This window comes from Lentzea albidocapillata subsp. violacea (assembly GCF_900100275.1).
In the GTDB taxonomy this organism is placed as follows: domain Bacteria; phylum Actinomycetota; class Actinomycetes; order Mycobacteriales; family Pseudonocardiaceae; genus Lentzea; species Lentzea violacea.
In genome coordinates this window covers 1-57,671 of the sequence record NZ_FNET01000003.1, presented here as the reverse complement: position 1 = coordinate 57,671, position 57,671 = coordinate 1, and the positions used below count along the sequence as shown (strand labels likewise).

Sequence of the window (57,671 nt, the reverse complement as noted above, 5' to 3'; positions counted from 1 at the left end):
GTCCACTGCGGACGGATACCCGCGATCTCGTGCAGGAACCGGCGCAGCACCTCCTGGCCGTGCGGCGAGTGGTGCACCTCGGGGTGGTACTGCACACCGGCGAAGCGGCGCTCGGTGTCCTCGAACGCGGCGACCGGCGCGCCCTCGCTGGTCGCGGTGACGGTGAAGCCCTCGGGCGCCTTGGTGACGGCGTCGCCGTGGCTCATCCACACCGGGTGGCTCGCGGGGAGTTCCTGGTGCAGCGCGCCGCCCTCGGTCGGCACGCTCAGGTCCGTGCGGCCGTACTCGCGGGTGCCGGTCTGTTCGACCGCGCCGCCAAGTGCGCGCGCCATCGCCTGGAAGCCGTAGCAGATGCCGAAGACCGGGACTCCGGTCTCGAACAGCTTCGGGTCGACCTGCGGCGCGTTCTCCGCGTACACGCTCGACGGGCCACCGGACAACACGATGGCCAGCGGGTTCTTGTCGAGGATCTCGCTGACGGTCGCGGTGTGCGGAACGACCTCGGAGTAGACCTGGGCCTCGCGGACGCGGCGGGCGATCAGCTGCGCGTACTGGGCGCCGAAGTCGACGACGAGAACAGGGCGGTTGCTGGTGTCGGACACGCCGTCAAGGATCTCATGCGTGGACGGTGAACTGCTGACCGGTGGCGGGCTGAACCAGGTGTTCAGGGTGGGTGACGCGGTGCGGCGACCGGCCGGGCCGTGGGCGCCGCGGGTGCACGAACTGCTGCGACGCTTGGCGCCTCTGGGGATCGCGCCGGTTCCGCTAGGGCTCGACGCGGACCACGAGCTGCTCAGTTACCTGCCCGGTGACGTTGGCCACGTGCCCCCTTCGAGCGACGCGACGTTGATCGAGTCGGCCCGGTTGCTGAGGCGGCTGCACGACGAGACGTCTCGTCTCGGGACTCGTCCGTCTTCTAGGAGTGTGTCAGCACGTGCAGGCCAATAGGGCTTAACGTTTCCCCATGGACGCGTTCACACCGCAACCCAGGCCGTGCTGGGTCGCCGGCCGCCCCGAGCAGGGCGAGCAGGCGCTGGAGGTCTTCCACCCGTTCGACGGCACCGCGGTCGCCTCGGTGGCCGTGCCGGGCAGAGATCAGGTGGAACGCGCGATCGCGGCGGCGGCGTCCGTCGCGAAGGAGTTCCGGCGAACGCCCGCGCACGTGCGGGCCGAGGCGCTGCTGCGGGTGTCACGGGCACTGGCCGAACGCGCTGAGGAGATCGCCGAGACGATCACCGCCGAGAACGGCAAACCGCTGAAGTGGGCCGAGATCGAGGTGCAGCGCGCGGTCAACACGTTCCGTTTCGCCGCGGAGGAGGCGCGCCGGTTCACCGGTGGGTTGCAGCGGCTCGACACCGACGCCGGTGGCGTGGGGCGGATGGCGATCGTCCGGCACGTGCCGCGCGGGCCGGTGCTGGCCGTGGCGCCGTTCAACTTCCCGCTGAACCTGGTGGCGCACAAGGTCGCCCCGGCGCTCGCGGTGGGTGCGCCGGTGATCGTGAAGCCCGCTTCGTCGACGCCGCTGAGCTCGTTGCTGCTGGGTGAGATCCTGGCCGAGACCGGTCTGCCCGAGGGCGCGTTCTCGATCCTTCCCGTGCGCGGCAAGGACATGGACGCTCTGGTGAAGGACGAGCGGCTGCCGGTCATCTCGTTCACGGGATCCACGAAGGTCGGCTGGTCGTTGATGGAAGCCGCGCCGCGCAAGCACGTCGTGATGGAGCTGGGTTCCAACGCGGCCGCCATCATCTGTCCTGATTGGACGGACCTGGACCACGCGGCGCAGCGCATCGCGACGTTCGGCAACTACCAGGCCGGGCAGTCGTGCATCGCCGTGCAGCGGGTGATCGTGGACCGGTCGAAGGCCGGCGAGTTCGTGCCGAAGCTCGTGGCAGCCGTTGCCGCGCTGAAGACCGGCGACCCGCACGACCCCGAGGTCGAGGTCGGGCCGTTGGTCGACGAGGACAACGCCCGGCGCGTCGAGGAGTGGGTCAACATGGCCACCGACGTCGGCGCGAAGGTGCTACTGGGCGGCAAGCGGACCGGGGCGACGGTCGAGCCGACCGTGCTCACGGACGTGCCGAGGACCGCCAAGGTGTGGACCGAGGAGATCTTCGGGCCGGTGCTCGTGGTGTCGGTCGCGGACGGCGTGGAGGACGCGTTCGCACAGGCCAACAACAGCAAATACGGGCTGCAGGCCGGGGTGTTCACCCGTGACGTGCAGGTGGCGTTCGAGGCCGCGGCCGAGCTCGAGGTCGGTGGCGTGATCATCGGTGACGTGCCGTCCTACCGCGCCGACCAGATGCCGTACGGCGGCGTGAAGGGGTCGGGCACCGGACGCGAGGGCGTCCGGTCGGCGATGGAGGACTTCACCGAGGAACGAGTGACCGTGCTGACGGGAATCCAGATCTAGGCGCGGAATCCAGCTACAGCGAGTCGTGGGTCGCCTACCAACCGAGCGCGCGCCGCTTCACCTGTTCGTCGCAACGGTGTGCGGCGACGTGCCCGTCCGGCCTGATCAGCCACCCGTCGTCAGTGGTGAAGCCCGGCCCCGCGGTGCGGGAGCCCGGAACCAGCTCGCCGCCGTCCGTCGTCAGCGGGGAGTTCTCGTAGGAGAACGGGGTGAAGAGCCTGCCCGAGTCGATGCCCTCGCCGGACTCGAGCGCCTGCTGCCGGTGCGCCCGTTCCTCGGGAGTGCCCGGCACGAGGAACCGCATGGTGTCGCCGGTGATGCGGAGGTTCTCGTCGGCGGCGGCACCGCGTTCGGCGTCGTAGGAGTCGAGCAGGTGCGGGCCCGCCTCGCCGGCGCGGTCGGCCGCGATCTTCCAGGCCGCGTTGTCGGCGTCGCAGATGCCGGAGTTCAGGCCTCGTGCGCCGAACGGGCTCATGACGTGCGCCGCGTCGCCGGCCAGCAGAACCCTGTGGTCGCGGAGTTTCGCGGCTCGGCGCTGGTGGAAGCGGTAGGTGGACTGCCAGACGATCTCGTACGGCTTGTCACCCACGATCGCGCGGACGTGGGCGTCGGTGAGCTGAACGTCCTCGGCGACCTGCCAGTCGATCCGCCAGACGCCGTCCGGTTGCGGGTGCAGGAGGACCTGACGGCCCGGATTCCAGGGCGGGTCGAAGTAGAAGCGGCGTTCGGGCGTCTCGAAGTCCAGGTCGACACGGACGTCGGCGATGATGAACCTGTCGGCGAACGAGAAGCCCTCGAACGGGATGTCCAGGAGCTGTCGCACCGTCGAGTGCACGCCGTCCGCCGCGATGCAGTGGGTGGCCCTGATTCCGTCCTGTGTGGACACTCCGTCGTCGTCCTGGGTGAGACCGGTCAGGGAGTGTCCGTAGCGGAGTTCGATCAGCGGTTCGGCGCGGACCCGTTCCTCCAGCAGCTGTTCGACGACCGTCTGCGGGGTGTTCACGAACGGCGGGAAACCCTTGGCCTCCGGGAAGGTCAGGGTGAGCACCTCGCGGTCGCGGTGGTAGGTGCGGCCGGTGTACCAGGTGACGCCCGCGTCCGCGACGGCCTGGCCGACGCCGATCCGTTCGAGGATCTCCAGCACGTCGCGCTGGACGCAGATCGAGCGGCTGCCCGTCTGCGCACGTCTGGGTTCCTTCTCCAGGACGATGCTCGGCACGCCGGCTCTCGCGAGGAACAGCGCCGACGCCAGCCCCACCGGCCCGGCACCGACCACCAGGACCGTCATTGCAGGGCGTCCCAGACGGCGCGGTCGCGTTCTGCGGTCCAGATCTCGGGCCAGTCCTTGCCGTCGCACTCGTCCCAGTAGCGCTTCACGTCGAACGGCAGGCAGTGCTCGAAGATCGGCCAGCGGCCGTAGCGGGCTTCGAGCGTCCGGTGCGCCAGTTCGAAGGCCTGCTTGAGCGTGCCGCCCTCGGCGTGGACCCCGCCGACCGTGCGGCGCAGTTCGTTGAGGAAGTGCCTGCTCTGGTTGATCGCGGCCTCGACCTCGATGCGGTCGCGCGCGACCTTGCCGCGCCCGCCGACGAGGACCTCGGCCCCCAGGTCCTCGATCTCGTCCAAAGTGGACGTCGCCCACTCGTCGTGGAAGGCGTCACCGGTGTAGAGCGCGGCCTGCGACTCGACCAGGTCACCCGCGAACAGGATGCGTTGCTGCGGCAGCCAGGCCACGATGTCGCCTGCCGTGTGCCCGCGTCCGAGGAACTGCAGCACCAGGTCGCCGCGCTCGTCGCCGAGCGGGATCGTCATGCGGTCGGAGAACGTCAGCGTCGGCCACGTCAGGCCGGGGATCTCCTCCGGCTGCTCGAAGAGCCGCGGCATGCGGCCGAACTCGCTCTCCCAGTCCTGCTGCCCGCGTTCGGCGATCAGCACGCGCGTCATCTCGTGGGCGACGATCTCCTGGGCCTCGAACGCGCTGGCCCCGAGCGTGCGCACGGCGTGGTAGTGGCTGAGGACGAGGTACCGGACCGGCTTCTTGGTGTGTTTGCGCAGCTGCCCGAGCCACCTTCTGGCAGCCGCCGGGGTGGCGCGGGCCTCGAAGCAGATCAGGAAGTCCTCGGCCTCGATGGCCGCGACGTTGGGGTCGCCTTCGGCGGTCAGGGTGTAGACGCCCTCGGCGAGTTCGACGAAGACCTCGTCCTTGGGGGCGAGATCGGCGCTGGACGCGAACGGCTTGTTGGCCATGCCTCCACCGTAGCCAAATGAAACCAGCTCAGGACGCCTTCACGATCGGCAACCGCAAAGCGGCTGGAGCTTGATCGGGAACCGCCGGGTTCTTCGGCTTCGTCGGGTTGATCCTGCGGTACGGCTGGTCCTGCGCGGGCCGCTGGTCCTGCTCACCCTTGTTCGGCCACAGCGAGAACGCCCGCTCGGCCTGCGCGGTGATGGTGAGGCTCGGGTTCACGCCGAGGTTCGCACTGATCGCCGAACCGTCCACAACGGACAGTCCGGGGTAGTTGAAGACGCGGTGGTACGGGTCGATCACGCCCTGTTCCTCGCCGCTCGCGATCGCGCAGCCGCCGATGAAGTGCGCGGTCAGCGGGATGTTGAACAGCTCGCCCCACGTGCCGCCGGCCATGCCGTCGATGTGCTTGGCGGCCAGCAGGTTCGCCTCATGACCGGCGGGGATGAACGCCGGGTTCGGCTCACCGTGGCCCTGCTTGCTGGTGAGCTTACCGCGCTTGAGGAACGTGGTGATGGAGTTGTCGAGGCTCTGCATGACCAGCAGGATCACGGTCCGCTCGCTCCACCGGTGCACGCTCAGCAGCCGGAGCAGCCGCAGCGGGTGCCGGACCGCCTGCTTGATGAACTGCAGCCACCGCGGCGTGCTCAGCGCGCCGTCCGTGGCGAGGGTCTGCAGCATGCCCATCGCGTTGCTGCCCTTGCCGTACCGGACGGGCTCGATGTGCGTGATCTCGTCGGGGTGGATGGAGCTCGTGATCGCGACGCCCTGCGTGTAGTCGGTGTCCGGATCGACCGTGTAGCGGGCGGCGCCGATGATCGACTCGGAGTTGGTGCGGGTGAGCTCGCCGAGCCTGCCCGAGATCTTCGGCAGGGTGCTCGCCTTCGCCTGGTGCAGGAGCTGCTGGGTGCCCCACGTGCCGGCGGCGATCACGACCTGGTCCGCCGTGAACGTCCGGGTCGCCTTCCCGCCGGTCATCCTGGTGTTGATGGTCCAGGTCCCGTTGTCCTCGTTGAGCCGCGTGACCGTGGTCAGCGGGAAGACCTGGGCGCCGAGCTTCTCCGCGAGGTAGAGGTAGTTCTTGACCAGCGTGTTCTTGGCGCCGACACGGCAGCCCGACATGCAGCTGCCGCACTCGGTGCAGCCGGTGCGTTCCGGTCCGGCGCCACCGAAGTAGGGATCCGCGGCCTTCTTGCCCGGCTCGCCGAAGAACACGCCGACGGGCGTCGCGTGGTAGCTGTCCTCGACGCCCATGTCCTTCGCGACCTTCTGCATGACGACGTCGCTCGGGGTCGTCGTGGGGTTCGTGACGACACCCAGCATCCGGCTCGCCTGGTCGTAGAACGGCTCCAGCTCGTCCTGCCAGTCGGTGATGTGCGCCCACTGCCGGTCCTCGTAGAACGGCTTGAGCGGCCGGTAGAGCGTGTTCGCGTAGACGAGGCTGCCACCGCCGACACCGGCCCCGGCGAGCACCATGACGTTGCGCAGCAGGTGGATGCGCTGGATGCCGAAACACTTCAGCTGCGGCGCCCACAGGTACTTGCGGAGGTTCCAGCTGGTCTTGGCGAACTCGTCGTCGGCGAACCGCCGCCCCGCCTCCAGGACGGCGACGCGGTAGCCCTTCTCGGTCAGGCGGAGCGCGGCCACGCTGCCACCGAACCCGGAGCCGACGATGACGACATCGAAGTTACCGGCGAGTTCACCCATGGATCGGAGAGTAGGCGTTACTTCCGGTAACGCCTAGTCCCCTATCGGTTCAGACGGGCGGGGTGCGCTCCTGAAATCGGTCCAGAGATCGACTGCCTGCTCCAGGCTCAACGCCGCGACCTGCTGCGGGGGGATCCCTGCGGTGTGCACGAGACGCTCCGCCAGCCAGTCTGGGACCGGCTCTCGCGGCGGGGCCTCTTCCACGACCACGTCGCCGGCGAGGCGACCAAGCCTTTCGATGCTTCGGCCGCCGAGCACCTCGTCAAGGAAGGTGCGCCGACCGGAGTCCGTTGCCGACCTCGCCAGTACGAGCGCCAGATCTCTCAGGTCTGCCGCCGCCTCATCGAGTGCGTCCATGCCCAGAAATCTAGACAGAAAGTCTAGGGTGCGCGGGCAGGCGCACCCGCCGACTCAGAACACCAGGCCCTCGATCACCCAGACCATGAACGCCACGGCCAGCGCGGTGATCACCAGCCCACCGCAGACGAACAGGGTCAGCATCTGCCAGCCGATGCCTCCGACGCCCTCATCCTCCTCGGGCACTTCCTCGATCTCGAACTCTTGGACCTCGGCGTCCGGGTCGATCGTGTCCACATCACTGTTCTTGCCGTCGCCGAACAAGGCATCCAGTTCCACGCTCAAGAGGACGCGCGGGGTAGCCGTCTGGTTGCAAGATCAGTTTGGGCCCATGCGGCGATCGACGCGCAGAGGGGCACGTCCCGGCAGGAACGTGCCCCTCGACGTCGATCGGGGTCAGCCGCGGATCGTCAGGCCGACCTTCTGGAACTCCTTGAGGTCGGAGTAGCCGGTCTTGGCCATCGCCCTCTTCAGTGCGCCGAACAGGTTCGTCACGCCGCGCGGGTCGGCGGACGGGCCGAACAGCAGCTTGCGCAGGTCGAGCTCCTGGTCCACCGCCTCGGCGACGAGGCTGCGCGGCACGGACGGGTGCGCGGACGCCGCCGTCCAGTACAGGCCCTGGCCCGGTGCCTCGGTCGCGGCGGCCAGTGGCTCGCCGAGCATCACGGCGTCGGCACCGCAGGCGATGGACTTCGCCACGTCGCCCGAGGTCGTGACGCCGCCGTCGGCGATGACGTGCACGTAGCGGCCGCCGGTCTCGTCGAGGTAGTCGCGGCGCGCGGCCGCGGCGTCGGCGATCGCGGTGGCCATCGGCACGCCGATGCCCAGCACCGAGTCGGTGGTCGTGACGCCGGGGGCGTAGCCGTAGCCGACGATCACGCCCGCCGCGCCGGTGCGCATGAGGTGCATGGCGGTGCGGTAGTCGCCGACACCGCCGGCGATCACCGGGATGTCGAGGTCCGCGATGAACGACTTCAGGTTCAGCGGCTCACCACCGCGGCTCACGTGCTCGGCCGAGATGATCGTGCCCTGCACGACCAGGATCTCGACGCCCGCTGCCAGCAGGTCCGGCGTGAGCTCCGCGGCGCGCTGCGGGCTGACGCGGACCGCGACGGTGACGCCCGACTCGCGGACCTGCTTGACCGCCTCGGCGATCAGGTCCATCCGCAGCGGGGCGGCGTGCAGCTCCTGCAGCACCTTCACCGCGGCCGCCGGGTCCTCGCTGTCCTCGGTCGCCTGGACCAGGCGGAACAGCGCCTCGTCCACGTCGCCGTGCCGGGCCCAGAGGCCCTCGGCGTTGAGTACACCGAGGCCACCGAGCTCGCCGACCGCGACCGCCGTGCCCGGCGACACGATGGCGTCGGTCGGGTGGGTGATCAGCGGGATGTCGAAGCGGTAGGCATCGATCTGCCACGTCGTGGAGACGTCCTTCGACGACCTCGTCCGACGCGACGGGATGATCTCGATGTCGTCCAGCTCGTAGGCCCGCCTCGCGGTCCGGCCCATGCCGATCTCGACCAGATCGCGCACCTGTGGTTCCTCTCCAAGCTGTTGAGCAAGCGTTCTAGCAGCCGAGACACCCTAACGGGTGGTGTAGTTCGGGGCTTCGACGGTCATCGTGATGTCGTGCGGGTGGCTTTCCTTCAGGCCCGCCGCGGTGATGCGCACGAGCTGCTGCTGCTGCAGCTCGGCGATCGTGTGCGAACCCGTGTAGCCCATGGCCGCGCGCAGACCGCCGTTGAGCTGGTGCACGACCTGCGACAGCGGGCCGCGGAACGGCGTGCGGCCCTCGATGCCCTCGGGGACGAGCTTGTCCTCGTTGAGCACGTCGTCCTGGAAGTAGCGGTCCTTGGAGAACGACTTGTTCTCGCCACGGGACTGCATGGCGGCGAGCGAACCCATGCCCCGGTAGGTCTTGAACTGCTTGCCGTTGACCAGGATCAGGTCGCCGGGCGCCTCCTGGGTGCCCGCGAGCAGCGAGCCGAGCATCACGGCGGACGCGCCGGCCGCGATGGCCTTGGCGATGTCGCCGGAGTACTGGATGCCGCCGTCACCGATCACCGGCACGCCGGCCGGGCTGCAGGCCAGCGAGGCCTCGTAGATCGCGGAGATCTGCGGCACACCGACACCGGCGACGACGCGCGTGGTGCAGATCGAGCCGGGACCGACACCGACCTTCACGCCGTCCGCACCCGCGTCGACCAGTGCCTGGGCACCGGCGCGCGTCGCGACGTTGCCGCCGACGACGTCCGCCGAGTCGCCGAGCTCCTTCTTGATGCGGGCGACCATCTCCAGCACGCCGCGCGAGTGCCCGTGCGCCGTGTCGACCATCAGCACGTCGACGCCGGCCTCGGCGAGCGTCATCGCGCGGATGAACGAGTCCTCGCCCACACCCACGGCGGCGGCGCACAGCAGGCGGCCGTCCGGGTCCTTGGTGGCCATCGGGTACTGCTCGGTCTTGACGAAGTCCTTGACCGTGATCAGGCCCTTGAGCTTGCCGTCACCGTCGACGATCGGCAGCTTCTCGACCTTGTGGCGGCGCAGCAGGCCGAGCGCGGCCTCCGCGGACACGCCGACCTGGGCCGTGACCAGCGGGCCCTTGGTCATGACCTCGATCACCCGCTTGGAGTGGTCGAGCTCGAAGCGCATGTCGCGGTTCGTGATGATGCCGACGAGCTTGTTGTTCTCGTCGGTCACCGGCACGCCGGAGATGCGGTAGCGGGCGCACAGCGCGTCCACCTCGGCCAGCGTGGCCTCGGGCGAGCACGTGACCGGGTCGGTGACCATGCCGGCCTCGGACCGCTTGACGGTCTCGGCCTGCCGGGCCTGGTCCTCGATGCTCAGGTTGCGGTGCAGCACACCGATGCCGCCCTGACGGGCCATCGAGATCGCCATCCGGGCCTCGGTGACCGTGTCCATCGCGGCGCTGGCCAGCGGAATCTTCAGGGTGATGTTGCGCGAGATCCTGGTGCTCGTGTCGACGCCACTCGGGACGACGTCGGACTCGGCAGGCAGCAGGAGCACGTCGTCGAAGGTCAGCCCCAGCATGGCGAACTTGCCCGGGACTCCATCAGCGTTGAGCTCGCTGGTCATAGCGGGTGACATGCCTTCCGTCGTGCGGTCTGCGCTCTGCCTGCCCTTTTGGGGTCCTGCGTGTCCAGTTTCCGCAGGCGGAGGCGGTGCGACCCATGGTATCTGGACGACCGTGGGGGTACGGCGGGTACCGTGCGGGGTCGTGCCGCACGACGCGTTGCCACCAGACCCCTTCGAAGGCGACCCAGAAGACCCCGCACTCTCTCTGGGCGAGCCCGACCACGACCATCCCCCGATGGCTGAAGACGAGCGAACAGAGCTGGTCAGCGACCTGGCCGACCTCGCCGTCTACCAGGCGCTGCTCGAACACAGAGGCGTCCGGGGCATCGTCGTGGACTGCGGCGAGTGCCAGGAACCGCACTACCACGACTGGGCACTGTTGCGAGCCTCACTGGAGCAGCTGCTCGTCGACGGCCGCATGCGCCCGCACGAGCCGGCCTTCGATCCGAACCCCGGCGCCTACGTGAGCTGGGAGTACTGCCGGGGGTACGCGGACGGCGTGACGGCCACCGAGTCGGCCCGCTGATCTCGCGGCACGGTTGTGAGGTCGGACGCACCCCGGTCACATTCCACCTGACGTGTGAACGCCTGAGCATGTGAACGGCCCCTGACCTCGAAAGATCAGGGGCCGTTCACACTGCGTCTCAGTTGGAGCCGGTGGTCCCGACCGACTGCCCGGTGGACTCACCGTTCGTACCGGTCGACCCCGGGTTCTCCGCACCGGGATCCGGCGGCGGCGGAGGCGGCGGGTTCTCCTCGCCGTTCGACGTCGGCGGCGCGGGGGTCTCCGACGACGGCGGCGTGGACGGCTGGGTGGTCGACGGCTCGGTCGACGGCGCCGACGGCGTGGTCGACGGCTGCGAGGACTGGCTCGGCTGCGTCACCGGCGGGAGCGTCGAGGTGGGCGGCGCGGTCGAGGTGTTGGTGTCGAGCTCCTTTTCGAGCTCCTTGTGCTTCTCCTCGAGCTGCTGCTTGCCGTCGGCGGTGGAGACCGAGTCGAGGCTTGCGCCGATCTTGTCCAGCTTCTCGCGGGCCTCGTTGACCTTGCCCTCGCGCAGGGCGAGGCGGGCCGACTCGAGGTCACCGCTGATGATGGCCGCAGCTTCGATCGACTTCGCGTGCTCGGAGTAGAGCACTCGCGTGAGACCCCAGAGCGCGTCGCCGGGCTGGGCGTCACGGGCGACGAGGCTCACGCCGGTGAAGGCGATGGCCAGGACCGCCGCGGCACTGGCCAGCGGGATCAGGAAGCGGTGCCTGCTCACCGGCTGCGGGCGGGCAGCCTGGATCGTGGCGATGGCGGTGTCGGTGTCGACGAGCTCGCCGAACGGCTCCGTCTCCACCTCGTTGCGCCATGCGAGCAGCAACGCGTTCAGGTCGTCGTCGCCCAGGGAGCCGGCCACGCCCGGAGTCGCCGACCCCAGTGCGTCCAGCAGCCTGTCATCGGCCTGTACAGCCGAAAGATCGTCGGCGACGGGTTCGTGCGGGGCTCTATCGTCCTGTCCGCGCACTTCCTCGTCGTCCTTTCCGTGTTCGTCGGCCACTCAGACCACCTCCTCCGCTGCCAGCGATTTGCGGAGCCGAGCCAGCGCACGATGTTGCGCCACCCGGACCGCACCCGGCGTCGAACCGACCGCCTCGGCTGTTTCCTCGGCGGAGAGTCCGACCACCACCCTCAACAGCAGGATCTCCCGCTGCTTCTCCGGCAGGACACGCAACAACACAGCCATCCGGCCGGAGAGTTCTCCCTGCATCGCCCGCTGCTCCGGACCAGCTTCGGTCTCCGGCGCGTCGGGAACTTCGGGAACGGGCTCGGAGCGGTTCCTGGCGGCAGACCGATGTGCGTCGGCCACCTTGTGAGCCGCGATCCCGTAGACGAACGCGAGGAAGGGCCGACCCTGATCGCGGTAGCTGGGCAATGCCGTGAGCACCGCGAGACACACCTCCTGGGCCACATCGTCCGCCGAAGCGAAGCTTCGCTCCTGCCTGCCAACTCTGGCGCGGCAGTACCGCACCACGAGAGGACGAATGGAGGCCAGCAGGCGTTCGATCGCCTGGCGGTCGCCTTCGACGGCCGCGCCCACTTCGGCGTCCAGTCCGTCCCCCAAGTTGGTCATCGCAGACAACAGCCCTGGTGTTACTTGTTGGCGTACCGACATGAAACAGCACGGGTCACTCACAGCGACCCGTTGCAGCAGCTTCACCGTACCGGTCTTCAGGCGTTCTGTTCATAGGTGGGGTATGGACACCCCGAGTGAACAGCGGACACGCCCGAACGGATTACAGCCCGGCGACATTGTCACCGGGCTGGGCTAAACGCGCTACCTGAGGACTCACCGGATGCCTGGGTGAGCCGTCTCACGCCACCGGCCCCGCTTCCCCACATGCGGCATATGAGGATGCGGGGCCGGTGCGGCAAGAGCGACTACTGAACGAGGCCTCGCCGGAAGCCGTGTGCGACCGCCTGAGCGCGGTCACGCACACCGAGCTTGCGGAAGAGGCGACGTGCGTGCGTCTTCACCGTGTCCTCCGACAGGTAGAGCTCGCGGCCGATCTGGCCGTTGCTCTTGCCCTGGCTCATGCCACGCAGCACCTGGAGCTCGCGCTCCGTGAGCTGCACGCCGGGGTCGGAGGGCTGACGAGGCGCCGGCACCGAGGTGCTGGCGAGCGTGTGCGCGAGGGCTGCCACAAGCTCGGGACGCGACGCGTCCCACCTCAGGTAGCCGCGGGCACCGCCGGCGATCGCCGCGGCGATGCTCCCGGCGTCGTCGGGTGCGCCGAAGACGATGACGTTTGCCTGCGGATTCGCAGAGACGAGCCGACGGGTTGCTTCAACCCCGGTCGGGACGGCGCGCTGGGTTCCCACCAGGACGACGTCGACCGGCTGCCTTGAAAAGCGAGCCAACAACTCGTCACCGTGCGCTACGCAGTCGATGCGGCTAACCCCGGGGACAGCCGACATCACGCGGGTGAGACCCTCCCGCACACTGCGCCGGTCGTCGCAAATAAGGACCGTGGTCACGGGGACTCCTTTCCTGCAGCCGAGTGACGTTCCATCTCCCCTATCGGACGCTCGCGGCCCAACCTTGACACGATCCGGTGCTTAATCCGTCAAGAAGTTCGCCTGAGGGTCTGCGTTCGGGGGTTCCCCGGAACGGAGCAGCCCGGTCGGCACCCACGGGGAATCAAGGGCGACCTGTCGGCTGACGGGATCAGCTCTGCGTAACACGCAGCTCAGAGCCTCCGTCGCCCGGTCGATGACGACTGCGCCCACCGTGGGGGCATGGCCCACCAGAACAAGAGCGCTCGGCCAGATCAACGGATGAAGTCCCTTCGCCGCACTGTGATTTAGCTCACACCCGACCAGTTCAACTCCGCGGTTCAGGCCGTCGGGGGTCCCCCACACGACCAACGAGGTGCCCAGAACGAGTGCCGACTTGAGCTCGTGCCGCAGCGCCTTTCTGCTCGTCGCTACGCCGTACGCCGCCTCCGCGGGTGCGACGGCGGCATGCGCGCGACCGTCCGCCAGCTCAATCTCAGCGGATACCCAGCCCTTGCGGACCTCACTCCGCCACGAGCGCGTCTCAACTCGTGCGAGCAACCTGCGGGCCTCGTTCAGGCGTTGGGCACCGAGCGAATCAGCGGCGAGGCCGAGCAGAGCGTCCGTCCGGGCGCCCGCGGCGTCGATCCCGTCGGGGTCGCTCTCGCCTGCCGGCTGGACGCGCGCGAGGGCGGCGCCGTCGAGGGGGCGGGCGAGGTGATGGGCCCCTAGCTGACGGTGGTGCGACGCGCGAGTCGAGAGAGACAGGGATGCCACGACCGGGTCGGGGTCGTGACAGAGCGCGTCCAGGACGGTGGCGGCGGCCGCGTAGTGGCCCTGACCGCCCAGGACTACCGCCGCTAGCCACCTGGTTCGGGCATTGGGTGCCGAGAGGGCGGGCCAGACGTCGAGGTCGGGTGAGTCGCCGAACGCGGCTCGGCGCAGCTCGTCTTCGGTCACGGTGAGGAGTGTGCCCGCCAGGTGGTGGGCGCGGCGGTGGTGGGCAGTCGGCGCGGGCGTGAGGCGGGAGGCCTCTAGCGAGACAGCGTCAGGTGACGGCGGCCTCGACCGCGTCCACCGCGGCAGCCAGGTCCTCCACGCGCTCCGCCGGCGCCGTCACCACGCCCCGCCGCCACCCCGGCCCTCCCACGAACACCCGCACCTGCTGCCGGGTCCGCGGCAGCGCGGAGATCACCCCCGGATCGGCGTAGCGGGGCAGCTGCGCCCACAGCACCACCGCGGAGGGGGCGGTGCGGCGTACGGCGACGGCCAGCGCGTCCACCGGCAGCGCCGCCCCCAACTGCCGGACGACGACGCCGCGCTGCGCGAGTTCCGCGGCCAACGGGTAGAGCGGAAGGTTGTGCCTCTCCTCCGGCATGCACGCCAAGAGCACGGGCCGATGGTTGCGCCCGAGTGTGACGAGCGGTGTGGCGCGTACGAACGCCGCGAGCACGCACTCGTTCAGCAGGTGCTCGACCTCGACGCCGGTCCCGGAGAGCTGCCAGCGTGCGGCGACGGCCGTCAGCACGGGGCGCACCACCTCGTTCCAGGTGGCGATCACCCCGTCGGACGCCAGGGAGTCGGCGAGCATTTCCTGCACCGCGATGGAGTCCATCGCTACCGCGGCGCGGCCCAGTCCGCGCGCCAATCGAGACGCTCCGGGCATTTTCAGTCCACGTCCACCCGATGGTGCGACGGGAACCACTCCGTGTGTCATCGACGATTTCGAGTCGAGCGCGAAACGGGCCGCTTCGGCGGACGACGCACCACGGAGAAGAGCGCGCTGCATCAATTCGAGACGGGCCACGTCGGGTGGCCCGTATTTCCGGTGCCGGCCCATGGTGTGGCCGGTCGGGCCTAGTCCGTAGCGGCGGTCCCAGGTGCGAAGGGTGGCGGGAGCCACGCCGAGTCGCCTGGCCACCGCGGCCACTGAGAGAAGGGGCTCACTCGTGTGACCACCGGCAGATCTCTGCTCCGGCTGTGTCATCACGAGAGCCATGTTCCGTTCACCTCATCCGGTCGGCAACTCCGGGGGGTGAGTGATCGAACACGCGTGCCGTCACCCATCAGTTGATTTGGGTCTTCAGCCTCTTGAACAAGTTTTGACGCGGTTCTACGGTGGATCATCGTTAAGCCGAATGGAGCAGTCGTCACGGAGGCGGTCTCGATGGCGGACACCCGAAGGCTCCCCGGTCCCAACGCAGACCTGTGGGACTGGCAGATGCGCGGTTCGTGCCGGGGCATGGACAGCGCGTTCTTCTTCCACCCCGACGGTGAACGGGGCCCGGCGAGATCTCGCCGGGAAGCTCGCGCCAAGGCTGTCTGCCTCGCCTGCCCGGTGCTGGAGATGTGCCGCAAACACGCGCTGGCAGTGCAGGAACCGTATGGAATCTGGGGCGGGCTCTCGGAAGCGGAGCGCGACCACATCATCAAGGCACGAAAGCGACAATTGGCAATAGTCTGAACGACAAAACCGGGTCGGCACCATTCGTTTGGTGCCGACCCGGCTTTGTTTGACTCAAAACTGCGTGTTCACACCCGCGAGTTCGCGCCGGTCGTCCAGAGCAGCGGCAGAGAACTCAGTGGCCGTGCCCGTGGCCGTGGCCGTGGCCACCGGCGGAAGCGGGCTCGTCCGCCTTCTTCTCGACGATGGCGCTCTCGGTCGTGAGCACCATGCGCGCGATGGACGCGGCGTTCGCCACGGCGGAACGCGTGACCTTGACCGGGTCGATGATGCCCTGCTCGAGCAGGTCACCGAACTCCAGCGTGGCCGCGTTGATGCCGAAGCCCCACTCGCCCTCGCGGACCTTGTTCACCACGACGGCGCCTTCGAGGCCGGCGTTCGCGGCGATCCAGAACAGCGGCGCGGACAGGGCCTTCGCGACGAGCGCGACACCCGTGGCCTCGTCACCGGACAGGCCGAGGCCGCCGTCGAGCACCTTCGCGCCGTGCACGAGAGCGGAGCCACCGCCGGGGACGATGCCCTCCTCGACCGCTGCCTTGGTGGCGGCGACCGCATCCTCGATGCGGTGCTTGCGCTCCTTGAGCTCGGTCTCGGTGGCGGCGCCGACCTTGATCACGGCGATGCCGCCGGAGAGCTTCGCGAGGCGCTCCTGGAGCTTCTCGCGGTCCCAGTCGGAGTCCGTGGCCTCGATCTCGCGGCGCAGCTGCTCCGCGCGGCCGGCGATGTCGGCCTTGGTGCCGCCACCGTCGACGATCGTGGTGTCGTCCTTGGTCACGACGACGCGGCGGGCGGAACCCAGCTGCTCGAGCGTGGTCTCGGACAGCTTCAGGCCGATCTCCGAGGAGATCACCTCGCCGCCGGTGACGACCGCGAGGTCGTCGAGGAACGCCTTGCGGCGGTCACCGAAGAACGGCGCCTTCACGGCGACGACCTTCAGGGTCTTGCGCACCGCGTTGACCACCAGCGTGGACAGGGCCTCGCCCTCGACGTCCTCGGCGACGATCAGCAGCGGCTTGCCGGACTCCGCGACCTTCTCGAGGATCGGGAGTACGTCGGCCAGGGCCGAGATCTTCTCGCGGTGCAGCAGGATGCGGACGTCTTCGTAGACGGCCTCCTGCGCCTCGAGGTCGGTCGAGAAGTGCGTCGACACGTAGCCCTTGTCGAACTGCACGCCCTCGGTGATCACGAGCTCGGTCGCGAGCGTGGACGACTCCTCGACGGTGATGACACCGTCCTCGCCGACGCGCTCGATGGCCTCGCCGAGCAGGGCGCCGATGGACTCGTCACGCGACGAGACCGTGCCGACCTGCGCGATGTTCTCGCGGCCCTTGACCGGGGTGGCCTTGGCCTTGAGCGCGTCCACGACGGCGTCGGAGGCGGCCTGGATGCCACGGCCGAGCGCGGTCGGGTTCGCACCCGCGGCGATGTTGCGCAGGCCTTCCTTGACCAGCGCCTGCGCCAGCACGGTGGCGGTGGTGGTGCCGTCACCCGCGACGTCGTTGGTCTTGGTGGCGACCGACTTGGCGAGCTGAGCACCGAGGTTCTCGAACGGGTCGTCCAGCTCGATCTCGCGAGCGATGGTGACACCGTCGTTGGTGACCGTCGGGCCACCGAACTTCTTGTCGAGGACGACGTGGCGCCCGCGCGGGCCAAGGGTGACCTTGACCGTGTCCGCGAGCTTGTTCACGCCGCGCTCGAGCGCCCGACGAGCGTCCTCGTCGAAGCTGATCTGCTTGGGCATTTGACTCAAAGCCTCTCTGGGTAGCGAAACGCCCCGGACACCCCGGTTGGGGCGCCGGGGCGTCAGGCATGACAGCCGAGCGTCTTAGTTGACGACGGCCAGCACGTCGCGGGCGGAGAGGATCAAGTACTCCTCGCCGTTGTACTTGACCTCGGTGCCGCCGTACTTCGAGTAGATGACGACGTCGCCGACGGCCACGTCCAGCGGGACGCGGTTGCCCTTGTCGTCGATGCGGCCGGGGCCCACCGCGAGGACCTTGCCCTCCTGGGGCTTCTCCTTCGCGGTGTCCGGGATCACGAGGCCGGAGGCGGTCGTCGTCTCAGCCTCGGAGGCCTGGACGACGATCTTGTCCTCAAGCGGCTTGATGTTCACGCTCACCGGGATGACCTCCACGGGTCGTTGGCAGGTTCGTTTGTTTAACGGCTCCTGCCACCCCGCCGTCGCGGGGGTCGGGGCGGTGCTGGTGCCGTGCAATTGGCACTCTACCCATGAGAGTGCCAAGCCTTCAACGAGACCCCCGAACCGATCACCATCCGGGAGCCGTATTCAGGGCATGTCCTCGTTGACGCGCCGAACGCTGCTGCTCGCGGGCGTGGCCGGAGTCACAGCGTTCTCGGTCACCGCATCGGCCCGGCCGAGCGACCCTTTCACACTCGGCGTGGCCTCGGGCGACCCGGCACCCGACGGGGTGGTCCTGTGGACGCGGCTGGCCGTCGAACCGCTCGCGGAGGACGGCCTGGGAGGGATGCCGGCCCGTCCGATCGACGTGGCGTGGCAGGTCGCCGAGGACGAACGTTTCACCCGAATCGTGCAGCGCGGCTCCACCACGGCTCGACCGGAACAGGCGCACAGCGTCCACGTGGAACTCGTCGGGCTGGAGCCCGGCCGCGAGTACTTCTACCGCTTCAAGGCCCTCAACCACCTCTCGCGGACGGGCCGTACGCGCACGGCGCCCTCTCCTGGCTCGTTGCAGGTACCGCTGACGATGGCCTTCGCGTCGTGCGCGCAGTACGAGCACGGCTACTTCACGGCGTATCGCAGGCTCGCGGAGGACGAGCCCGACCTGGTGCTGCACCTCGGCGACTACACCTACGAGTACGAGAGCGGCATCCACGTCGCCCCGAGCGGCAACGTCCGGCACGTCGAGGGCCCGACCACCACGACGCTCGCGGGCTACCGGCGGCGGCAGGCGCAGTACAAGATCGACCCCGACCTGCAGCAGGCACACGCCGTGGCGCCCTGGACGGTGATCTGGGACGACCACGAGATCGACAACAACTGGGCGGGACTGCTGCCGGACAAGCCCCAGCCGAACTTCCCCGCGCGCAGGGCCGCGGCCATCCAGGCCTACTACGAGAACATGCCCCTGCGCAGGTCACCAAGGCTGTACCGGCGGATCGGCTGGGGGTCGCTCGCGACGTTCCACATGCTCGACACCCGCCAGTACCGGACCGACCAGGCCTGCGGCGACGGGCTGCAACTCTGCCCCGAACGGCTGGAACCGTCCCGCACGATGCTCGGCGCCGCGCAGGAGGACTGGCTGTTCGACGGCTTCCGCGGCTCACGGGCGCGCTGGGACGTGCTCGGGCAGCAGGTGTTCTTCTCGCAGTACGACTACATCCCCGGCGAGGTCGACAAGTTCCTGCTGGACGCGTGGGACGGCTACGTGGCCGACCGGGACCGGGTCGTGGCCGGGTTCGCGGACGTCCGGAACCCGATCGTGCTGACCGGGGACGTGCACGCGGCGTGGGGTGCGGAGGTCAAGGAACGCTGGAACGACCCGTCGTCGAAGACGCTCGCCACCGAACTCGTCACCACCTCGATCACGGCCGGTGGCGACGGCTCGGAGGAGTACGCCGAGACACCGCTGTGGCTGCGCGAGAACCCGCACGTGAAGTACTTCAACAACCGGCGCGGTTACACGCTCACCAGGTTCACGCCCGATGAGCTGCGCACGGACTTCCGCGGCCTCGACTACGTGACGATGCCCGGCTCTCCGGTCTCCACTAAGGCGTCGTTCGTGGTGGAGGACCGGGTACCGGGCCTCCACCACATCTGATCAGACGATCTGCACCGTGCCGACGGGCAGACCGGGCGTGGTCGAGAGGTCCATCGGGGACGGCTTGGCGCCCGCCGCGACCAGGTGGGCGCCGAGTGCGGCGATCATCGCGCCGTTGTCGGTGCACAGCCGTGGCCGCGGCACGCGCAGCTCGATGCCGGCCTCGGCGCAACGCTCGGCGGCGAGGCCGCTCAGGCGGGAGTTCGCCGCGACGCCACCGGAGATGACCAGCGTGCCGACGTCCAGGTCCTTCGCGGCACGGATCGCCTTGGCGGTCAGCACGTCCGCGACGGCCTCCTGGAACGACGCGGCGACGTCGGCCAGCGGGATCTCCTCGCCGGCGCGCTCGGCACGTTCGACCCAGCGGGCGACCGAGGTCTTCAGGCCGGAGAACGAGAAGTCGTACTTCGCGTCGCGCGGGCCGGTGAGGCCGCGCGGGAACGCGATCGCGCAGCCGTTGCCCTGCTTGGCGAGCTTGTCGATGGGCGGGCCGCCGGGGTACGGCAGGTCGAGCAGCCGCGCCACCTTGTCGTACGCCTCGCCGGCCGCGTCGTCCACGGTGGACCCGATCTCGGTGATCGAGTTCGCCAGGCCGCCCTCGATCAGCAGCAGCTGCGAGTGGCCGCCGGAGACCAGCAGCGCGAGACAGCGCTGTGGCAACGGGCCGTGCTGCAGCGTGTCCGCGGCCACGTGACCCGCGAGGTGGTTCACGCCGTAGAGCGGCTTGCCGAGCGCGGCCGCGTACGCCTTCGCGGCGGACACGCCGACCAGCAACGCGCCGGCCAGGCCCGGTCCGGCGGTGACGGCGATGGAGTGGATCTGGGAGAGCTCGACCTTCGCGGTGTCGAGCGCGCGGCGCATGGTCGGGACCAGCGCTTCGAGGTGGGCGCGGGAGGCGACCTCCGGCACGACGCCGCCGAAGCGGGCGTGCTCCTCGACGCTGGAGGCGACCTCGTCGGCGAGCAGTTCGAGCGAGCCGTCCGGACCGAGGCGGACGATCCCGAAGCCCGTCTCGTCGCACGAGCTCTCGATACCGAGGATCAGGCGATCAGACACTGTGAGCAGGCCTTCCCATCGTGTACGCGTCGGCACCCGACGGCTGGTAGTAGCGGCGGCGCAGGCCGAGGCGTTCGAAGCCGTGCGCCAGGTACAGGGCGATCGCGGGCTCGTTGTCCGTGCGGACCTCGAGGTAGACCGGCACGTTGATCTCGTCGACGCGCGCCAGCAGGTCCCTCAGCAGCGTCTTGCCGACACCCCTGCCCTGCCAGTGCCCGACGACGGCGATCGTGTGCACGCTGGCCTCGTACTCGCCGGCGGCGAGCCCGGCGTACCCGATCAGCTCGTCGTCGGCGTACGCGCCGATGTAGTAGTTGCCGTGGTCGAGCTCGCTGCGGAACGCGTTCTCGCTCCACGGGTCGTCACCGGGGAACAACGCCAGCTCGATCTCGTGGCACCTGGGCACGTCGGCGTGCCGCAGCGGCGCGAGCGTGACGGTGCCGGTGGTCATGCCCTGGTCACCCTCTTGCGCCCGGTGGGCTCGACGGCGTCGGGACGGCGCAGGTAGAGCGGGGTGAGCGCGGCCGGGCGGGCCTTGGCGAGCACCTCGGCGGCCGCGGCAGCGACCAGGCCCTCCGGGCTCGGGTGCTTCGCTTGGAGGAGCTCCAAGCCGAGGACGTCGGCGTAGATCTCGGCACCCTCACCCGTGGCCTGGTGCACGCCCAGCGCCGGCAGCTTCGCGGCGAGATCCTGCGGGCGCTCGACGTGCGGGCCGTCCGTACGGCGACCGGCGGCGTCGTAGGCGGCCCAGTAGACCTCCTTGCGCCGCGCGTCGGTCGCGACGAGCAGCGGGTGGCCGCTGGCGGCGTCCTTGGCGAGTGCGTCCGGGGTGGCGACCGGGTAGACCGGGCGGTTGAGCGCCTGGCCGAGCGCGGCGGCGGTGGCGAGACCGACCCGCAGGCCGGTGAACGGCCCAGGGCCGGCGCCGACGACGATCGCGTCGAGGTCCTGGAAGGTCTTCCCGGCTTCCGCGAGTGCGTCGGTGATGTGCGGGGTGAGCAGCTCGCCGTGCGCCTTGGCGTTGAGCGTCACCCGCTTCGCGAGCAGGCGCGGCGGGGAGTCGGGCACGAGTTCGACCACACCGGCGGTGACTGCGGGGGTGGCCGTGTCGACGGCGAGCACTAGCACGGTTGTCCAGAGTAGTACGAGGTCGTGTGGGTTATCCGGCCGAGTCGCCATTGCAGGCGACGTAGGGCTGGTCGACCGTGAAGATCTCCACCGGACGGATCCACTGCCACGGCGCGACACAGGCGTCGTCCAGCACGCTGATGTCCGAGCGACCGCCGGCATGGTTGTCGTTGCACGCGGCGTAACCGGAGGTGTGGCCCTCGTGCAGCAGCGAGAGCGGGCCGTTCCACTGCCACGGCGCGGCACAGAGGTCATGGTGGTCGTGCTGACCGGCGGAGACGGAAGCCGTGGCCGCGAGCATGACGCCACCGATGACAGCAGTCGCCAGAGCCGGCTTGTTGATCATGCGCGTCCCATCGGCCCGTCCCGGTCCGTCCTTAATGGACGTCATCCGATGCGCCGGACAACGTCACACAGGCAGGTTACGTGCGCCCCACTCGCCGTGCGGGATCAGCTGAGCCGTGCGAACGTCGTCGATTCCGCGTTCGAGGCGGATCAGCAGATGATCTTCGCTCAGGCGTTCCGCGACGCCCTCGCCCCACTCGACGGCGACCACGGCGTCGACGAGGTCCGTGTCCAGGTCGAGATCGTCCAGCTCGTCCAGGTGACCCCCGAGCCGGTACGCGTCGACGTGCACCAGCCGCACGCCCCTGCCGTCCTCGGCGGGCTCGTGCACGCGGGCGACGACGAACGTCGGCGAGGACACCCGGCCCTGCACGCCGAGGCCGCGCGCGAGCCCGCGGACCAGCGCCGTCTTGCCTGCTCCCAACGGCCCGGCGAGCAGCAGCAGGTCGCCCGCCCGCACCACTTCACCCAGCTTGCGGCCGAACTCCTCGGTGTCCTCCACCAGGGGCAGTTCGACGGTCTTCACGCTCGGCGCCACCACTTCTTCCGACTCTCTCCGCGATCGGCCGCGCAGCGTTCGACGAGCGCGACCAGGTGGTCGTTGACGAGATCAGCCTGCTCCATCATCACCATGTGCCCGGCACCGGGGGCCCGCACGAGGGTGGCGTGCGGCATCTCCTCGGCCATCCGCTCGGCGTGCGAGAACGGCGTGAGCTTGTCCGCGTCACCGCTCAGGATCAGCACCTCGCAGTGCCGCAGTCCGGCCAGTGCCTTGTAGCGGTCGTGCGTGCCGAGGGTCTCCAGGAACTCGGTGAGCACCTGCACCGTCGTCCCGTTGATCATCTGCTCCATCAGGTCCACAAGGGACGGTGCGACCTTCCGGTCGCCGAACGCCAGCGCGCGGATGCCGCTCCACGTCAGGGTCTTCGTGCCCTTGCGAACCCACTCCACGAACCCCGGCTGGATGCCCGCGAGCCGGCCGACGCCGAGCGTCACCGGGTTGTACCGCGACAGCACGGACTTCGGCAGTCCCGCGCCGCCCACGGCACCGGCGGCCGTGCCGACCAACGCGACACCGCGCACCCGTTCCTCGAAGAGCTCGGGATGCTTCTCGGCCAGCGCCATGATCGTCATGCCGCCCATGGAGTGGCCGACGAGCACCAGCGGGCCCTCCGGCACGACCGCGCGGAGCACCGAGTCGAGGTCGAGCGCGAGCTGGTCGATCGTGCTGTGCTCGGCGGAGGACTTCCCGGAACGGCCGTGGCCGCGCTGGTCGTAGAGCACCTGGTGGACGCGGGGGTCGATCAGCTCGGCGAGGTCGCGGCGCTGGAAGTGGAAGCAGCGGCGGTCCAGCGCGAACCCGTGCACCAGCACGACGGTGATGTCCGGCTCTCCGCCGTCCGCCGGGTCGACCTCCTCGACGGAGATCGGCACGCCGTCCTCGGCGGCCACCGTCGACTCGCGATCGGGCCTCAGCCGGCCCAACGGCTCGTCAGCGAGGCTGTCGGTCGCGGTCTTGCGCTCGTGCGAGACCTTCGCGGTCTGCGCCACGGCCGCACCGGCGACGGCGGCACCGAGCGCGCCACCGACCCATCCGACGACCTTCCACACCGGCTTCACGTGTAGATCCTCCGCACCCGCGGCCGGTACATCCCGCAGACGATCTCGTAGTCGATCGTCCCGGTCAGCTCCGCCCACTCCGTCGCCGTCGGCTCCCCCCGGCGCCCGTCGCCGAACAGGACGACCTCGGCACCCTCCGCGATCTCGTCGTCCCCGCAGTCCACGACGATCTGGTCCATGCAGACACGGCCGACCACCGGGCGGCGCCTCCCGGAAAGGAGCACCTCCATCCGGCCGGAGAGCGCCCTCGGGACACCGTCCGCATACCCCGCCGGCACCAGTGCCAGCGTCGTGTCGGTCGTCGCTGTCCATGTCATCCCGTAGGAGACCGACTCGCCTGCGGGGATACGTTTCGTGAGCGCCACGTGCGACCGGAAGCTCATGACCGGCCTGAGGTCGTGATCGGTCGGCACCGGGTTCAGCCCGTAGATCGCGATGCCGGGCCTGACGATGTCGAAGTGCAGATCGGGCCTGGTCAGCAGGGCCGCCGAGTTGGCGATGTGCCGTTTCGGGTCGAGACCGGCGGCCTTCGCGACCTCGTAGGCGTCGTCGAACCGCTTGGCCTGCAGGTCGACGGACGGGTCGCCGATCTCGTCCGCGGACGCGAGGTGCGACCAGATGGCCACGACCTCGTGTCGCTTCGCGGCCTCGACGAGCTCGGGCCAGTCCTGGGGCTGGCAGCCGTTGCGGCTCAGCCCGGTGTCGATCTTGAGGTGGAGCCGCGGCCGTGCGTCGGCCTCCAGCGCGGCCTGCTCGACGCGGCGCAGGTCGGACAGCGACGCCACGGACATGTCCACGTCGGCCGCGAGACCGGCCGCCAGGTCCTCGTCCGGGGCGTCGAGCCAGGCCAGGATCGGGGCCTGGATGCCCGCCGCCCGCAACGCGAGGGCTTCCTGCGTCGAGCACGAACCGAGCCAGGTGGCGCCGGCTTCGAGGGCGGCACGGGCGACCTGCACCGCGCCGTGGCCGTAGCCGTCCGCCTTGACGACCGCCATCGTCTCGGAGGCAGGGGCCAGACCGGCGAGCAGGGCGACGTTGTGCCGCAGCGCGCCTAGGTCGACGACAACTTCTGAACGGGCCATAACCCGTTCATCGTGCCATGAGCACGCAGCTCAAGAGTGTGAGCGAGCGCTCACGCAGGGGTCCCCTCCAGGGGGTCCCCTGACTTAATTCTCCCAGACGGCACCGACAAGATCGTCCGGAGCGCGTCCGGGATCGCCTTCAGCAGCCCCGACGCGGGCACCGGAGCACCGCTCGCGCCCAGTTCGGCGGCCAGCACGTGCGCGTACGCCGCGTAGCCCGCCGCCAGGAACGGGTCCACGCCACCGGCCAGCAGCGCGCCGATGATGCCGGACAGGACGTCGCCCGATCCGGCCGTCGCCGGCCAGGACGACGTCGCCGAGTTGACCAGCGCCCGTCCGTCCGGCGCCGCCACGACGGTCCGATGGCCTTTGAGCAGCACCACGGCGTTGAACCGCTGCGCGGCTTTGCGAGCCGCCGCGACGCGGTCCGCGCCGACCGGGCCGGCCAGGCGTTCGAACTCGCGGTCGTGCGGGGTCAGCACGAGGGCGGCGTCGGGGTCGCGGGCGTCCCAGAGCGACGGGGTCGAGGCGAGCAGCGTGATGGCGTCCGCGTCGGCGATCACCGGCACACCGGCGTTCAGCACGAAGCGCAGGACCCCCGCGGACGAACTGCCGGTGCCCATGCCGGGGCCGACGACCCAGGCCTGGACGCGGCCGGCGTCGGTGATCGAGCCGGTGCAGATCGTCTCGGGCCAGCGGGCGCGGATGGCGTCGGCGGCCGGACCGGCGTAGCGGACCATGCCCGACGTCGCGAGCACGGCGGCGCCGGTCGAGAGCACCGCGGCGCCGGGATAGGTGGTGCTGCCGGCCGCCACTCCCGTGACGCCCTGGGTGTACTTGTCGTCGGACGGGCCCGGCACCGGCCAGGCGATGTCCGCGCGGTCGAGCAGCACGAAGTCGGGGTCCACCGGCCGCAGACCGATGTCCACCAGGTGCACGTCACCGCAGTCGGCCAGCGCGTGCACCGGCTTCAGGCAACCGAACGTGACGGTGGTGTGCGCCTGCACGTGCGGGCCGGAGATCTCGCCGGTGTCCGGGCCAATGCCGGACGGCAGGTCCACCGCGAGGATCGGGACCTTCACGCTCTCGACCAGAGCGGCGGCTGCCGGGCGCAACGGGCCGCGCGCGGACAGGCCGACGATGCCGTCGATCACGAGATCAGGGCTGCCGACCTCGGAGACGATCCGGCCACCGGCGCGACGGAAGGCGGTGAGGCCTTCGGCGTGGGCCTTGGCCGGGTCGAGCAACACTGCGGACACGGCGACTCCCCTGCGGCGCAGGAAGTAACCGGCCCACAGGGCGTCGCCGCCGTTGTTGCCCGCACCGACGAGCAACGTGACGCGGCGACGTCCGGACAGAAGCCTGAGGGCGTGGGTGGCCACACCGAACGCGGCCTTGCGCATCAAGGAGCCCGGCGGGACGACCGCCATGAGCTCCTCTTCAGCGGCCTTGACGCGTTCGGTGTGCCAGACGCCTCTCACTCACTCGACGGTAACGGACTTCGCCAGGTTGCGAGGCTTGTCGACGTCGTAGCCGCGGCTCTTCGCGATCTCCGCCGCGAGGATCTGCAGCGGCACGGTCGAGATGAGCGGCTGCAGCAGCGTCGGGACGGCCGGGATCTCGATCAGGTGGTCCGCGAACGGGCGCACCGTCTCGTCGCCCTCCTCCGCGATCACGATCGTGCGGGCGCCGCGGGCCTGGATCTCGCTGATGTTCGACACCAGCTTCGAGTGCAGGACGGCACGGCCCTTCGGCGACGGCATGACCACGACGACCGGGAGGTTCTCCTCGATCAGCGCGATCGGGCCGTGCTTGAGCTCGCCGGCCGCGAAGCCCTCGGCGTGCATGTAGGCGAGCTCCTTGAGCTTGAGCGCGCCTTCCAGTGCCACCGGGTAGCCGACGTGGCGGCCGAGGAACAGCACCGCCTTCGAGTCGGCGAGCTCACGGCCGAGCGCACGGACCTGCTCGGTCGTGCCGAGCACGCGCCGCACGGCCTCGGGCATGGCCTCCAGCTCGTGGAACTCGCGGGCGACCTCGTCCGGGTACTTGGTGCCGCGGGCCTGCGCCAGGGCCAGGCCCACCAGGTAGTTCGCGGCGATCTGGGCGAGGAACGCCTTCGTCGACGCGACACCGATCTCCGGACCGGCGTGCGTGTAGAGGACGGCGTCGGACTCGCGCGGGATCTGCGCGCCGTTGGTGTTGCAGACGGCCAGGACGCGGGCCTTCTGCGCGCGTGCGTGGCGCACGGCTTCCAGCGTGTCCGCGGTCTCGCCGGACTGCGAGACGGCGACGACGAGCGTGTCGCGGTCGAGCACCGGGTCGCGGTAGCGGAACTCGGAGGCCAGCTCGACCTCGACGGGCAGGCGGGTCCAGTGCTCGATCGCGTACTTCGCGACGAGACCGGAGTGGTACGCGCTGCCGCAGGCGATGACGAAGACCTTGTCGACGTCACGCAGGTCCTGGTCGGAGAGGCGCTGCTCGTCGAGGACGATCCGGCCGTTCGCGAAGTGGCCGCGCAGCGTGTTCGCCAGCGCCTCCGGCTGCTCCTCGATCTCCTTGAGCATGAAGTACTCGTGGCCGCCCTTCTCGGCGGCGCTGAGGTCCCAGTTGACCGTGAACGGCTTGGCCTGCGCGACCTCGCCGTCGAAGTCGGTGACCTCGTAACCGTCGCGGGTCAGCACGACCATCTGGTCCTGACCCAGCTCGACGGCTTCCTTGGTGTGCGCGATGAACGCGGCCACGTCGCTCGCGACGAAGTACTCGTTCTCGCCGACGCCGACGACCAGCGGCGAGTTGCGGCGCGCGGCGACGACCTGGTCGGGCTCGTCGGCGTGCGTGATCACGAGCGTGAACGCGCCCTCGAGCCGGCGGGCGATCTTGCGCACGCTGGCAGGCAGGTCACCCTTCGTGTCGCCCTCGGCGTAGGCGAACGCCACGAGGTGCGCGACCGTCTCGGTGTCGGTGTCGGACGCCATCTCGACGCCGAGGCCTTCGAGTTCGGCGCGCAGCGCGAGGAAGTTCTCGATGATGCCGTTGTGCACCACGGCGACGCGGTTCGTGGCGTCGCGGTGCGGGTGCGAGTTCTTGTCGATCGGCGCGCCGTGCGTCGCCCACCGGGTGTGGCCCATGCCGACGGTGCCCACGAAGTTCTCGCGGCCCACCTCGTCGAGCCTCGTCTCCAGGTTCTGCAGCCGTCCGGCCTTGCGTTCGACGGCGAGGTCGTCGCCTGTCACGACCGCGACGCCCGCTGAGTCGTAACCCCGGTATTCGAGGCGCCTCAACCCGTCCAGCACGACGTCGAGCGCCGACTGGTGACCCACGTATCCCACGATTCCGCACACGGGAAACAGACTAGCTAGACCACGCTGCTAACCCTAATGAGTGAGAGTGCTCTGTTTGCGCTGGTCAAACGCACGTATGGTGTAGACCAATCTCGGGTGTGGTGCGGACGACAGGATCGACTACGGTTCACGGCATGGCTCGCCGCGTGATCACGCTGACCGCGAAACAGGCCCTCGAGCAGCTCAGCAGGCCCGGCCCGCACCCCGTGCTGCGCGGCGACCTAGCGCTCGTCGGCCTGCCGGGCGTGATCTTCGCGCCGCAGTCCGGCCTCGGTCTGCCCGCCGTCGCGTTCGGACACGGCTGGATGCAGCCTGTACGGCGCTACCACGGCCTTTTGCGGCACCTGGCGTCCTGGGGCGTGGTCGCCGCGGCACCGGCCGTGGAACGCGGGCTGCTGCTGTCGTCACGAGTGCTGGCGGCGAACCTGCTGACCACATTGGACATCTGCACCGGCGTGCGACTCGGCACCGGGGAGATCAGCGTCGACCCGGCCCGGCTCGCGCTGGCCGGACACTCGATGGGCGGCGGCGCGGCCGTGCTGGCAGCGTCCACCGCGGACCGCGTCCGCGCCGTTGTGACTTTGGCCGCAACGGAGACGCGTCCCTCGGCACTGGACGCGGCCCGCGACGTACGCGCGCCCGGCCTGCACCTCGCGGCGGGCGAGGACCGCATCGCACCACCGGTCGGCCACGCCGAGGCGATCGCGTCCGCGTGGGGCGGCCCCGTGCAACTGCGGCTGCTGCCCAAGGCCTCGCACCTCGGCTTCACCGAGGGCAGGCATTGGAGCGATCTCATGCTGGACGGCAGTGCGGAACGCGGATCGCACAAGCTCGGCCGCGCGTTCGTCACCGCGTTCCTGCTGCGCGTGCTGACCGGCGAGCGCACGTACGACGAACTGCTGGACAGTGACCTGAAGAACGCGAACCTGGCCTTCCAGCGGGAAGCCCTGCGCAGCCGCTAGGTTGCTCGGCGTGATGCCGAATCAGGGCTGGCAGCAGCAACAGCCGCAGCAGCAGTGGGGTCCACCGCCACCGAAGCGCGGGAACTTCGCGATGGCGATCATCGCGGCGGTAGGCGCAGGTGGAGTCGCCGTGTACTGGGCGGTCCTCGGGGTCATGAGGATCATCATCAAGCGCCCGCACGAGTCGGAACCGGACGTCGTCGCGAGGCTGCTGGCGACGACCGGCGGCAACGGCGACCTGCTGGTCCCGTTGAGCATCGCCGACATGGTGCTCAAGCTGCTCACGGCGGCGGTGCTGATCTTCGGCGCGTTGCTGATCGTCCTGCGCAAGATGCCCGGCGCGTTCCTCGTCGCCGGTGCGGTCCTGCTGGGCCTGCTCGCCGCCGGATGCCACTTCTTCTACTACGACCAGCTCGGTTGGAGCGGCACCAGCGACACCTACGTCGCGGCCGGGTTGACCTTGGTCGTCGGGGCCCTCGCGATCCTGCCGCCCGTGACCAACGCCCTGAAGCCCGCCGCCGGCCATCCGCAGGGCGGGTTCCCGCAGCAGGCGCCGCCGCCCGGCTACGGACAGCCCCAGCAGCCGCCTCCCGGCTACGGCCCGCCGCAGGGTCCGCCGCCACCGGGCTACGGCCCGCCGCGCTGATCTCGGGCTCCGCATGAAGCCCTGGAGACCGGTCAGCTCAGCCAGGTCTGGCCGCTCAGGTCGTCATCGTCGTCCACCGGCGCCGCACGCCGCGGGCGGGCCGGCGGAGGCGGTGGCGCGACCGGGGCGGGAGCCACGGGCGGAGGCGGCGGAGTGGCCGCCTGGGGTGCCGGTGCGTAGCCGTCGTCGTCCTCCGGCCCGAACGCCATCTCGCCCGTGCCGCGCTCGGGGCGTTCCCACTGCGGCTTGCGCGGTTGCTGCTTCTCGCCCTGCTTGACGAGGTTCTCGGCGCTCTCGCGGGCCTCGGTGAGGTCGCGCTTGTGCTTGTCCTCGCGCGCCGCGATGTCGGCGGCGACCTTGTCCTGGCCCGCCTTGAGCTCGGCCGAGACCTCGGCGGTGGCGCGGCGGGTCTTGGCCAGGTTGTCGTCGTACAGTGCCTGGACGCGCGGGTCCACTTCCCCGATCATCGCCATGGGTTGGCGGCCTCTCCTCGGTCTTCGCCCAGCGTGGTCTGCATGGCGCTCAACGGGTTGCTGTTGTCGTCGTCGAACAACGTGCCCGTGGTGCGCCACTGGCTGGCCCCGCGCTCGGAGTCGCCGCCCTGCTGGCCGCCTGCTCCGGCGCCGGCCATGCCGCCGCCCATCATGCCGCCGCCACCCATCATGCCGCCGGAGGCGGCACCGCTCGGCGCCTGACCGCCGGCGTCCTGCATGGACGGCAGGTTCGCCGCGCCCGGCTGGCCCGCTTCGGAGGGGTTCGTGTTGAACGAGCCGCCGTTGCTGTCGCTCGAGTTCGGGCTGCTCCACGCGCTGTCGGCGTTCGAACTGCCGAGCACGGACTCGCTGCCGCCGCCGGTGAACGAGACGCCGGAGGTCGTCGTGCTGTCCGCTGCCTGGGCGAACTGCGGGTTCTCCGCGGAGATCCTGGGCTCACCGAGACTCGGCATGATGCCGTTGTCCTCGATGTAGCTGCGGGCCATCGAGTCCTGGAAGCGCTCGGCCACGTTCGGCGCGGCCTCCCCCGGCGAGCTCCAGACCTGCTCACCGGCGGGCGCCGGCATCGGCTGGAAGTCGGCATCGGCCGGCAGCGTCGTGACGGGCTCCGGGAAGTCGGCCTCCGGGGTGCGCAGGCCGTCCTCGAGCCTGGCGCCGTCGGAGCCGCCCCCGCCGGGACCGGACTCGGATCCAGGAGTCTGCGCGGCGGGGTTCTCGTCCTCGCCGAAGCTCACGCCGATCTTGTCGGGCGTGCCGTCGCCGTCGTCCGCGGTCAGGTTGATCTCGCCGGTGTCGGCGTTGACCTCGGCGGTGAAGTTGACGCCGTCCTGCTCGATGTGGATCTTGCCGTCCTCGCCTACCTCGACGGGGATGGGGTTCGACTCCGAACCGAGCGGGCCCTCACCAGGGGCCATGCCACCGGGTGCCGGGGTGCCACCGGCCATGGGGGCGCCACCGGCGGCGGGAGCCTGCGCGCCCGCAGCCGGGTTCGAGGCGGTGAGCTGGTTGGCCATGTTGGTGATGGCCTGCGTGCCGTTCTGCCCCATCAGGGCCTTGGCGGCCTCGGGGTTCTTGCTGAAGTCCAGGTCGTAGGTCTTCGGCTCGCCCTTCGGCGTGTCGATCGTCATCTTCACGTGCCCGTTCGAGTCGGGCTCCGTGACCTTGATCGTGTTGTCGCCGGCCGTGACCGTGACGGTCTCGAGCTCTTCCTCGGGCTTCGGCTGGTCGGGCTTGCCGTCACCGTCGAGGTCGTCGGGCTTGCCGTCGCCGTCGGTGTCACCGGGGACGTCCGGCTTGCCGTCACCGTCCTTGTCGAGCGGGTTCTCCGGCTTCGGGATCTCCGGCGTGCCACCGCCGCCACCACTCGGACCGCCGCCACCACTCGGGCTGCCGCCGCCGCCACCGCCGCCGTTGTCGACGGGCTTGCGGCCGCCGCCCTGCTCGGTGAACGGGGGCGGGTCGCCGACCTTCCCGAACGGGTCGTTGCCGAACGCCGCCTCGAGGCCCTTGAACATCGCGTCGTAGTCGCTCTGGACACCGGTATGCACGGCCTGGCAGTAGCCGTCGAACGCCTTCTTCTTGCCGTCGAACTCCTCGCAGAGCGCCTTCAGCTTCTGCTTGGCGTTGTTGATGATGTTGTCGCGGGTGCTGGAGATCCAGCCGCCCCAGCCCAGGCCCGCGAGCAGACCCAGCGGACCGCCACAGATCGCACCGGTCACGGCGCCGAAGAGCTTGTCCGGCACGCCGACGAGCCAGTCGAGGACACCGCCGTCGTTCTCGAAGAGGTCGCCGTTCGCGTGGCGGATCGCGGTCTCGGCCTCCTCGACCGTCAGACCGCCGCACTTCTCCGAGTACTGGTCGTGGATCTGCTGCGCGAAGTCCTTGACGTGCTTCTGCATGGTGGTCACGCCGCCGGTGATCACACCGGGGGCCGTGCCCGCCTGCTGCACGAACGTCTTCGAGGTGCCGGCGAACTTGGTCTGGTAGCCGCGTGCGGCCTCCGCCGCCGGACCCTCCCAGGAGCCGAGCCCGTTCCAGGCGGTGCCCAGCGCGTTGTCGTGCGCCTCCGCCTTCTTGACGTTCTCGGTGAGCTTGTGCGCGTCCTCGCGGAACTTCGCGAAGTCGATGTCGCGGACCTCGTCGTACTTGCGGTAGATGTCGCCCTGCAGGTTCGGCGCGGCACCCTGGTGACCGCAGGCCTGCGCGGCCTTGGCGTAGACCGGGATGAACTTCTCGAAGAACCGCAGACCGGGGGCGCCGGCGTCGAGCAGCGTGTTGCTGTTCGGAACGTCACCCTGCTCGTTCAGGACCTTCTGGGTAGCACCGAGCTCGCGCTCCTCGCCCGCCTTCTTGACGAGCTTGTCCGCGTCCTCGCCCTCCATCGTGAAGGCGCCGTGCTCGATCTCCTTGCGGACGTTGTTGGACGCGCTGAAGCCCAGCGTCAACGGCGCGAGCACCGCGCCCACCACGTGATCGCCCACGCTCGGGTCGTCCGGGACGTCCACCCCGTTCGCCTTGCCGTAGCGCTCGACCTCTTCCTGGGGAGCGCCGGCGCCGGCGAGGGCGCGCACGAGTTGCTTCTTGGTCTCCGGCGTGACGTTCGGGTCGTCGAGGAGCTTCTTGATCTCGGTCTGATCCGCCACGACTCGTTACCCCTTGTACTGGCTCGAGGTCTGCGCCTCGTTCGACTCGTACGTCTTGGCGACGTCCTTCAGGCGCGTGGCGATGCCGGTCGCCTCTTTGCCGAACTTCTCCAGGCTCGTACCGAACTTGTCGAAGAACGTCTTGTACGTCGGGGCGACGGCCTGGAACTTGCGGCCGACCTGCCCGGCGGCCACGCCTGGTACGACCGAGGGCTTCATCTGGATCAGTGCCGATCCCTCTGCCTCGTACGTCCCCGCCGTCTTGGTCAAATCGCCGGACTGTACGCCGAACCCGGACATTCGCTCGCCTCCCCTTGTCCCCGATCTGACGCAGTTCGGTCTCATCGGGTTCCGCCATACAGTGCCAGCTCGGATCACCCGGTGACCGGAGCTCCGTGATGTCGGTTGCCTTAGTAAACAGCCATCCGGCGCAAGGCGCTGATGATCACCGCTGATCGAGTGGCGGCGCCGGTCACCACCCGTTCGGCGGGGGCGGACCCTGCTGCGGATGGGGCTGCTGCGGATACCCCTGGGGCGGGTAGAGCTGCTGCGGATGTCCGTGACCGGGCGGGAACGGGGGCTGGGCGACGGGTTTGCGCTTCGATGTCACGACAACGACGACGATGACCGCTGTCACACCTCCCAGCAGCACCAGGAGTACGAGCAACATCAACATGGTCATCCCCATCCCCAGCCCCCTCTGTCCTCAGTGCACCGAGGAAACCACACCGGCCAGGCGCTGCGCGGCGGACTGGGCCTGTTCGTGGCTGGTGGCCTCGACCATCACCCGCACGAGCTGCTCGGTGCCGGACGGGCGCAGCAGCACGCGGCCGGTGTCGCCGAGCTCGGCCTCGACGGCTGCGACGGCCTCGCTGACCGACGAGGCCTTGGCGACGGCCGCCTTGTCGGTGACCTTCACGTTGATCAGGACCTGGGGGAGGCGGCGCATCACCGAGGCGAGGTCGGCGAGCGACTTGCCGGTCTCGGCCATGCGGGCCATCAGGCGCAGCGCGGTGAGCAGGCCGTCGCCGGTGGTGGCGTGCGCGGGCAGCACGACGTGGCCCGACTGCTCGCCGCCTAGCGAGTAGCCGCCGGCCTTGAGGTCCTGCAGTACGTAGCGGTCGCCGACCGCGGTGGTGCGCAGGCGGATCGACGACTCGCGCATGGCGATGTGCAGGCCGAGGTTGCTCATCACGGTCGCGACGAGCGTGTCCTCGAACAGCTCGCCCGCGTCGCGCATGGCGAGCGCGAGGACCGCGAGGATCTGGTCGCCGTCGACCGGGTTGCCCTCGGCGTCCACGGCGAGGCAGCGGTCGGCGTCACCGTCGTGCGCGATGCCGAGGTCGGCACCGTGCTCGCGGACCGCGGCGGCGACGACGTCGATGTGGGTGGAACCGCAGCCGTCGTTGATGTTGAGGCCGTCCGGGTTCGCGTTGATCGCGATCACCTCGGCCCCGGCGCGGCGGTACGCGTCCGGTGCGGCCACCGACGCGGCACCGTTCGCGCAGTCCACCACGACCTTGAGGCCGTCGAGGCGGTGCGGTGTGACCTTGATCAGGTGCTCGACGTACTGGATCTCGGCGTCGGGAACGTCGCGCACGCGGCCGATCGCGGCACCGGTGGGACGGTCGAAACCGGTGCCCATGTGCTGCTCGATCTCGTCCTCGACCGAGTCGGGCAGCTTGTGGCCACCGGCGGCGAAGAGCTTGATCCCGTTGTCCGGCATCGCGTTGTGCGACGCGGAGATCATCACGCCGATGTCGGCGCCGAGCGCGGCGACCAGGTACGCGACGGCGGGCGTGGGCAGGGCGCCGACGCGCAGCACGTCCGCACCGGCCGAGGTCAGACCGGCGGTGACGGCGGCGTCGAGCATCTCGCTGCTCGCCCTGGGATCGCGGCCGACGACGGCGACCGGGCGGTGGGAGCGGTCGTGCTCGGCGAGCACCCTTGCCGCCGCGGCGGCGACGGACATCGCGAGCTCGGGGGTGAGATCGGCGTTGGCGAGACCGCGTACACCGTCGGTGCCGAACAGGCGGGCCATGAATCCTCCGAATTGGACACTGCGAGGCGGCGGGAAAGGACCCGGAAAACACTGCGGGAGCAGCAGTTCGTGGTGAACTGCTGCTCCCGCAGGTATAGCTGGATGACGCTCGGAGTGCGGGGTGGCCCCGCACTCACCGCGGAGGAGCAGTGATCTGACGAACGCAGACACGGCTCGCCCCGCGGTGGGGCATCAACGCTTGGAGTACTGAGGCGCCTTGCGGGCCTTCTTCAGACCGTACTTCTTGCGCTCCTTGACCCGCGGGTCACGAGTGAGGAAGCCGGCCTTCTTGAGGACCGGACGGTCCTCGGAGTCGACGGCGATCAGCGCACGCGCGATGGCGAGACGCAGCGCACCGGCCTGGCCGGTGATGCCGCCGCCGTGCAGGTTCGCGATGACGTCGAACGTCTCGGGCTTCTCCGTGGTGACGAGCGGCTCCCTGATGAGCTGCTGGTGCACCTTGTTCGGGAAGTAGGTCTCGAGGGTCTTGCCGTTCAGCGTGAACTTGCCGGTGCCGGGCACGAGGCGGACGCGGACGACGGCCTCCTTGCGGCGGCCGACGGTCTGCGCGAGGTGCGCGGCGCCGTTCAGCGAGAGGGCGACCACCGGCGCGGAGGTCTCTTCGACGACCTCGGCCTCGGCCTCGGCGGCGTCGGCCTCGGGGGCGTCAGCGTCAGCCTCGACGGCCTGGGCCTCAACAGCCTCGGGAGCCTCTTCGGCCTCAGGAGCGTCGACGACCTCGGCCTCGACAACCTCGGCCTCGACCTCGGGGGTCTCGACCTCAGGGGTCTCGTTCTCAGGGGTGGTCACAGGAACTTCCTCGGTGTTCTCGTCGCTCACTGGGCGATCTTCTTGATCTCGAAGGCCTGCGGCTGCTGCGCCTCGTGCGGGTGGCTCGCGCCTGCGTAGACCTTGAGCTTGTTCGCGATCTGACGGCCAAGGCGGTTCTTGGGCAGCATGCCCTTGATCGCCTTCTCCACCAGGCGGTCCGGACGCGTGTCCAGGACCTCGCCGAAGGACTGCTTGCGCAGACCACCGGGGAAGCCGGAGTGGCGGTACTGGAACGCCTGGTCGCGCTTCGCGCCGGTCAGAGCGACCTTGTCAGCGTTGATGATGACAACGAAGTCACCAGTGTCAACGTGAGGCGCATAAGTCGGCTTGTGCTTGCCGCGCAGCAGCGTCGCGGCCTGGGTGGCGAGCCGGCCGAGCACCACGTCCTGGGCGTCGATCACATGCCAGGTGCGGGTCACCTCACCGGGCTTCGGGCTGTACGTGCGCACGGATCTACCTCGTCGTCACTTGCGTCTGGGGTCACTGCGGCGGTTGCCCCAGACCGATCTTGGACGAACCAAGCGGAGGTTCCGAGACAGGCGCGACACATAGGGGTGCCAGCTACCGCACAACAACGTCAGAAGATACCGGATGGGTGGCGTGAGGACCAAAACGGCCCCTCCGAAGCCACCTCACCATGGACATACGCGAGCCCCGGACCACGTGGTTCCGGGGCTCGCGAGAGATCGTGTAGTCAGCGACGACTTACCAGCGTCCCTGGTTCTGCCTCTCAGCCTGCTCGTAAGCCTCGCCGGACTGCTGCACGGCGGTACCGATGGCGGCGAGCACGGCCTGCAGGTCCGCGGCGGCCTTGTCCCACTTGTCCTGCGCTGCCTGGTACTGCGTGGCGGCGTCACCGGTGTAGCCGGAAAGCGTCGACGTCACCTTCGTGCGCAGGTCGTCCAGCTGCTGGTCAACGCTCTTGGCGGCGCTGCTGATCTGCGAAGCCGCGTTTGCGACCTCGGCGAAGGTAACCTGAATCTGACCACTCATTGCCATCTCCCCTGGATCTGTTTCGAAGTCTGGAAACGCTGGAAACTACTGACGAACGAAAGCGAGATCAGCCGCTGAGCCGGCCGGTGATGCCGGTCATGCTCTGCTGCTGCTCCTCCTCGTTGCGGGCGTAGACGTCGGCGGAGCTGGAGATCTGCTCGGCGATCGCCATCAGCGCTTCCTGCACCTTCGTCGCGTCCTCGTGGAAGCGCGTCATCAGGTTGCCGAACGCGGTGGCGGCGTTGCCCTTCCAGGTGCCGGCCAGCGTGTCGACGGTGCTGCCGACCTGACGGAGCGTGCCCTGCGTCTGCTCGTTGACGTCGGCAATGTGCTTCGCCAGGGCGTCGAGCTCTTCAGCCGTAACGGTCAATGCCATTGGGAGATGCCCCCTTCAGAGAAGTTCAAGTCGTACTTCTTGGTTCGTACGCCTCTTCCGACGAGGACCCTGCCACGTCGGTTCCGTCCTGTCGCGACTTCGTTCGAAGTAGTTGCGCTAGTAAACGGCTCCGGGTGAAACCGGGAGTCAGTAGAGGATTCGCGACTGCGAAAAGTCCTCGTCATCGTCACTCACACGGGGAAGCTGACCACTCGGACCGGCGACGGCCGAAGAACCGAGAGTCACCCGTTCCGTCTCAGCTGGAACGAGTGCGGCCGGTTCGGTGGCGTCCGGCACCTGTTCGACGGCCAGCCCGCGGTCGGTGCGGAACCCCCTGGCTGCCTCCCGGACGTCGGCAGGTGTGGCCTGGCCGCCGGGCTCGATCTTGCGATCACGGGCCAGCGCTGCGAGGTCACGCGTGCGTTCCCGCAGCTTGGCGTTGCGTTCACCGATCTCACCCGACGCGCGGCGGGCACGGGTGACCGCTGCTCCGACCTCGGCGCGGAACCGGGCGAGGACCTCGGTGGCGGACATCGGCGACTCCCTGACGTTGCGGCTACGACTTGATGACCAGTGAGCGGACGATCTGCTCGCAGGCGGTGCTGACCTGGGCTTTTGTGGCTTCCGTCGCCTGACATCCGATGCTCACCTGATGCTCGCCCGCGAACTGGATGTACCAGTCGACACCGGTCGTCCCGACCACTTCGCGATAGTGAACAACAGACTTGCCCGCGAATGAGCTTTTTTCGGAGAAGTCGGCGACCACATCGCCTTTCTCCTTGCGTTGTTCAAAGGTGTTCTTCAACTCACTCAGCGCGCGAGCGCGATCCGCGTCGCTGTCGTACTCAAGTGTTTGCTCCTGCACAGCAATACGTGCTTCCGGCTGTTCGCCATCGGAATTCCTGCGATCAATCGGTTGCAAAAGCACCTGGCGGACGGGTGCGGCACCGCCCGTCTGCTCCCACCCGTCCGGCCGGACGAAGCTGTAGTCGTACACGGCGATCCGGTCGCCCTGCGGAGCCGGCTGTTCCTGCGTCCCCTTGGGCTTCAGCCAGTAGTAGCCCCCGACGCCGGCTGCCGCGAGCACGGCCACGACACCGATCGTGATGAACAGAGGCGCCTTGCTCTTCTTCCGCGGCGGTGGCGAGGCAGCGGGGAACGAGACCGGGAACTGCCCGGACGGCGGTGGCGTGATCCGGCGGGTGATCTTCCGGGTGGCCTCGTCGCCGACCCGCAGATTGTGAGTCACCTCACCCGACGGACCCTTCGGCTGGGGCACGCCACCTGTCCGTTCCGGGTCGAGGCTGACCGCCCGCAGCGCGCCGCGGGCCACCACCGTCTCCGGCTGGTCGATGCTCGTCGGCACCACCCGGATCTGCTCGTGCACCATGCGCGCGACCAGCGGGATCCGGCTGGACCCGCCGACCAGGAACACCCCCGCGAGCTGCTGGGGAGCGAGACCGGCGTCGCGGACCGCGGCGCCAGCCAGCGCGGCCGCCCGGCTGATCGGCGCGGCGATCAACTGCTCCAGGTCCGAGCGCGTCACGTGCGCGTCGGGGAACGGCGGCGGCATCGGCACGTCGGTGTAGGCGTGCCGGGACAACGTCTCCTTGGCGCCGCGCACGTCCTGCCGCAGCACCCGCCGCTTGCGCCGGTCGGCCATCTCGCGGCCCTCGACGAGCTGCTGCCACGCCTCGGGGTCCTTGGCCGCGACCAGCCCGCCGACGTGTTCGAGCAACGCCTGGTCGATGTCCGCGCCGCCGAAGCTCGGGTCGCCCTTCGCGGACAGCACCCGGAAGCTCCTGCCCGCCCGCGCCACCACGCTGGCGTCGACCGTGCCGCCGCCGAGGTCGAGCACGGCGAGAGCGGCACCGTCCGGAATGGAGTGGCTCGCGGAGTGGAAGACGGCGGCGGCGACCGGTTCGGGCACCAGCACCACCTCACGGCCGAGCCCGCGGGCCGCCTGCAGCAGGACGCGGGTGCGGACGGTGCCCCAGTCCGCGGGGTGGGTGAGGACAAGAAGGTCGACAGGCGCTCCGCCACCAACGCGCCGTGCTTCTCCCACGGCCCGTGCCAGCACCGCCCGCACAACGTCCACAACGGGCAGCACGGTGTTGCCGAGCAACAACTCCCCCTCGTCGACACGGCGCTTCGGGTGCGGCTCGTAGCGCGCGGGATCGACAGCCGCCTGGCGTTCGGCCTCCTGGCCGACGAACAAGGTGCCGTCGGCGGCCGCGAACACGGCGGACGGCACGAGCGGCTGGCCGTCGAACACGACGACCTGCGGCTCCCGCCCATGCGCGGAGATCGCCACACAGGTGCTCGACGTGCCGAAGTCGACCGCGACGTGCAGGCTCATGCACATTCCCCTCTTCCGAGCACATGCTTACCGGATGCGACTGAGCTGGACGACACGGATGACGAAGGTCGCCATGTCCGATTTCAGCCCAGCGCCGCCACGACGTCGACCCGCCCGGTGGGAACCCCGTCGAGCAGTACTTCGAACGGGCCCAGCACCCGGAACTCGACGCTCACGATCGCGCCTACCGGCGGGCCTGCTCCAGCACGGCCCGCAGTCGTTCTTCCGCATCGGCGTCACCCGCGTCGGCGTAGTCCTCCAGGGCGGCGGCCGCCACGTCGATCCCCTTGCCCACGAGACCGAGCGCGAGGTTCGCCTCGGCGACCGCGGCCAGCGCGCGCACGGTTCCGCGGCGCTCGCCCAGCGACTCGAAGACGTTCAACGCCTTCTCCGCACCGACCAGCGCGGCGTGGGCGTCGCCTTGGGCGAGGTCGGCTCGTGACACGAGCACCCTGCAGTAGGCGGCACCCCTGTCGTCGCCGAAAGCGGTCATCAGGTCGAGCGCCTCCCGGGCCGCCGCACCCGCTCTGCCGGCGTCACCGCTGGCCAGCGCGGCTGTTCCCATCCGGTTGAGCATCGAGGCGATCTCGTTGTGCTCGCCCGTCTCCCGGCTGATCACCAACGCCTCGTCCAGGACCCGCGCCGACTCCGTGTGACGTCCTTCGGCGCCGAGCATCGTGCCCAGCTCACGCAGGGCGCTCAGCTGTGTGAGCTGCAGACCGCTCGCTCGCGCGGCGGCCACCGCGCGTTCGGCGATCGCGAGCTGCGGCTGTCCGGTGTGGAGCATCGTGAAGTACGCCACCGCTCCCAGCGCGCAGGCGAGCTCGGCCTGGGCTCCGACGGCCTCGAAGCCGTCCGCACAGCGGGCGTACTCCGCGATCACCTCCTCGTTGACCCCTCGCGTCACCACCTGGCTCATCAGCCGGAGGTGCGAACGCCAGGCGATCAGCTCGTCGCCCTGCGCGAAAGCCGCATCCCGGACGAGCTCGCACACCCGCAAGATCCGCTCGTGCGGGTGGTAGCAGTCGAGGTAGACGAACGCGCGGTGCATGAGGTTCTCGGCGGACTCGACCCAGCCGCGGTTCAGGCACAGCATGATGGCCCTGTCCACGTTGACCTGCTCGGCGAGCAGCCACTTCTCCCTGCCCTCGACCAGCCGGTCGAGCTCGGAGACCTCCAGCGCTCGGGACCTCGTGATGGGGCGCTTCGGCGCGTCGTCCGCGGCGAACCAGTCCCGCGCCGCGTCGTCGGCGAGCGTCACCATCACGTCGACGTAGTCGCGCAGGGCTGCCGTGGCCTCCTCGGGAGGTTCCTCGCGCACCAGCTCGGCGGCGTAGACCGCGAGCAGGTCGTGCATGCGGTAGCGCGGTTCACCGGTCACGTCGAGACCGACCTCGTCGACGAGGTTCGCCTCCACCAGCCGTTCGACCAGTCGCTCACCGTCCCCGCCCGCGAGCACCCCCACGGTCCAGGCCGCGACGTCGGTCGCGCCGAGCAGTCCAAGCCGGCGGAACGCGGTCGCCGCGTCGGCGGGCAAGGCCTCGTAACTCGGCCCGAACGACGCGCGAACCTCCAGATCGCCGGTGGCGAGCTCGTCGAGCCGGCGCCGTTCGTCGGACAACCGCCCGGCCAGCGACCGCAGCGGCAACGACTCGCGGGCGGCGAGCCGTGCGCCGACGACCCTCAGCGCGAGCGGCAACCCACCGCACGCGCCGACGATCGCGCGGACGGCGGCCCGGTCGGTAGCAGCACGGGACAAACCGATGACGCTCTCCAGCAACGCCGACGCGTCCTTGTCGCTCAGCGGCGGCAACCGCAGACCGTGCGTACCTTCGACCTGGACCAGGCGCTGCCTGCTGCTGATCAGCGTCGCGCAGCCGGCCGTTCCCGGCAGCAGCGGCCTGACCTGCTCCGGCCCCGCCGCGTCGTCCAGCACCACCAGCATCGCGCGATCGGCCAGCTGGGCGCGGAAGGCCGCGGCACGGGCTTCCAAGCCGTCCGGCATGCCGGTGACCGACACGCCCAGGGCGAGGAGCAGCTCACCGAGCACCTCGGCCGGATCGCGCGGTGCGGAACCGGCGCCGTTGAGCCGGACGAACAGCTGGCCGTCCGGGAAGCGGTCGCGCAGCCGGTGGGCGGCCTTGATCGTGAACGCGCTCTTGCCCACGCCGGGAGCGCCGCTGAGCACAACGACCGGCACCCCGCCCTGCGTCGCGAACATCTCCTCCACCTGGTGCAGCAGTCGCTCACGGCCGACGAAGGCCGACGTGTCGGGCGGCAGCTGGCAGATCACCTTGTGGTCAGGCGCCTCCACCTCCCCCTTGAGCAGCGCGAGGTGCAGCCTGGACAGTTCCGGTGAGGGGTCCACGCCCAGTTCCTCGGCCAGCAGCGCGGTGATCTCGCGGTAGCTCTCGAGCGCCTCCGCCTGCCGGCCGGACCTGGCCAGCGCCGTCATCCGCTGCGCCCAGAAGCGTTCCCGCAACGGGTGCTGCCGCACCAGCTCGCTCAGCTCCGCGACCAGTTGCCCGGCCTGGCCGCGGCTCAGGTCGGCGTCGATCCGGCGCTCCAGCACGCCTACGCGTTCGTCTTCGAGGCGCGGCACGTCCTCGCGGTGCAACGCGTCCGATGCCACGTTCGCCAGCGCCGGCCCACGCCACAGTTCCGTCGCCGAGGCGAAGTCACCCTCGAGCACGAACTCGCGGAAGCGCAACAGGTCGAGCTCCTGCGGTGCCACCTCGACCAGGTAGCCACCGGCGGTCGTGCGCACCCGGTTCGCCTCGCCGAGGGCCCGCCGCAGCCGCAACACCGTCGTCTGCAGCGTCTTGTGCGCACGGTCGGCGGTCGGCGGTTCGCCGTCCCACAGCCGGTCGATCAACTCATCGACGGACACGAACTGGTTGGGGCGCAGCAGCAACGTCGCGAGCAGCACCCTGCCGCGACCTGCCGGGACGAAGACCGGTTCGCCGTCCGCCAGCACCTCGAGCGGGCCGAGCACCCGGAACTCGACGTTCACGATCACCCCCAGAACACGCTCCCCTCGGGACGAGTGTCGCACCGGGCCACGGCACCCCGCAGTTCTTCGGCGGTGCCGGGAGAGCTCGGAGATCCGGTTCCGCAGCTGTTCATCCCTGCCTCCGTTTCCTGCAACGAAGACGCGTAAGCACGCAGCAGGTCGTGCGACGAGTGCCGGTTCATGGCCCCTGCACCTGGGACCGTCCACAGTGGAGTGACGTGTGAGTGGCGTCCGGCAGGCTCATCACCAGCCGAGGACGACAGCGACAGGGTTCGCCTGGGGGATCGCTGTCGTCCGGCTGTCGTCCCGCCGCGGCACAGGGTGCGCACGCGGTACTCGGCTCGCAATGGTCCCCCTGGGTTCCACGGTCAGTTTAGACGGTGTGTGATCGCGGTGTGAGCGAAGTGTGAGCGGGGTGGGGCACGGTAGTTCTCAGCGGTGCTGGTGGCAAGGGTTTCTGGGGGGCCACCAGCACCGCTTCATCAGTTTCCGGGTGTCTCGCGGCCGTGACCGAAGTGTGAGCGCGACCGGGCACAGTGGTCACCAGCCGGAGCGACGAGAGTGACATTGAGGTTCTGGGGGGTGTCACGATCGCCGAACTCCCTGGCCGCCCCTCCCAGTGGTGCGGTCAGGGTGGAACTCCGGTCATGGGGGAACCGGACAGTCCCCTGCTGTTCGGTGAAGGCCCGCGGCTTCGGCTGCGGGCCTTTTTCATTGCCGGGGAACGGTGTCATCGAGACGTGAGCGGCGCGTGAGCGGTGTGCGGCAGAGTTCTGCCCAGCCGGTTCGGAGGAGTCAGCCTGGGGGTGGCTCGGAAGAACAGGATCCGGAACGCCGGTGCGGTCGCCTCCCTCTTGGCCGCATCGGCGTTCCGGATCCGGCGGCCGGGGGAAGGCATTACCTGGAAAGGCCCGTGGCTTCGGCCGCGGGCCTTTCCAGGTAATGCCTTCCCCCGGAACGACTCGTGGGTGGCCCCGCCGTTGCGGCGAGACCACCCACGAAGACGTTGCCACAGGGGCTAGTCCGGCGTGATCCAGGCGAACTGGATGCGCTGCTGACCGTGCTTGCGGGTCACCAGCGTGCCCCGGCCGGGAGGCTGCGGCGACGGCTTGAGGTTGCCGACGATGTTGCCCTCCTCCTTCGAGCCGGAACCGACGAAGATCGGCGCCGAGATCTCCTTCAGCTTGCCCATGATCGGGTCGTACATCGCGCGGGACGCACCACCCATGCGGCGGACGACCACGATGTGCAGACCGACGTCCTTGGCCTGAGGGATGAACTCGGCCAGCGGCTGCATGGGGTTCGCACCGCCCTGCGGAGCGACCAGGTCGTAGTCGTCGACGATGACGAAGACCTCGGGGCCCTTCCACCAGGAACGGTTCTTGAGCTGTTCCTGCGTGACGTCCGGACCGGGCATGCGGCCGGCGAGCGAGCCCTTGATCTCCTGCACGTTCTGCGTGAACTGCGGGCCCGACACCGCGTAGGTGAGCAGGTGGTCGGTGTCGATGAAGCCGAGCATCGTGCGGCGGTAGTCCGCGAGCAGGATCAACGCCTCGGACGAGGTGTAGCTCTGCATGATGCCGCGGACGATCGTGCGCAGGATGTTCGTCTTGCCCGACTCACCGTCCGCCAGCGCCATGAAGTGCGGGTCCGCGTCGAAGTCCAGGTAGACCGGCGCGAGCTCGTCCTCGTTGACGCCGACCGGGACGAGGCGCCCGCGGTTGGGGTAGGCCTGCTGGACGTGGGCCATGAACTGCCCGTGGTCGAGCAGGTCGGGCAGCATCCGGACCTGCGGGGCGCGCGGGCCCTGCCACGCCGCCGTGAGCTTGCTCGCGAGGTCGGCGACGCCCGCCGTGACGCTGTTCGCGTCCTGCGAGGTGTCGATGCGCGGCAGGCCCACGAGGTAGTGCAGCCGGCGTCCGGTGGAACCGTCCATGACGATGCCGCGGCCAGGACGGCCCGGCGGCACGTTGACCGCCACCTTGCGGTCGACCTCGGACTCGCTCGGGTCACCGAGCCGCAGCTCGAAGCGCGTGCCGAGGAGGTCCTTCATCGCGGGCCGGATCTCCGCCCACCGGCTCGCGCCGACGATCACGTGCACGCCGTAGGACAGACCCTGCGCGGCGAGCGCCTGGATCTGCGGCTCGACCATCTCGAACTCCTGGCGGAAGTTCATCCAGCCGTCGACGATCAGGAACGCGTCACCGAACGCGTCGTCCTTGATCTCACCGCGACGCTTGCGGTTGCGGAACTCGGCCAGTTCGATGCGCTGGTCGCGCCAGCGGAGCTCGCGTTCCGCGATCAGGGTCTGCAGCTCGGCCACCATGCGGCGGACCTTGTCGACGTCGAGACGACCGGCGAAGCCACCGACGTGCGGCAGGTCCTCCATCGCGGCGAGCGAACCACCACCGAGGTCGATGAGGTAGAACTGCACCTCCTCCGGCGTGTGGGTGAGCGCCATCGACGCGACGAGCGTCCTGAGCATCATCGACTTGCCGGACTGCGGGCCACCGACGATCGCGCCGTGTCCGGCCGCACCGGAGAAGTCCGCCCACAGCAGGTCGCGGCGCTGCTCGAACGGCTTGTCGACGATGCCGACCGGGATCTGCAGCGTGCTGTTGGCCGGGTAGCCCGGCGACGTGAGACCGCGGTCCGGGGTCACGTCGAGCGGCGGCAGCATCGTGTCCATGGTCGGCGGCTCGTTGAGCGGCGGCAGCCACACCTCGTGCGCGGGCGGGCCCTGGCCGTAGAGGCGTTCGACGATGAGCTCGAGCTGGGTCGGCTCGTTCGCGTCCTCCTTGACCGGCTCCGCGACCTTCACCGGCTCGAGCGGGCGCTCCGGCTCCTTCGGGATCTCGATGAAGTCCGGCACGAAGAAGCGCGGGCGCTTGTCACTGCGCACGGCCACCGACTCACCGGCGGACTGCATGCCCGCGGGACGGTAGGTGCCCGAGACGTAGAGCGCCTTGAACCTGGTGAGCGGCATGCCCTGCACGCTCAGGTAACCCGAGCCCGGGATCGGCGGCAGCTCGTAGGCGTCCGGCACACCGATCGCCGCGCGGGACTCCGCCGCGTTGAACGTCTTCAGACCGATCCGGTACGACAGGAACGTGTCCAGACCGCGCAGCTTGCCTTCCTCGAGCCGCTGCGACGCGAGGAGCATGTGCATCTGCAGCGACCGGCCGACACGACCGATCTGGAGGAAGATGTCGATGAAGTCCGGCTTCGCCGTCAGCATCTCGGAGAACTCGTCGATGCAGATGAACAGCGCGGGCAGCGGGTCGAGCTGGGCGCCGTTCTCACGGGCCTTCTCGTAGTCCCAGACGTTCTTGTAGTTGCCCTTCGCCAGGACCTCCTGACGCCGCGACACCTCGCCCTCGATGGCGTCCTTCATGCGGTCGACCAGGCTGAGGTCGCCGGCGAGGTTGGTGATCGTGGCGGCGACGTGCGGTGCCTTGTCCAGGCCGAGGAACGTCGCACCACCCTTGAAGTCGACGAGGATCATGTTGAGCGCCGTCGACGAGTGCGAGGCCAGCAGGCCGAGCACCAGCGTGCGGAGGAACTCCGACTTGCCGGAACCGGTCGCGCCGATGCACAGGCCGTGGGGGCCCATGCCGTCCTCGGCCGCTTCCTTGATGTCGAGCTCGACCGCCTGGCCGTGCTCGCCGATGCCGAACGGGATGCGGTAGCGGTCGCGCTTGGGCCGCGGCCGCCACGCCTGCTGCACGTCGAACGTGATCGGGTCGCCGGGAATGCCCATGAACTCGAGCAGCGGCGGGTTGTTGCTCATCGCCAACGGGTCCTCGCCCGAGTCGCCACCGGCCTCACCGGCGGCGCCCATGCGGTAGGGCGAAAGCCTGCGGGCGAGCGCCTCGGACTCCACGATGGACAGCCGGTCCGGGGCACCGAACCACTCGACACCGGTCGCGGAACGGGCGCCCAGCTGGTTGTTCTCGACGACGAGCCGCAGACCGCGCCGCGCCGTCAGGTTGCCCAGGCACTCGCTCAGGTCCAGCAGCGTGACGCCGACCAGACCCTCCTCGAGGATGATCATCTCTTCGCGGCTGATGTCGCCGTCGTCGATGACGATCACGATGTGCGGCTGGTCGGGCGGCGGCGGGGCGTTGCGGGTGAACCGCTGCCGGTCGCGCAGGTTCTCGTCCAGCATCGCCTCGACCTCGGCGAGCGAGTTCGCCATCATGCGACGCTGGCCGATGCCGTCGATGTCGGTGGGGTGCTGCGCGTGCGGCAGCCACTTCGCCCACTCCCACAACTGCTTGGTGCGGCCCGCGCTGACGACCGCGATCAGCAGGTCGTCCGGGGCGTGGAAGGTGACGAGCTGGGCGATGAGGGCGCGCGCGACGTCACGGCGGTCCTCGATCTCACCGAGCAGGCCGACCGCGGCGAAACCGCGCAGTGCGATGGAGATCGGGAGGTCGGGCACGAGCGAGTGGGCGCGCACGAAACGGCGCAGCGCCAGCGTCGCGATCGGCTCGAGCTCCTCGACGGGACCGGTCTGCGGCGGCACCAGGCGGGTCGCGAGACGCTGCGAGCCCCGGCCCGCGCGCAGGTGGCAGAAGTCCGGGTCGTTCTGCCGGCGTTCCCACATGCGCCTGGTGGTGGCGAGCGACCACAGCATCTGCGGGTCGGGGTGCACCCACTCGCGCTCGGCGCGCTGCTCGTCGGCGGCCTCACGGGCGCGGTCGCGCATCTGGCCGAGGTACCGCAGGTAGTCCTTGCGGTCCTCGTTCATCTCGGCTTTCTTCTGGCCCTTGCCCGAGCCCATGCCGCTCGCCATCATGCCGATGGTCGAGATCATCATCATGCCCGGCATGATCATCGCCGCGGGCTGCCGCGGCATGAACACGAGCATCATGCCCATCATGCCCATCGACGCCACGATCATGACGACGGGCATCGCCTTCATCATGATGTTGCCGGGGATGATCCGGGGGACCTCGGGTGGCGGTTCAAGGTGGACCTCACCGCCCGGAGGCCGGGGAGCAGCAAGGCGTGCCGTTCGCTTGAACTGCAGCGTGCTCAACTGACAGGCACCTCTTCGACTCGTTACGCCACCAGTAGCAACCGACACTATTGCGCATCCGCGCGCGTCACGAAGGTGGGTCGGAAAAAAACCCAGTCGAACGTGTTCTGCGAACCACACGTGCAAGAGGCGTCGGTCCGGCCATACTAGGGCCGCCCGGCAGTCGTCCAGGTGGACCAATAGGGTCGGGCGCATCGTTTGCAAGTGCTGATCTGACTTAGGGGGCCCTGGTGGCGACCGGTACGACGGTGTTCAGCCGTGTCACGGTGGTGGCACCTCGAACGCGTATCGACGTCGCGCTGCCTGCCGATGTGGCGGTGGCCGATCTCCTGCCGATGTTGCTGGACATGGCGAGAGAGGCCACTCCGGACGGCGGCGTGCGGCACGGTGGCTGGTGCATCGCCAAGCTCGGCGACAACCCGCTCGACCCGGCGCGCACGCTGGCTTCGCTCGGCGTCGTCGACGGCGAGCTGCTGCAGTTGCGGCGCCGCAACGAGAATCCGCCGCCGCCGTTGTACGACGACGTCGTCGACGCGATCGCGGAGTCCGATCCGGACTCCTTCCGGCCGTGGACCAAGGAGACCGCGCAGCGGTTCGGTCACCTGGCCGGCGCGATCGCGCTGATCGCGTCCGCGGTGGCGTTGTTCCTGTCCGGCCCGATCACGCAGGGCGGTTCCGGCAGCGGTCTCGCGGCCGCGATCGCCGGTGGTGTCGGCGCGATCGCCATGCTGGCGGCGGGCGCGACGATCTCGCGGGCGTACAGCTCGGCGTCGACCGGTGTGCTGATCGCCGCGTGCGGCTCGCTGCCGCTGGCGTTCGTCGCGGGCTTCCACGCCGTGCCCGGCGTCGGCTTCAACCCGAAGATGCTGCTCGCATCCGCGCTGATGATGATCTTCGCGTGGGGCGGCATCCTGCTGATCGGCCAGGGCATCACGGTCTTCATCGCCGCGGCGACCGGCGGCACCCTCGTGGCGCTGGCGTTCCTCGTCGCGACGTTCGTCGAGCACCCGCTGGCCGGCGTGGCCGCCGCGACCGGTGCCGTGGCGCTCGCCGCGCTGTCGATGCTGCCGAGGCTCACGCTGCAGCTGGCCAAGATCCCGCCGCCCGTCGTGCCGACGAACGCCGAGGACCTCAAGGAGGACAGCGGCTTCCCGGAGTACGCGGTCATCGAGCGTCGCACGGCCGTCGCGCACGAGTACCTGACGGGCATGATCATCGGCACCGGCGTGGTCGCGGCACTGGCCGCCATCGTCGCCGCGGGCGCCGACACGGTCTGGGGCCCGATCTACGGCGTGGTCGTCGCGATCGTGCTGATGATGCGCGGGCGGGCGTACGCGAACGGCGCGCAGGCCGTCGCACTGCTGTCGACCGGCATGTTCGCCAGCGCGGGCATCCTGATCGGCTGGCTGATCTCGTCGACCTCGTTCGACCGCATCGCGTTCGTCTTCGGCGCGCTGTTGCTGCTGGGCGCGCTCGCGCTGGTGCTCGGTGTGATCTTCCCCGGCCAGAAGTTCTCGCCGCCGTTGCGCCGCACCGTCGACATCATCGAGGCGATCCTGATCGCCTCCGTGCTGCCGCTGGCGCTGGCGGTCATGGACATGTACCAGGTGTTCCGAGGCTTGATCACGCTATGAGGACCGGCATCAGGCGCACCACGGCGGCCGCGACCGCCGGACTGCTGCTGCTGACGGGGACGCTGCCGCAGGCCTCCGCTCAGCCGTCCTCCACACCGGCGGCCGCGCGGCCGAACTCGGTGCCGCCGGACCTGCCGCCCGGCACCCCGCCGCCGGCGGACGAGGGCAAGGCCGACGTGCCGTACGAGCGCACCAACAAGGGGTGCGTCGAGTCCGACACCAAGAGCGAACTGATCAAGACCATGCCCTGGGGCCAGGTCCAGCTGAACCTGGACCAGGCGCACCGGTTCGCCAAGGGCAACGGCATCAAGATCGCGATCATCGACACCGGTGTCGACCCCCGCAACCCGCGGTTCGGGAACCGGGTCGTCGGTGCCGGTGAGTACGTCAACGGCAACAAGAACGGTCTGGACGACTGCGACGGCCACGGCACCGAGGTCGCGGGCGTCGCCGCGGCGGCCAAGACCGAGGGCGACTTCGTCGGCGCCGCACCGGAAGCGACGATCCTCGCGATCCGCCAGACCAGCGACCGCTTCGAGTACAAGGGCGACGCGAACAACGAGAAGCGCGCGTCGGCCGGCAAGGTCGGCACGCTGGCGCAGGCCATCGTTCGCGCGGCGAACCAGGACGCCAAGGTCATCAACATCTCGCTGACGAACTGCAGCAATCCCAAGGGATTCAGCGCGGACGACCAGAAGCTGCAGGCCGCCATCAGGTGGGCGGTGGACGTCAAGAACGTGGTGATCGTCACGGCGGCTGGCAACCTCAGCGACCAGGGCACCGGCTGCGCCGCCCAGAACAACAACCTGGACCCGGCCAACGTCAACTCGGTCTCGTCGCCCGCGTGGTTCGCGAACGACGTGCTGTCCGTGGCGTCGATCGCCCGCTCCGGCGAGGTCTCGGCGTTCAGCGTCTGGGGCCCGTGGGTCAGCATCGCCGCACCGGGCGAGGAGATCATCTCCGTCGACCCCAAGGGCACCGGCCTGACCAACGCGAACGTCACGGCGCAGGGCGTGCAGGACATCAAGGGCACGAGCTTCGCGGCCCCGTACGTCTCGGGGATCACGGCGCTGGTGCGCGAGCGGTTCCCGCACCTGAACGCACGCCAGGTGATGGACCGCATCAAGGCAACGGCCCTGCACCCCGGCAACGTGTCCGGAAAGGACAACAAGATCGGCTACGGGATGATCAACCCCGTCGCCGCGCTGACCGCGGTGCTGCCCGCCGAGTCCAAGGGCTTCCAGAAGGAGCAGTCCAAGGAGATGAACACGGCCGTCACCCCGCCACCGGGGCTGGACTGGCCGCCGATCATCGTGGCGTTGTCGGGCATCGGCGTCGGCGGCGGGTTGCTGTTGCTCACGTTGTTCGTGCGCAACTCGCTGAACCGCAAGCGCGGCCGCCCGGCCTAGGCTCCGCAGACGAGATCGGCCCCGCTGGAGAGCATCCCAGCGGGGCCGATTCACGTCGTCACGTCAGTCGTCGTCGCCGATCGTCTTCGGCGCGGCCTTCTTGGGCTTGCCGAGCAGGTCCTCGATCGAGCCGGTGAGCCGCTGCTTCGGCTTGTGCTCCTTGTCGCCGCCCTGCTGACCGCCTCCGCCCGCCATGCCGCCCATCATCGGCATGCCGCCCATCATTCCGCCGGGAGCAGCCCCAGGACGGCCACCAGCGGCCGCGGCGGCCGGAGCCGCCCCGGCACCCTTGTCCGCCAACGGAACCTGCTCAGCGACGCCCGTGGCGCCACCGAACTGCATCGGCTGCGGTGCCGCGGCGGCCGGCGCACCGACCGAACCGACTCCTCCGGCACCAACGCCACCACCGCCAACCCCGCCGCCGCCACCGCCCGGTGAGGCACCGGTGCTCGCGGCGGCCGTGGCCGAGGCCCTGGCCGGTTCCGGCATCCTGGCCTCCGGCTTGACGGGCGCCGCGTAGGTCCAGTCCCTGTCGGGATACCTGTGCTCCATCCGCACGTCACCGAAGCCGGCCGCGTCACCGGACACCCCGTCGCACAGCTTCAGGAACGCCTCCAGCACCTGCCGCGCGGACTCGTGCAGTTCGCGGACGGGATCCTTGAGGTCCTCGATGTGCCTGATCGCGCGCTGGTCGCCGTCCAGCGGCAGCGAGGCCGTGCCGGACACCGAGTCGGCGGCGTCGGCGAGCACGTGCGCCATGTCCTGCACGATGACGCGCACGCCGTCCGCGGTCTCCTCCAGCGCGTCCGCCATGGCGTTCATCGCGTCGGACATGTCGCCGCCCGCGAGCCCCACCTTGCGCATGTGGTCTAGGAACGCGTCGGCGTCCTTGCCCTCCCACCGCGCGTCGACCCCGCCCAGCGGCGCCGTGACGTGGTTGTTGACCGCCTCGGTCACCTTCGCGGCCTTGCGCCAGCGTTCGGCTTCCTCGCGCAGGTCGTTCCAGTCGCCCACCAGCGGGTCGAAGAAGTCGTGCACGAGGTCCACGACACCGAGCTTGCGGCTGACCTGCGAGAGGTAGTCGAGCTCGGGACCGACCTCGGCCGCGATCTGCTTGCCGTCCTTGGCCATCACAGCTCCCCCTACCGCCGGTCGGCCTTCTTGATGGCCTGCAGGGCGTCGTCGTCGCCCCTGCCATGTGCACTGGCGACGGCGTGCAGGCCCTTGGCGGCCGCATCGAGCGTGTCGCAGGCGCGGACGAGCTGCGAGTTGAGCAGTTCGGCCGCACGCGCGTAACCCTGGGCCGTACCGACGGTTCTGCCGATCTCGCCGAACGACTGCGGGCGCAGCGGGGACACCTTCATGGCGTCCCGCACCCGCCTCAGATCGTCCGTCGTGCCGTCGATGCGGTCGGCGTACTTCTCCAACCACTCGGCATCGACGCTGATACGACCGGCCACAGCTAGTCCCCCTACGACACTCCGGGTGCACTTCGTCCGCATTCGACGGTGATGCACCCGGAGCGGTTCCGCTACTTCTGCACGGCCTGCGGATCCTTGATGGTGCCCTTGGGCACCGGGATCGAGTCGTAGCTGCGGTTCGCCTCGTTCTTGTTGAGCTGCGGTCCCATCGGCAACAGGCTCAGGATCTGGTTCGGTGCCGGCGCGAACGTCCCGTCGAGACCCAGCGCCGCCGCGGTCGCCGCGTCCGGGACGCCGTAGCGGACGCCGCGACCCGTGACGATCTGCACCGGCCCGGTCCCGAAGTCGCCCTTGCCCTGGCTAGCCCGCACGACGGCGGCCTTGCCCGGCAGCATCAGGAACTCGTCGAGGATCTCGCCCGTCGCACCCGTCGCGTTCAACTCGACCGGGGTCATCTCCTTCGGACCGGGCAGCTTGGCGCCGATCGTCACGGAGGTGTGCTCGGCCTTGGTGTCCTCCGTGTAGTTGTCGGCCTTCCAGCCCAGGCACAACACGGTGTTGCCGGGGTTCGCCTCGAGCGTCGTCGGGATCCGCTCCGGGTAGGAGTCGAGCTTGAGCGGGGACTTCGGGTCCCGGTGGTTCACGACCGCGTTCGGCGTGAGCGGGATCGACTTCTCGTTGTTCGAGTACGACCAGCGCAGCAGGTCGCCGACGGTCTGGTCGACCTCCTGGAAGCCGTCCTTGAGCGCCACCATGTACGTCGCGGTGCCGGTCAGGTTCACCTCGACGACCTCGCCGATGTTCACGTTCGTCTCAGTGACGTAGGTCGCCTTCTTGCCCTGGTCGGCGATGACCGGCGCGATCAGCGGGGCGACCTCGGGGATCGCGTTCAGCATCGCCGTGCTGATCGCGCGCGGCTGCTTGCCCTTCAGCCTGAGGGCGTTCATCACCTTGTCGTTCTTGAGGTCCACTTCGGCGCGGACCGTCGACGACGAGATGTTGCCCAGGTCCTTGGGCTTCTTGTAGATCAGGTACGCCTTCTTGGCGCCGGTGCGCTGCTGCACCAGAATCGCCTCGTCGCCCAGTTCGGGGTTGCCGCCGCTCACACCGGCGATGACGGAGGTCTTGATCTGGTTCTCCGCCGCCTGGTTCTCCCGGAACTCGTCCAGGTCGAGCGTGTCGCAGACGGACCACTGCGCGTCGATGCGGAGGTTCGCCTTCGGCAGCACGTCCGGAGCGTCCGGCAGGCCGGTCAGCCGGCCGCGCGGCAGGTTCGCGAGAGCCTTCTCACTCACCAGCTTCGGGGTCCCGCCGGCCGCCCCCTGCTGACCGCCCGCCGTGCCGGCCGGTGCGTCGCCGCCGCCCTGACCCTGCTGCGCGTCGGGGCTGTTGCGCGAGTACCAGAGCAGCCGGGCCGAGGCCAGGTTCGTCATCGGGATCAGCCGGCGTGGCGCGTTGTCGACCACGTAGACCTGGCCGGTCTCCTTGCTGATGGCGATCTGCGTCTCGTTGTCGAGCTTCGGCGCCGGGCTGAAAAGGCCGACGATGAGGAAGCCCAGCAGACCGACGACGCCGAGGACCACACCCACCGCTGTCGCGCGCGAGTGGTTGCGCATCGGGTCGTGCAGCATGACCGCGTCTCTGCGGACAAGCGCGGACTGCATCCGCTGCAGGACGAATCGGTAGGCCTGGACCTGTGACTTGGTGGTGGGTGTTGATGCCATTCTCGGCTCGCTGCTCTCCCAGTCGCGGTACGGTTCGGCAGGATAGCCGGACGCAGGTTGCTCCGTGGGCCGGTTCGCCAAGCCCGCCGACCATCGAGGGGAAAGAGACCACAACGGATGTCCGTGACCACTCCACATCCGCCCCGGCCCAACCCAGGGATGGCACGGCCGAAGGGACCCGGGGGGCCTGGCCAGCAGGCACCTGCGCCGCCCCGCCCTGTCGGGCGTGTCCGTCGCAGCACTTCCGGCGCCAGCCTCGGTTCGTTGCCGGTCTCCAACGTAGTCACGATCGAGGTCGGTCTCGCGATCGCACTCCTCGTGCTCACCCTCATGGGCGTCAAGCAGGGCGACGCGCTGAACGTCGTCTCGGTCTCGATCGCCGGCGGTGTGCTCCTGATCGCACTGATCCTGGCGTTCACCCGATCGCGTGGTCGCTGGCTCACCCAGTGGATCGGCGTCCGCCTGCGCTACAACTTCCGGTCGCACAGCCGCACCGCGAAGCGCCTGGACCCGCAGGAGTCCAAGCCCGGTGACGACGAGATGCAGGTGCTCGGCCCGGAGGACCCGCGCGTCGCGTTGCTGCGACTCGCGATCCCGGACCTGGTGATCGCGAAGGGAGTCGACCACGAACGCCGTCCGCTCGCGCTGTCGTGGCACGAGGGCGTGTGGACCGCGGTGCTGCTGGTCGACCCGACGCCGCCGCTGATCTCCGCGGTCGGCTCGGCGCCGTCGCTGCCGCTGGGAGCGCTCACCCCGTGCCTCGAGGACCGCGGTGTCGTGCTGGACGCGATCACCGTGATCTGGCACTGCTACCCCGGCAGCGCGGCACTCCCGCCGAACTCGCCGGCGATCAGCTCGTACATGGAGGTGCTCGGCCCGCTGCCCGCGGCGGCCCGGCGCACCACGTGGATCACGGTCCGGCTGGACCCGCGCCGCTGCGGCGAGGCGATCCGGGAGCGCGGCGGCGGCGTCGTCGGCGCGCACCGGGCGCTGATCGGCGCATTGTCCCGCGTCCGCAACGCCCTGGAGTCCGCGGGCGTCACGATCCGCCCGCTCGACTCGGACGAGCTGCTGCGCGCGGCGATCTCCTCGGCCGAGCTCACCGCGGCCGTCGGCAACACGAACCCCGTGTCGCTGCGCGAGAAGTGGGCGGGCGTCACCGCGGGTGGCGTCGGTCACGCGAGCTACGCGATCACCGGCTGGCCGTCCAAGGGCCTCAAGGGCAACCTGAACGCGCTGACCGGTGTGCGCGCTCTCTCGTCGACGCTCGCGATGTCCATCTCACCGTCCCGTGAGGACGGTCAGGTCTCGCTGCGCGGCCTGGTGCGGGTGAGCGCCCGCACGCCGAGCGAGCTGGACCGCGCCGAGGACCAGTTGTCCAAGCTGGGCGACAAGCTCGACATCACGCTGACCCCGTTGCGGGGCATGCAGCTCGCGGGCCTCGCCGCGACGCTGCCGCTGGGAGGTGTGGCATGAGCTCGTCGTCCCGTCTGCTCGACACGCGCGGCCGCGGTGCGGTGGCACCGGAGTTCCTGGTGTCGCCGGACATGCTCGACCTGGTCAGCCCCAGCGGTGACCGCGGCGGCATGATGCTCGGCCAGGGCACTAAGGGCGAGCCGCTCAGCGTGTCCGTGCTGCGCCCGACGCCGACCCGCATGGTGGTCGTCGGCGGCCTGTACCTGGCCCGCCAGATCGCGTTGCGCGCCATGGCGACCGGAGCGTGGATCATCATCGCGACGGGCCGTCCGCAGGCGTGGCAGCCGGTCGTGCGCGCCGCGGGCCAGGGCCCGGACGGCCGCCCATCTCAGTTGGTGCAGCTGCGCCGGCTGTCCCCGGCGGACCTCCCGCGCCCGACCGAGGACATGCCGCTGCTGGTGATCCACGACGGCGGCCACGTCCCGCAGGAACTGTTCCCGCCGCGCGCGCCGTGGCAGACCACGATGTACGTGCTGCCGTACCTGCACCCGCAGGCGTCGTCCACGGCGAACAACGCGGACCTCGTGCTCCTGCAGCGCCTCCCGATGGGCCAGGCACAGCTCGCCGGCCAGATGTGGCGCCTGCGCCCGCAGATGTTCCAGCAGCTCACCCAGCTCAAGGACGACCAGGTCATCGCGATGGGCCAGGACATGTGGGCGCACCTGCGCCTCTACACGACCCCGGCCGAACAGCAGATCCTCGGAGCAGTCCGCAGAGGCGATTGAGACGCTCAGCAAATAGGCAAAACCTGCGCCCCGAACGGACAACCGTTCGGGGCGCAATTGTTTTGTAAAGAGATCAGCAGCACCAACTAATTCACAAAGCTGACCAAATCTGTTGATTCGGCATTCGAAGGCAATTTCGTGGACCTTCTTGTGCGAAATCAGTCCGCGCCACTAAGAAAACTCTCACCTGCACAACCCTGCGACGAGGGAGCTTGCTGCTATGGGAGAATCGTGGGCCAGGCGAGCGGCTGGAATCGGACTGGTGGCGGGCACTGCGCTCGTCCTGTCGTCCGTCTCCGCCACCGCTGCGCCCGAGGGGGAGATTCGCAACCTCGGTGCGTCCAACGCGGTGAAGGACAACTACATCGTCGTGCTGAAGGACGTGAGCACGTCAAGCGCGGATAACCTCAGCGCTAAGTACGGCGCGAAGGTGAAGCACTCTTACAAGTCCGCTTTGCGCGGTTTCTCGGCACAGATGTCCGAAACCCAGGCCAAGCGCCTGGCAGCAGATCCGGCCGTCGCCTACGTCGAACAGGACGGCGAGGTCCGCGTCTCCGACACGCAGACCCCGACCCCGTCGTGGGGCCTAGACCGCATCGACCAGCGCACGCTCCCGCTCGACAACAGCTACACCTACCCGAACCGCGGCACGGGCGTCACCGCCTACATCATCGACACCGGCATCCGCATCTCCCACACCGACTTCGGCGGCCGCGCCGTACACGGCAGGGACACCGTCGACAACGACGACGACGCCACCGACTGCAACGGCCACGGAACCCACGTCGCGGGCACCGTGGGCGGCACCAAGTACGGCGTCGCCAAGGACGTGAAGCTGGTAGGCGTCCGAGTCCTCAACTGCTCCGGCAGCGGCACCTTCGCGGGCGTCATCGCAGGCATCGACTGGGTCACCGAACAGGTGACCAACACCCCCGCGAACAAGCCCGCGGTAGCCAACATGTCCCTGGGCGGCGGCGCCAACCAGACCGTCGACGACGCCGTGAAACGCTCCATCGCCGCAGGCGTCACCTACGGCCTGGCGGCAGGCAACGACAACGGCAGCAACGCCTGCAACACCTCACCGGCCCGCACCCCCGAGGCAATCACCGTAGGCTCAACGGACCGCACCGACGCGCGCAGCTCGTTCTCGAACCTCGGCAGCTGCCTCGACATCTTCGCCCCAGGCCGCGAAATCACCTCGTCCTGGCACACCAACGACGAAGCCACCAACACCATCAGCGGCACGTCGATGGCCACCCCGCACGTGGTGGGCGCAGCAGCCGTCTACCTGGGCTCGTCCCCCACGGCCACTCCGCAACAGGTCCGCGACGCCCTGGTGGAAAACGCCACCTCAGACGCCGTAACGACCCCAGGCACCGGCTCCCCGAACAAGCTCCTCCACATCACCGGCACGGCCCCCGGCAACCCGCCCGGCCAGTGCCCGGCCGTCACCAACGACACCGACACCGCCATCCCGGACGCCAGCGAGGTCAAGTCCGCGATCACCGTCGCCGACTGCAACGGCAAGGCCAGCACCACCGGCTCCGTGAAGGTGGCCATCAAGCACACCTACCGAGGCGACCTGGAAGTGTCCCTGATCGCCCCCTCGGGCACGGTGAAGGTCCTGAAGGTCAGCAACGGCTCAGACAGCGCCGACGACCTCAACGCCACCTACGCCGTAAACATGTCCGCAGAGGACGCCAACGGCACCTGGCAACTCAGGGTCCGCGACCTCTACCGCCAGGACACGGGCCACATCGACTCGTGGACGCTCGACATCTAGCCAAGCCGCACCACCACGGAGCCCCCGGTCCCCCCGCCGGGGGCTCCTCCCTTTCCGGAAGGGCAGGCAGGCTGACGCAGGGGTACCCCCTGGCGAAAGGTCCCCCGCGACCCAACGTACAGAGCAGGTCTGACACTCCGACGAGGTCACGGCTGCGCGAAGCAGCGCAAGCAGGGCGAGCCGAGGCACGACGACACGAGCCGGACGAGGCGGGGCGCGGCACGGCACCGGCACGGCGTAACGCGGCGAGCGAGCCGGGGTGGGGCAAGCGAGCGGGGCAGAGCAGGCAGGGTAAGCGGGATGGCGCTGGGCGAGCGGGGCGGGCACGGCGCGACGCGGGCAGGCGAGACGCGGCAACCGAGCCGAGGTGGGGCACGGCGCGACGCGGGCAGGCGAGACGCGGCAACCGAGCCGAG

At 69.6% G+C, this 57,671-nt stretch carries 52 protein-coding genes (1 of these 52 running past the window's edge); 12 read left to right on the top strand and 40 right to left on the bottom strand.

Annotation, left to right across the window (positions count from 1 at the left end):
- Positions 1-602, bottom strand: the 5' portion of a protein-coding gene (guaA, locus tag BLR21_RS08125; protein ID WP_030478380.1) for a glutamine-hydrolyzing GMP synthase. It extends 958 nt beyond the left edge of the window; only the first 602 of its 1,560 coding nucleotides appear in the window; it begins with the start codon at positions 600-602; its stop codon lies off the left edge, out of view.
- On the opposite strand from guaA, the gene BLR21_RS44635 reads away from it, so the two are divergent.
- Together BLR21_RS44635 and BLR21_RS08115 are read left to right on the top strand one after the other, a co-directional pair.
- Positions 592-948 (top strand): phosphotransferase, encoded by a 357-nt coding sequence (locus tag BLR21_RS44635; RefSeq protein WP_420843863.1) that lies wholly within the window; start codon positions 592-594, stop codon positions 946-948. The two genes, guaA and BLR21_RS44635, sit on opposite strands and share 11 nt — an antisense overlap.
- A gap of 16 nt (positions 949-964) precedes the next feature.
- Positions 965-2,410 (top strand): aldehyde dehydrogenase family protein, encoded by a 1,446-nt coding sequence (locus tag BLR21_RS08115; RefSeq protein WP_090005217.1) that lies wholly within the window; start codon positions 965-967, stop codon positions 2,408-2,410.
- A gap of 34 nt (positions 2,411-2,444) precedes the next feature.
- Here BLR21_RS08115 and BLR21_RS08110 read toward each other — a convergent pair whose 3' ends face one another.
- The 7 genes from BLR21_RS08110 to guaB form a co-directional block, all read right to left on the bottom strand.
- The gene (locus tag BLR21_RS08110; RefSeq protein ID WP_090005216.1) at positions 2,445-3,698 is read right to left on the bottom strand and encodes an FAD-dependent monooxygenase; all 1,254 of its coding nucleotides are present in this window, start codon (positions 3,696-3,698) and stop codon (positions 2,445-2,447) included.
- Entirely contained in the window at positions 3,695-4,654 is a 960-nt protein-coding gene (locus tag BLR21_RS08105) for an MBL fold metallo-hydrolase (RefSeq protein WP_090005214.1), read from the bottom strand. The genes BLR21_RS08110 and BLR21_RS08105 overlap by 4 nt, the downstream gene beginning before the upstream one ends.
- Positions 4,655-4,682: 28 nt before the next feature.
- Positions 4,683-6,359 (bottom strand): FAD-dependent oxidoreductase, encoded by a 1,677-nt coding sequence (locus BLR21_RS08100; RefSeq protein WP_090005212.1) that lies wholly within the window; start codon positions 6,357-6,359, stop codon positions 4,683-4,685.
- A gap of 33 nt (positions 6,360-6,392) precedes the next feature.
- Positions 6,393-6,716, bottom strand: a complete 324-nt coding sequence (locus BLR21_RS43155; RefSeq protein ID WP_218130815.1) for a hypothetical protein — start codon at positions 6,714-6,716, stop codon at positions 6,393-6,395.
- A gap of 54 nt (positions 6,717-6,770) precedes the next feature.
- Positions 6,771-6,995, bottom strand: coding sequence for a hypothetical protein (locus BLR21_RS08090; RefSeq protein ID WP_143027653.1), 225 nt, complete (start codon positions 6,993-6,995; stop codon positions 6,771-6,773).
- A gap of 117 nt (positions 6,996-7,112) precedes the next feature.
- Positions 7,113-8,246: a GuaB3 family IMP dehydrogenase-related protein gene (locus tag BLR21_RS08085; protein WP_090005208.1), complete on the bottom strand. Its 1,134-nt coding sequence runs from the start codon at positions 8,244-8,246 to the stop codon at positions 7,113-7,115.
- A gap of 51 nt (positions 8,247-8,297) precedes the next feature.
- The gene (gene guaB / locus BLR21_RS08080; protein WP_090005206.1) at positions 8,298-9,809 is read right to left on the bottom strand and encodes an IMP dehydrogenase; all 1,512 of its coding nucleotides are present in this window, start codon (positions 9,807-9,809) and stop codon (positions 8,298-8,300) included.
- Between the two features lie 142 nt (positions 9,810-9,951).
- On the opposite strand from guaB, the gene BLR21_RS08075 reads away from it, so the two are divergent.
- A complete protein-coding gene (locus BLR21_RS08075) occupies positions 9,952-10,335 on the top strand; it encodes a DUF5319 domain-containing protein (protein WP_030478368.1) in 384 nt (127 codons plus the stop codon).
- A 118-nt stretch (positions 10,336-10,453) separates the two neighbouring features.
- On the opposite strand, the gene BLR21_RS08070 is transcribed toward BLR21_RS08075, so the two are convergent.
- The 5 genes from BLR21_RS08070 to BLR21_RS08050 all read right to left on the bottom strand — a co-directional run bounded on the left by BLR21_RS08070 (position 10,454) and on the right by BLR21_RS08050 (position 14,833).
- Positions 10,454-11,350 (bottom strand): anti-sigma-D factor RsdA, encoded by an 897-nt coding sequence (locus BLR21_RS08070; protein ID WP_090005204.1) that lies wholly within the window; start codon positions 11,348-11,350, stop codon positions 10,454-10,456.
- A complete protein-coding gene (locus tag BLR21_RS08065; protein WP_090005203.1) occupies positions 11,351-11,923 on the bottom strand; it encodes a sigma-70 family RNA polymerase sigma factor in 573 nt (190 codons plus the stop codon).
- 308 nt (positions 11,924-12,231) lie between these two features.
- Positions 12,232-12,828, bottom strand: a complete 597-nt coding sequence (locus BLR21_RS08060) for a response regulator transcription factor (protein WP_030471988.1) — start codon at positions 12,826-12,828, stop codon at positions 12,232-12,234.
- An 81-nt stretch (positions 12,829-12,909) separates the two neighbouring features.
- Positions 12,910-13,806: a hypothetical protein gene (locus BLR21_RS08055; protein WP_090005201.1), complete on the bottom strand. Its 897-nt coding sequence runs from the start codon at positions 13,804-13,806 to the stop codon at positions 12,910-12,912.
- Positions 13,807-13,894: 88 nt separating this feature from the next.
- A complete protein-coding gene (locus BLR21_RS08050) occupies positions 13,895-14,833 on the bottom strand; it encodes a MerR family transcriptional regulator (RefSeq protein ID WP_176929567.1) in 939 nt (312 codons plus the stop codon).
- Between the two features lie 180 nt (positions 14,834-15,013).
- On the opposite strand from BLR21_RS08050, the gene BLR21_RS08045 reads away from it, so the two are divergent.
- Positions 15,014-15,310, top strand: a complete 297-nt coding sequence (locus BLR21_RS08045; RefSeq protein WP_090005197.1) for a WhiB family transcriptional regulator — start codon at positions 15,014-15,016, stop codon at positions 15,308-15,310.
- A 115-nt stretch (positions 15,311-15,425) separates the two neighbouring features.
- Here the strand turns inward: BLR21_RS08045 and groL are convergent, their stop codons facing one another.
- Positions 15,426-17,051, bottom strand: coding sequence for a chaperonin GroEL (gene groL / locus BLR21_RS08040; protein WP_090005195.1), 1,626 nt, complete (start codon positions 17,049-17,051; stop codon positions 15,426-15,428).
- A gap of 84 nt (positions 17,052-17,135) precedes the next feature.
- Positions 17,136-17,429: a co-chaperone GroES gene (gene groES / locus BLR21_RS08035; RefSeq protein WP_030478362.1), complete on the bottom strand. Its 294-nt coding sequence runs from the start codon at positions 17,427-17,429 to the stop codon at positions 17,136-17,138.
- A gap of 175 nt (positions 17,430-17,604) precedes the next feature.
- Here groES and BLR21_RS08030 point away from each other — a divergent pair, with 175 nt between their 5' ends.
- Positions 17,605-19,110, top strand: a complete 1,506-nt coding sequence (locus BLR21_RS08030; RefSeq protein WP_090005194.1) for an alkaline phosphatase D family protein — start codon at positions 17,605-17,607, stop codon at positions 19,108-19,110.
- On the opposite strand, the gene tsaD is transcribed toward BLR21_RS08030, so the two are convergent.
- From tsaD to glmS, 9 genes are all read right to left on the bottom strand, one after another.
- A complete protein-coding gene (gene tsaD, locus BLR21_RS08025; RefSeq protein WP_090005192.1) occupies positions 19,111-20,166 on the bottom strand; it encodes a tRNA (adenosine(37)-N6)-threonylcarbamoyltransferase complex transferase subunit TsaD in 1,056 nt (351 codons plus the stop codon). It lies immediately after the preceding gene.
- Positions 20,159-20,617 carry a ribosomal protein S18-alanine N-acetyltransferase gene (gene rimI, locus BLR21_RS08020; protein ID WP_090005189.1) on the bottom strand — a complete coding sequence of 153 codons (459 nt, stop codon included), beginning with the start codon at positions 20,615-20,617 and terminating at the stop codon, positions 20,159-20,161. Before rimI ends, tsaD begins: the two co-directional genes overlap by 8 nt.
- Positions 20,614-21,294 carry a tRNA (adenosine(37)-N6)-threonylcarbamoyltransferase complex dimerization subunit type 1 TsaB gene (gene tsaB / locus BLR21_RS08015; protein WP_090005188.1) on the bottom strand — a complete coding sequence of 227 codons (681 nt, stop codon included), beginning with the start codon at positions 21,292-21,294 and terminating at the stop codon, positions 20,614-20,616. The genes rimI and tsaB overlap by 4 nt, the downstream gene beginning before the upstream one ends.
- 31 nt (positions 21,295-21,325) lie before the next feature.
- Positions 21,326-21,640 (bottom strand): hypothetical protein, encoded by a 315-nt coding sequence (locus BLR21_RS08010; protein ID WP_090005186.1) that lies wholly within the window; start codon positions 21,638-21,640, stop codon positions 21,326-21,328.
- Positions 21,641-21,703: 63 nt separating this feature from the next.
- Positions 21,704-22,165: a tRNA (adenosine(37)-N6)-threonylcarbamoyltransferase complex ATPase subunit type 1 TsaE gene (gene tsaE, locus BLR21_RS08005; protein WP_036015380.1), complete on the bottom strand. Its 462-nt coding sequence runs from the start codon at positions 22,163-22,165 to the stop codon at positions 21,704-21,706.
- Positions 22,162-23,259: an alpha/beta fold hydrolase gene (locus tag BLR21_RS08000; RefSeq protein ID WP_176929534.1), complete on the bottom strand. Its 1,098-nt coding sequence runs from the start codon at positions 23,257-23,259 to the stop codon at positions 22,162-22,164. The genes tsaE and BLR21_RS08000 overlap by 4 nt, the downstream gene beginning before the upstream one ends.
- On the bottom strand, positions 23,256-24,341 hold the full coding sequence (gene alr / locus BLR21_RS07995) for an alanine racemase (RefSeq protein WP_090005182.1): 1,086 nt from the start codon (positions 24,339-24,341) through the stop codon (positions 23,256-23,258). The genes BLR21_RS08000 and alr overlap by 4 nt, the downstream gene beginning before the upstream one ends.
- Positions 24,342-24,391: 50 nt before the next feature.
- Entirely contained in the window at positions 24,392-25,822 is a 1,431-nt protein-coding gene (locus BLR21_RS07990) for an NAD(P)H-hydrate dehydratase (protein WP_090005181.1), read from the bottom strand.
- The gene (gene glmS, locus BLR21_RS07985) at positions 25,823-27,682 is read right to left on the bottom strand and encodes a glutamine--fructose-6-phosphate transaminase (isomerizing) (protein WP_090005179.1); all 1,860 of its coding nucleotides are present in this window, start codon (positions 27,680-27,682) and stop codon (positions 25,823-25,825) included.
- A 134-nt stretch (positions 27,683-27,816) separates the two neighbouring features.
- On the opposite strand from glmS, the gene BLR21_RS07980 reads away from it, so the two are divergent.
- Both BLR21_RS07980 and BLR21_RS07975 read left to right on the top strand, forming a co-directional pair.
- On the top strand, positions 27,817-28,644 hold the full coding sequence (locus tag BLR21_RS07980) for a dienelactone hydrolase family protein (protein ID WP_090005177.1): 828 nt from the start codon (positions 27,817-27,819) through the stop codon (positions 28,642-28,644).
- 10 nt (positions 28,645-28,654) lie between these two features.
- Positions 28,655-29,290, top strand: a complete 636-nt coding sequence (locus tag BLR21_RS07975) for a hypothetical protein (RefSeq protein ID WP_143027652.1) — start codon at positions 28,655-28,657, stop codon at positions 29,288-29,290.
- A 32-nt stretch (positions 29,291-29,322) separates the two neighbouring features.
- Here the strand turns inward: BLR21_RS07975 and BLR21_RS07970 are convergent, their stop codons facing one another.
- The 13 genes from BLR21_RS07970 to eccCa all read right to left on the bottom strand — a co-directional run bounded on the left by BLR21_RS07970 (position 29,323) and on the right by eccCa (position 47,083).
- Complete coding sequence (locus BLR21_RS07970; protein WP_090005172.1) at positions 29,323-29,763, bottom strand: hypothetical protein; 441 nt, start codon at positions 29,761-29,763, stop codon at positions 29,323-29,325.
- Positions 29,754-32,426 carry a hypothetical protein gene (locus tag BLR21_RS44380; RefSeq protein ID WP_090005171.1) on the bottom strand — a complete coding sequence of 891 codons (2,673 nt, stop codon included), beginning with the start codon at positions 32,424-32,426 and terminating at the stop codon, positions 29,754-29,756. Before BLR21_RS44380 ends, BLR21_RS07970 begins: the two co-directional genes overlap by 10 nt.
- A gap of 6 nt (positions 32,427-32,432) precedes the next feature.
- Complete coding sequence (locus tag BLR21_RS07960) at positions 32,433-32,696, bottom strand: hypothetical protein (protein WP_143027651.1); 264 nt, start codon at positions 32,694-32,696, stop codon at positions 32,433-32,435.
- 202 nt (positions 32,697-32,898) lie between these two features.
- Positions 32,899-33,096 (bottom strand): hypothetical protein, encoded by a 198-nt coding sequence (locus BLR21_RS07955; RefSeq protein ID WP_143027650.1) that lies wholly within the window; start codon positions 33,094-33,096, stop codon positions 32,899-32,901.
- Between the two features lie 36 nt (positions 33,097-33,132).
- Entirely contained in the window at positions 33,133-34,467 is a 1,335-nt protein-coding gene (gene glmM, locus BLR21_RS07950; RefSeq protein ID WP_090005165.1) for a phosphoglucosamine mutase, read from the bottom strand.
- 192 nt (positions 34,468-34,659) lie between these two features.
- Complete coding sequence (gene rpsI / locus BLR21_RS43625) at positions 34,660-35,277, bottom strand: 30S ribosomal protein S9 (RefSeq protein WP_256334551.1); 618 nt, start codon at positions 35,275-35,277, stop codon at positions 34,660-34,662.
- Between the two features lie 26 nt (positions 35,278-35,303).
- Positions 35,304-35,747 (bottom strand): 50S ribosomal protein L13, encoded by a 444-nt coding sequence (rplM, locus tag BLR21_RS07940; RefSeq protein ID WP_030478339.1) that lies wholly within the window; start codon positions 35,745-35,747, stop codon positions 35,304-35,306.
- A gap of 256 nt (positions 35,748-36,003) precedes the next feature.
- Positions 36,004-36,291 (bottom strand): WXG100 family type VII secretion target, encoded by a 288-nt coding sequence (locus BLR21_RS07935; protein ID WP_176929533.1) that lies wholly within the window; start codon positions 36,289-36,291, stop codon positions 36,004-36,006.
- 67 nt (positions 36,292-36,358) lie between these two features.
- Positions 36,359-36,667, bottom strand: coding sequence for a WXG100 family type VII secretion target (locus BLR21_RS07930; RefSeq protein ID WP_090005161.1), 309 nt, complete (start codon positions 36,665-36,667; stop codon positions 36,359-36,361).
- 147 nt (positions 36,668-36,814) lie between these two features.
- Complete coding sequence (locus BLR21_RS07925; RefSeq protein ID WP_090005159.1) at positions 36,815-37,201, bottom strand: hypothetical protein; 387 nt, start codon at positions 37,199-37,201, stop codon at positions 36,815-36,817.
- Between the two features lie 22 nt (positions 37,202-37,223).
- Positions 37,224-39,026, bottom strand: a complete 1,803-nt coding sequence (locus tag BLR21_RS07920; RefSeq protein ID WP_090005587.1) for a type VII secretion-associated protein — start codon at positions 39,024-39,026, stop codon at positions 37,224-37,226.
- Between the two features lie 184 nt (positions 39,027-39,210).
- Positions 39,211-42,039: an AfsR/SARP family transcriptional regulator gene (locus tag BLR21_RS07915; protein ID WP_176929532.1), complete on the bottom strand. Its 2,829-nt coding sequence runs from the start codon at positions 42,037-42,039 to the stop codon at positions 39,211-39,213.
- A gap of 1,018 nt (positions 42,040-43,057) precedes the next feature.
- Positions 43,058-47,083: a type VII secretion protein EccCa gene (eccCa, locus tag BLR21_RS07910; protein WP_090005156.1), complete on the bottom strand. Its 4,026-nt coding sequence runs from the start codon at positions 47,081-47,083 to the stop codon at positions 43,058-43,060.
- Between the two features lie 230 nt (positions 47,084-47,313).
- On the opposite strand from eccCa, the gene eccD reads away from it, so the two are divergent.
- Both eccD and mycP read left to right on the top strand, forming a co-directional pair.
- A complete protein-coding gene (gene eccD / locus BLR21_RS07905; RefSeq protein ID WP_090005153.1) occupies positions 47,314-48,717 on the top strand; it encodes a type VII secretion integral membrane protein EccD in 1,404 nt (467 codons plus the stop codon).
- Positions 48,714-50,126: a type VII secretion-associated serine protease mycosin gene (gene mycP / locus BLR21_RS07900; protein ID WP_090005151.1), complete on the top strand. Its 1,413-nt coding sequence runs from the start codon at positions 48,714-48,716 to the stop codon at positions 50,124-50,126. Before eccD ends, mycP begins: the two co-directional genes overlap by 4 nt.
- A 63-nt stretch (positions 50,127-50,189) precedes the next feature.
- Here mycP and BLR21_RS07895 read toward each other — a convergent pair whose 3' ends face one another.
- From BLR21_RS07895 to eccB, 3 genes are all read right to left on the bottom strand, one after another.
- Positions 50,190-51,257, bottom strand: a complete 1,068-nt coding sequence (locus BLR21_RS07895; RefSeq protein ID WP_256334550.1) for a WXG100 family type VII secretion target — start codon at positions 51,255-51,257, stop codon at positions 50,190-50,192.
- Positions 51,258-51,268: 11 nt separating this feature from the next.
- Positions 51,269-51,586: a hypothetical protein gene (locus tag BLR21_RS07890; RefSeq protein WP_256334549.1), complete on the bottom strand. Its 318-nt coding sequence runs from the start codon at positions 51,584-51,586 to the stop codon at positions 51,269-51,271.
- 71 nt (positions 51,587-51,657) lie between these two features.
- Complete coding sequence (gene eccB / locus BLR21_RS07885) at positions 51,658-53,271, bottom strand: type VII secretion protein EccB (RefSeq protein ID WP_090005586.1); 1,614 nt, start codon at positions 53,269-53,271, stop codon at positions 51,658-51,660.
- 159 nt (positions 53,272-53,430) lie between these two features.
- On the opposite strand from eccB, the gene eccE reads away from it, so the two are divergent.
- The 3 genes from eccE (at position 53,431) to BLR21_RS07870 (ending at position 57,255) form a co-directional block, all read left to right on the top strand.
- Positions 53,431-54,747 (top strand): type VII secretion protein EccE, encoded by a 1,317-nt coding sequence (eccE, locus tag BLR21_RS07880; protein ID WP_420843862.1) that lies wholly within the window; start codon positions 53,431-53,433, stop codon positions 54,745-54,747.
- The gene (locus BLR21_RS07875) at positions 54,744-55,472 is read left to right on the top strand and encodes a hypothetical protein (protein WP_030478326.1); all 729 of its coding nucleotides are present in this window, start codon (positions 54,744-54,746) and stop codon (positions 55,470-55,472) included. Before eccE ends, BLR21_RS07875 begins: the two co-directional genes overlap by 4 nt.
- 220 nt (positions 55,473-55,692) lie before the next feature.
- Positions 55,693-57,255, top strand: coding sequence for a S8 family peptidase (locus tag BLR21_RS07870; protein WP_090005144.1), 1,563 nt, complete (start codon positions 55,693-55,695; stop codon positions 57,253-57,255).
- The last annotated feature ends 416 nt before the right edge of the window (positions 57,256-57,671 follow it).

What these genes read in the sequence shown, in the direction of transcription:
- groL (WP_090005195.1), bottom strand. Translation starts at nt 17,051, where the DNA reads ATGCCCAAGCAGATCAGCTTCGACGAGGACGCTCGTCGGGCGCTCGAG.
- BLR21_RS08030 (WP_090005194.1), top strand. Translation starts at nt 17,605, where the DNA reads ATGTCCTCGTTGACGCGCCGAACGCTGCTGCTCGCGGGCGTGGCCGGA.
- BLR21_RS07930 (WP_090005161.1), bottom strand. Translation starts at nt 36,667, where the DNA reads ATGGCATTGACCGTTACGGCTGAAGAGCTCGACGCCCTGGCGAAGCAC.
- BLR21_RS07875 (WP_030478326.1), top strand. Translation starts at nt 54,744, where the DNA reads ATGAGCTCGTCGTCCCGTCTGCTCGACACGCGCGGCCGCGGTGCGGTG.
- BLR21_RS07935 (WP_176929533.1), bottom strand. Translation starts at nt 36,291, where the DNA reads ATGAGTGGTCAGATTCAGGTTACCTTCGCCGAGGTCGCAAACGCGGCT.
- BLR21_RS07980 (WP_090005177.1), top strand. Translation starts at nt 27,817, where the DNA reads ATGGCTCGCCGCGTGATCACGCTGACCGCGAAACAGGCCCTCGAGCAG.
- rimI (WP_090005189.1), bottom strand. Translation starts at nt 20,617, where the DNA reads ATGACCACCGGCACCGTCACGCTCGCGCCGCTGCGGCACGCCGACGTG.
- eccE (WP_420843862.1), top strand. Translation starts at nt 53,431, where the DNA reads ATGGCACGGCCGAAGGGACCCGGGGGGCCTGGCCAGCAGGCACCTGCG.
- eccB (WP_090005586.1), bottom strand. Translation starts at nt 53,271, where the DNA reads ATGGCATCAACACCCACCACCAAGTCACAGGTCCAGGCCTACCGATTC.
- BLR21_RS08110 (WP_090005216.1), bottom strand. Translation starts at nt 3,698, where the DNA reads ATGACGGTCCTGGTGGTCGGTGCCGGGCCGGTGGGGCTGGCGTCGGCG.
- BLR21_RS08065 (WP_090005203.1), bottom strand. Translation starts at nt 11,923, where the DNA reads ATGACCAACTTGGGGGACGGACTGGACGCCGAAGTGGGCGCGGCCGTC.
- BLR21_RS08100 (WP_090005212.1), bottom strand. Translation starts at nt 6,359, where the DNA reads ATGGGTGAACTCGCCGGTAACTTCGATGTCGTCATCGTCGGCTCCGGG.
- BLR21_RS07925 (WP_090005159.1), bottom strand. Translation starts at nt 37,201, where the DNA reads ATGTCCGCCACCGAGGTCCTCGCCCGGTTCCGCGCCGAGGTCGGAGCA.
- BLR21_RS43155 (WP_218130815.1), bottom strand. Translation starts at nt 6,716, where the DNA reads ATGGACGCACTCGATGAGGCGGCGGCAGACCTGAGAGATCTGGCGCTC.
- BLR21_RS07920 (WP_090005587.1), bottom strand. Translation starts at nt 39,026, where the DNA reads ATGAGCCTGCACGTCGCGGTCGACTTCGGCACGTCGAGCACCTGTGTG.
- BLR21_RS08105 (WP_090005214.1), bottom strand. Translation starts at nt 4,654, where the DNA reads ATGGCCAACAAGCCGTTCGCGTCCAGCGCCGATCTCGCCCCCAAGGAC.
- BLR21_RS08050 (WP_176929567.1), bottom strand. Translation starts at nt 14,833, where the DNA reads ATGACACAGCCGGAGCAGAGATCTGCCGGTGGTCACACGAGTGAGCCC.
- glmM (WP_090005165.1), bottom strand. Translation starts at nt 34,467, where the DNA reads ATGGCCCGCCTGTTCGGCACCGACGGTGTACGCGGTCTCGCCAACGCC.
- BLR21_RS07970 (WP_090005172.1), bottom strand. Translation starts at nt 29,763, where the DNA reads ATGGCGATGATCGGGGAAGTGGACCCGCGCGTCCAGGCACTGTACGAC.
- BLR21_RS07955 (WP_143027650.1), bottom strand. Translation starts at nt 33,096, where the DNA reads ATGTTGCTCGTACTCCTGGTGCTGCTGGGAGGTGTGACAGCGGTCATC.
- alr (WP_090005182.1), bottom strand. Translation starts at nt 24,341, where the DNA reads ATGGCCCGTTCAGAAGTTGTCGTCGACCTAGGCGCGCTGCGGCACAAC.
- BLR21_RS07870 (WP_090005144.1), top strand. Translation starts at nt 55,693, where the DNA reads ATGGGAGAATCGTGGGCCAGGCGAGCGGCTGGAATCGGACTGGTGGCG.
- BLR21_RS08010 (WP_090005186.1), bottom strand. Translation starts at nt 21,640, where the DNA reads ATGATCAACAAGCCGGCTCTGGCGACTGCTGTCATCGGTGGCGTCATG.
- BLR21_RS08115 (WP_090005217.1), top strand. Translation starts at nt 965, where the DNA reads ATGGACGCGTTCACACCGCAACCCAGGCCGTGCTGGGTCGCCGGCCGC.
- BLR21_RS07895 (WP_256334550.1), bottom strand. Translation starts at nt 51,257, where the DNA reads ATGGCCAAGGACGGCAAGCAGATCGCGGCCGAGGTCGGTCCCGAGCTC.
- guaB (WP_090005206.1), bottom strand. Translation starts at nt 9,809, where the DNA reads ATGACCAGCGAGCTCAACGCTGATGGAGTCCCGGGCAAGTTCGCCATG.
- mycP (WP_090005151.1), top strand. Translation starts at nt 48,714, where the DNA reads ATGAGGACCGGCATCAGGCGCACCACGGCGGCCGCGACCGCCGGACTG.
- BLR21_RS08045 (WP_090005197.1), top strand. Translation starts at nt 15,014, where the DNA reads ATGGCGGACACCCGAAGGCTCCCCGGTCCCAACGCAGACCTGTGGGAC.